The following is a 57,671-nucleotide window of genomic DNA, read 5'->3' as shown; positions in this document are numbered from 1 at the left end:
GATATTTTACCGTTGTCAATTTCTGTGATTCCGTGGGCAATTTTAGCAGGCTCTATGGCAATTCAGGCAGGTTTATCTTTTTATAAGGCGCTTGCAATGTCAGGAATTGTTTTTGCAGGAGCAGCTCAATTAGTTAGTTTGAGTATGGTGATGGAAGGTGCATCCACTTTTACAATTTATGTGACGATTTTCTTTTTAACGGCTCAGCATTTTATTTATGCATTAACTTTAAGAAATGATATTTCTATTTTGCCTCTTTCAAAGCGCTTAAGTTTGGGTTTTTTATTAACAGATGAATTATTTGCAGTGTGTGCATCTGGTGAAAAAAGGCAGCCAGAATATTTGTTAGGTGCAGGTCTGTCTTTTTATTTATTCTGGGTGGCTTTTAGCTTGGTCGGAATACTTTTGGCAACAGTGATTCCCGATTTACTAAATTATCATTTGGATTTTTCAATTGTGGCTATTTTTATTGCCATGATAGTGCCGCTATGTAAGGGGTTTCCCGTAGTCGCGGGTGTGCTAATGACTTGTTTCAGCGGGTTTTTATTTAAATTCTATCAAGTTGAAGGAGCAATTTTACTTTCAGGATTAATAGGGATGTTGGTTGCTGTGTTAACTGAAAAAATAGCTAAGGAGTAATAAAATGCCTTGGTTCATGATTTTAGGTTTGGCAGCAATCGTCTTTTTTAATCGTTATTATTTTTTAGAACCCAATGTTAAAATTAAAATACCTCTTATTATAAATAAGATGCTTAATTACTCTGCGCCTTGTTTATTAACGGCAATTTGTATTCCAATAGTTTTTTTTGATGGCGATAATTTAAAGGGAATTTTAAATAATCCTTATATTTATGCAGCAATCTTTTGTATTGTAATTTCCATTTATCTAAAAAGAGTACTTTTAAGTGTTATCGCTAGTTTAGTTTTTTTCTATTTTATAAATTTTCTAATAAATCAGTAAAATGTAAAAAGCTGAATCGAGATGATCCAGCTTTAATTTAATCATTAGGAAAGAGCGTGTTTTTGTCTGCTTTTCCATTTAGGTAAGATTTTTCCTAGATAGGCATCCATGCACCAAACTGGTCCAATCAGTAGAAATTGTAAATCTTTAAAGAAAGATGGCTTTTTGCCCTCGATTTTATGGCCATAAAACTGTCCAACCCAAGCAACTACAAAAATAGCGATATAAAATCCGACTCCTACAGGTAGGGTGTAAATGAGCCACGCCATAACAACAAGTAAAGCAGCCATTGCAACAGCAAGTACAAGATCTAAGCGTGCATAAAATACTAAAGTGAGTACAAGTAATAGAGCAGTGAGCAAAGTGCTGAAATGAGCAATGATTCCAATTATGGAAAATAAAATGGCAGGAACGCATAGCCAGTGAATTTGTTTATTGGTTGGGTTCTGATGGCTCTCGCTATATTCATCGAACCATTCTGTAACGGATTTCATTAATGGCACACTCCTTGTTTTAACTTTGATTTATTTTTTCTGAGTGTATTTTAGCCTGTTTTGGAGGAATTCGACAAGAAACCGATAATATTCAACCATAGAAACCTCGCAATAGGTGTTTAAAAAAAGCATGAGAAAAACCTAATGTTTTGGTTATTGAAAAAGTACTCAATGTAGACTTGAGAATGATGCAATTTTTCAGAATATTTTTTATAGGTTACTGGATGATGAAATCATCAAAAAAAGTGTAATTTTGAGATGGGTGGGAAAATTGTATGAAAAAGCTCTACTCATCTACTCTAAAAACGCCATAAATAGCCCTAATTTTATAAAAATGGTACTAGGGTAGCGTAAATTTATTAAAGTCGCTCTAAGCGCAATTTAGAGATGAAATAAGCTTGGAGAAAATAAACATATTTTTTTGTATGAAAAATATGCAAATTTGATGTTGGAGAAGGGGTAAAAAAGAGGATTTTTTTAAGCCTAAGCGAGAAATTATTTTTATAGATTAAAACATAAAAAAGCCGCATAAAGAAATGCGGCTTTTTACATGAACTCTAGAGGCTATAACTTATGAAGTTGGGCCGTCAACACGTTCAATATTTACTTTTGCAGTTCCAGCATTGGTAATACCAAGACGTTTAGCTGCACCGTATGATAGATCAAGTACACGATTACCATGGAAAGGACCACGGTCATTTACTTTTACAACCACACTTTTACCATTGTCTTTATTCGTTACTCGGATGTAACAGTTCAATGGTAGGCTACGGTGAGCAGCAGTGAGCGCATTCATGTCGAATGTTTCACCATTTGCTGTTTTACGACCATGGAATTGGCGGCCATACCATGAAGCCATACCAGTTTGGCTAAACTTACGAACAGTGTTTGAAGCTACTGTGTTAAGTTTTTCAATCACTGAAGGCTCATCTTCAGGGATTTCAATTTTTGCTGCGATAGCTTGACGACGAATTTGGTCGCCAGAACGTTCAGTGATTGAAAGACTGTTAATGTTAGAAAAACGAGAATTAAAATTTTGAGTATCTTTACTCAATACACGAGCTGCTAAATTAGAACCATCTAGATCATTATTCAATGATGAAGATTGCACCATTTCAGCGTGCAATGGGGCCATACCTAAACTAGCCGTCAGTGCAAGAACGTATTTCAGCGATAACTGCATTTGTATAAACTCCTGAGAACATGTACTTTTTTCTTTCAGCGATTGACTGAAATTTAAAGTGAACATGTCTTATTATTCACTTTTGCAATTGCTACATTGGGGTGGATAATATTCATCGCTTACGGAGAGTGTCTAGTCTTTAACGAGAAATCGTTACAAAAAGGGCAAAAACTTACAGTTCTGGGTTAAAAAATAATCAAAAGTGTAACAAAATATTAAATTTGTGTGTATTGTGATCTATTTAACAAAAATATTTATTGACTTTTACATAACTAATAAAAAAGCTAGCCTATCGGCTAGCCACTTCAGTGCCTAATAACCATACAGCAGTAGCATACATACGGCTCTTATTATATGTCGTAATCACTTGAAAATTCGGGTAAGTTAAATAGTAAATTGGGCCGTTATAGTCTTGTAATTGAATAACATTCACCATATCCAGATCATCAACTTTAACTAAAGGATTTAATGGTGAAACCCCTAATGTCTTTAATGCACCATATGGAAAAGGCTGAGTTAAATCTTTAGCAATAACACTTTCCGGATTTGACCCTGTGTAACGCGCCATAAACCCGATAGGTTGATCGCGTTGCCATCCTTGTTTTGCTAAGTAGTTTGCGATTGAACCGATTGCATCTTCTGCAGAGTTTCTTAAATCGATATGTCCATTACCATCGTAATCGACCCCATATTTACTAATATTACTTGGCATAAATTGTGGATAGCCAATTGCACCTGCGTAGGAACCTACAATACTACTTGTTGGGTAACCTTCTTTATAAGTCCATGCAATAAGAGCAGCGAGTTCGTCACCAAAATATTCAGCGCGGCGAGGGTAGCCAAAAGCAAGTGTGGCTAATGCGTCACGCGTAATAAAAGAACCTTTATTTGCGCCATAACCTGTCTCAACACCCAAGATTCCCAAAATGACAGCTTGAGATACACCATATTGTTGTTCAGCGCGGTTTAAAGCATCTGCATATTGGTTTTTAAAACGGACACCACGTTGAATTGTTCCTTCCACCAAAAACATAGAACGATAGTCATACCAAGGTTTGCTTTCACCTGGACGAGTCATAATATTTAGAATGTTTGGTAAATTTTTTGCACCATTCATGGCTGCATCAACTTGATCGCCACTTAACCCGTAAGCGCTCATTGTTTTTTGTTTAAAATTTACATAATCGGGATGTGTGGCAAAATCGTTGGCCTGAGCGAAGTGACTTGTACTGATTAAACCAGTACACAAAGCGAGCATTTTTAAAGTTTTATTTAAGTGTTGAGACAACATATCGTTTTAAAATTCCAGATTATCGATGTGTATGAATGGACATGACTAAACCAAAGGTGGCCATTAAAGTAATAATAGCTGTTCCGCCATAACTCATAAAAGGTAAAGGAACACCTACTACAGGTAAAATACCACTGACCATTCCCGCATTTACAAATACATAAACAAAAAAAGACAAACCAAAGGCGCCAGCAACTAAACGTCCATAGTTATGGAAGCTTTGTAAACCGATTTGGAATGTTCTAAAAATAATAGCAAAATAAAGAATAACTAAAATAAGTACACCGATGAGCCCAAATTCTTCGGAGTAGGCTGCAATAATAAAGTCGGTATGACCTTCGGGTAAAAAATGTAAATGTGATTGGGTACCTTCAAGAAATCCTTTACCTGAAAAACCACCAGAACCAATCGCAGTTTTAGACTGAATAATATTCCAACCTGTACCGAGTGCATCTGCCTCTGGGTCAAGCAATGTTAAAACCCGTTGACGTTGATAGTCGTGTAAAAGAAATTCCCAAGCAATTGGAATAATGACTGCAGCGCACGCTCCTGCGGCACTGATCATACGCCATGATAGTCCGCTTAGAAATAAAACAAATATGCCACTTGCTAGCACTAACACTGATGTCCCTAAATCGGGTTGTTCTGCAATTAGTAAAAAAGGAATACCAATTAACATTAAGGATAAAACAACTTGTGAAAAGCTAGGGGGAAGGGGTTTACGTGCTAAAAACCATGCAACCATCATGGGCATACCGATTTTCATGAACTCACTGGGTTGGACACTTCCGAAACCGGGGATATCAATCCAGCGTTGAGCACCCATTCGGACTTCGCCAAACACCATGACTGCTAAAAGTGAAAATAAGCCAAACAAATAAAAATAGGGTGAAAAAGCTTGATAGACCTTGGGCGGAATTTGGGCTAGACCAAACATCACTAAAAAGCCAATACCAAAACTCATGGCTTGTTTGCTCACTAACCCCACATCCTGTGCAGAAGCACTATATAGTACGGTTAAACCTAATAGCGCATTTAAGAGCAAAAATAGGCATAACCAAGGATCAACATGGAGTTGTTGCCACTTTGATGGTTGCATAGCGGTGCTAAGACCATCTCGAGGAGCTTGGCGTAAAAATTTATATTGTGGGCTAGGGGACATGCGGCGTTAACTAAGGTCAATCAGTGCTTGGCGCATGCTAACATAAACGTGGTTAATGGCAATGTATATCAATATTTTGCAATAAAAAAACCTAGCTTGCGCTAGGTTTCCGATAGTCTATTTTCTATTAGTTAAAGAATAAACCATCATGATATTCAGCCATCGCTTTTAGTTCAGTGCGATTTAAGCTTGGAATCAGTTTATCAATTGCAATGTGAACAGCTTTTGTTACGGCTGCTGCACCAATATCGGCTGCTTTACGCTTAATCATGCCAAGATCTAATGTTTTATTAAAATCAGACATGAAGTGTTTAATCATGGCATCGCCGAATTGTTTGTATAATTCAGCTAAAGCAGCTTTATTAATGTCATTGCCTGCTTCAAGCTCAGTAAAGTTATGCTTAAGGTTAGTCACTAAACCTGCATCTAAATTTACGCCTACTTTATATTGACCTTGTGGGTCTTTAAATAAGCTTTTTTCAGAAAACTCTATTGACTGTTTAACCACATCATTTGGTGCTTTGCTTAACAATTGCTTTAAAAGAACAGCGACAGTTGATTTGACATAACCTGCTAGTTTTTCGGCAGTATCGCGCTTTTCACTTGCAGGAAAATGCTGAACTAACTGAATTAAGACATTATCAATAATCTCTACATTGAGTTGTAAAGCAACCTTATCGCGAAGTGGATATAAAGGTTCGCTAGAATTTTTATTCGCAATTCCAGTTTGTATATCGTTCAACAAGCCTTCAGAAGGGGTAAAACCAAAAAACGGCATGGTGTATCCTCAAATTATTCGTTTTATTGTCGTGCCAATCGAATCGGTTTTGGCATCCATGAAAGATCCGATACTCGGCAAGGGTTAATATCAAGTCCGCCGCGACGAGTATAAGTTGCATAAACCATCAGCTTTTCAGGCTCTAGATTTTGCCAAATATCGGCAAATATCTGCTCGACACACTGTTCGTGAAAGCCGTTATGCTGACGGTACGAGATAATATAAGCTAATACCCTACGATAACAAGGTTTTTTGCCTTTAAAACGGATAAAAACTGTACCCCAATCAGGCTGTCCAGTGACTGGGCAGTTACTTCTCAAAAGATGAGAATACAGCTCAATTTCAACTTCTTCACCAGACTCATCTGCTTTTAAAAGAGTCGCATCTGGATGTTGCTCTAAACGTTCTGGTGTAAGGTCATCAATACAAATGCCTTGAGGTTTAGAAATATCTAAATCATCAACCTGAAATAAGGCTAATTCAACTTTTGCACCAGCTGCTGTCGAGAGGTCTTTTTCAACAGTTTCAATGAAAAACTCTTTCGAATCAAATTGAGTGAAATTAAGACTATTGAAGTAAAGTTTTAATGACTTTGACTCAATTAAATTCGGTGAAGAAGCGGGCAGTGTAATTCTGCCAATTGCAACTTGTGGAATACCATGAGCGTTTAACCATGAGATTTCAAAAACATGCCACCAATCTTTACCTTGAGTAATGCCTTCAATATGTGAATAGCTTTCACGAGACTGAGCACGGGCAATTGGAAATAACACATCAGGTTGATAATTAGTTGGATATTGGGTTTCTTTACCCAATAAAGACTGTTCGACACTCATTCACGCATTCCTGAACCACGAGCAAGTAAATAGTAAGCAATTCCGTAAAGTACAACACAGCATGATGTCACAATGATTAAAGAGAATGAAACATTCACATCGCTATGACCTAAAATGCCGTAACGGAAAGCATTAACCATATAAACAATAGGGTTAATTAAAGAAAGTTTTTGCCAAAAAGGACCAAGGGAACTAATGGCATAAAACACACCACCTAAATAAGTTAAAGGTGTAAGAACAAAGGTTGGAATAATAGAAATATCATCAAATGATTTTGCATAGACTGCATTAATAAAACCACCTAATGAGAAAAGAACCGAAGTAATTAAGACTGTATATATAGTTACGAACCAGTTGTGTATGAAAAGGTCAGTAAAGAACATGCTCATTGCAGTTACAATTGTGCCAACTAATACACCACGGCAAATACCACCAATCACATAGCCCCACAAAATAATATGTAACGGCACAGGACTCATAATAAGTTCTTCAATACTTTTTTGGAATTTTACGCTAAAGAAACTGGAAGACACGTTGGCATAACTATTAGTAATGACCGCCATCATAATTAGGCCTGGCACAATAAATTGCATATAGCTCACGCCACCCATTTGTCCAATGCGTGAACCTACCAAATTACCAAAAATGACAAAATATAAACTCATCGTAATTGCTGGTGGTAATAAGGTTTGTGGCCAAATGCGTAGAAAACGGCGTACTTCTTTACGAACGATGGTCCAGAGAGCAATTTGCAGTTGGCTAAAATTCATTTTGCCTCTCCTTCAAGATTTTTCTCGACCATTTTGACAAATAACTCTTCTAAACGGTTCGATTTATTACGCATGCTGTGAACACGAATACCTTGCGATTCTAATAACTGGAATAGGTCATTCAATGTATGCGCTCTATCCATCGTTACTTCTAATGTATTGCTATCAATTAAGTTGAACTTAACACCAATAATGTTTAACTGGAGCGGCCCAATCGGCTCAGCTAAATCGAAGATAAATGATTCTTCATTGAGCTGATTAAGGAAGCTCTTCATGCTGGTATCTTCTTTAATTACACCGCGGTCAATAATCGCAATGCGACGACACAACATTTCTGCTTCTTCTAAATAGTGGGTCGTTAAAATAATAGAAGTACCGCTTTCGTTCATTTCAGTCAGAAAGTCCCACATAGAACGGCGTAATTCAATATCTACACCGGCAGTAGGTTCATCTAGAATGAGAAGTTTAGGTTCATGCATCATGGCACGGGCAATCATTAGGCGACGCTTCATACCGCCAGACAGCATACGCGCTTGTATATTGCGTTTTTCCCACAGACCGAGCTTTTCTAAATAATGTTCAGCACGTTTTTCTGCAATCTTTTTATGGATACCATAATAGCCAGCTTGAGTGACTAAAATATCGAATGTTTTTTCAAACTGTCCAAAGTTAAATTCTTGAGGAACGACGCCAAGCTGCTGTTTTGCCAGAGATGGATGAGTGTCGAGATTGTGCCCAAAAATCTCAACTGTTCCTGAGGTTTTTTTCGTGAGGGAGCTGATAATACCAATGGTTGTTGATTTGCCGGCACCATTTGGGCCTAACAACGCATAAAATTCACCTTCAGGCACAGTGAGGTTAATACCTTTTAACGCCTGAAAACCATTACGATATGTTTTGGACAAATCTCTTAAAACCAAAGCATCAGTCATGAAATTCTCACATTATGAAAGAGGGGTATATTTTGAGCGATAATGATTAATAAACCAAGTAAAATAGTCGGAATTTTATAAAATTGAGATAAATTTATGAAGTTATTATATAAAAGCTGGTGCGCCCGGCGGGGATCGAACCCACGACCCCAGGTTTCGGAAACCTGTACTCTATCCAACTGAGCTACGAGCGCATGCGTGGGGCACATCATAGGAAAAAAACACTGGCAGGTAAAGCACGAAATACATGCCAAGTGAATTTAATGCTTAATTAAACAGCAAGTTGTTTAATATTTATATACTTTCTTGAAGAAGCTGAATTGAATAGTTAATTGTATGTAAAGCACTTGCAATTTCCTGAGGAGGAATTCGTGATTCTTGCAAATTGGTAATCCATTGCATTTGACATAATTTAAGCTCTTGTATTGTGGTCGTTTTCTCTATTTTTTGAACAAGTGGTTTAGTCATTAGTCCGCAATAGCTGCTAAGAGTTTTCATCATTAATAGTTGTATTTCTTCGAAAGAAAGAGCCTCAGAAGATATTACTGGTTGAGAATATGTAGCATAGGCCTGATCTAAATTTTTTTGCTCGGAAAGCTGGATTTCTCCAACAAGATTCGGGGAGTGTGTTATGGAGTTACTAATAGACTCTTTTTGATTTTCTTCTGCTTTATTATTTATAGGTGATGTTTTTAAAATAATTTCTTCATCGGTTGACGTTTCTGTAGAGGCAATTGGGGCAATAAGTTCTAAGTCGATAAGCTGTTGAATCAGCTCTGGAGAAGCAATACGTTTTTTAAATTCACCATTTAAGTTCTGAAAATCTTCATGGTCTATTAAGAGTAATAAACGTCTTTGTTTTGCATTTAAAACAATATTGCGTTGTTGAAGCGCAACTCTTCCTAAATTGGTTCTATAAAAACCAGCCATTATGTTTCCCCAATATAAAAAGTAAATCAGACTGTTCAATCTTCTGAGTTGAACAGTGCTGTTTTTAATAAAATATAAATGGGATTAACCATAAAACTCAAAAATGACAATATGATGAAGAATTGATGAATATCATCTATTTAAGTCGTTAAAGTACACTTTCTAATGCTTTGCGAAGGTAAATATCAAGCTCATCTTGGCGTAATAACCATTGAATATAGTCTTTAGGAAGTTCAGCAATTGCTGTGCCTTTATGCTTACCAAAGTTAACCGTCGTGGGGATACGTGCTTCTTCAGAAACTCGGTATAGCTCTTCAATATCTTGAATATTTAAATGATAGACAATATGCATCAAAATATTAGCAGTCAAAATAATATCTGCATCGGCACGGTGTGCACCTTTAAGCAATTCACGAGCTTTACTGCTGCCTTGAGAAATCATATAGATCAGCGCTGAAATATTATGCGCTTCTGCTTCAGGCCAAGTTTTACGCGATAAAGCTAAAGTACAAATTGGTTTAATATTTGATACATCTACACCGCAACGAGCAATCGCGGCTATATCGTAATCAATGTTGTGACCAATAATATAAGTCGTGCTCTCTGGTAATTTAAAGGTTTTATAGTGAGGCTGGTTTTCTAAATCTGACTCTAATATATGGTGAACTGCCATAGCCGCGTAAGAAATAGGGGCACCGACTTGATAGAGCTGATCAAACAATTTACTTTTATCTAAGGTGAGCTTGCCTTCATTAATTTCAATCGGAGCATACGCAATTTCAATAGGCAAACCATTTAGTGTATGTGTTTCTGTATCTAAAATAATGGTTTGCATAACTGGCCCTTTAAACAATCACGAGTAGCTATGAATGTTAACAGTTGGCTATTCACTTTAAAACATGAAGAGAGGGTTAGATGCCAATAAGAAATTCAATTTATGTTGAAACGTAGAAGATTTCGGTGCTAATTTTGATCAAATATGACTTGCCAAAAATTAAGTTTAGGCGTAATTGTTTGTAAGACATTTAAAATGTTACTAAAAACTAAAGCACAACAAAAAATGGAATTTAAGGGATATAGCAATGAAAATGAAACTGTTCATGACCAGTGTTTTTAGCACAAGTTTATTGTTGACGGCCTGTGGTGGTGGAAGTAGCGATGACAGCCCAGTAAGTACTAATCCATCTGGTACTCCTGCTAATAATATTCAAAACCCAGTGGTTAAAGTAGATGCTTACACAAGTACTAACTTAGGATCAGTTGCTGCAGAAAGTAGTATTCTGACCTATAAAATGTTAGGCCAAAGTGGCCAAGAAGTGCAGGCAACCAGTTTAGTATTCACACCAAATACTCCACCACCAACAGGCGGTTGGCCAATTGTAGTCTGGGCACATGGCACTACAGGTGTTGCAGATGCCTGTGCACCAAGTAAAGTAGCTTTAACAGATAGTACAAAAGATTTAATTAGTAAGTTACTTACAGCTGGTTATGTTGTTGTTGCACCAGACTATGAAGGTTTAGGTTCTTCAGGCATACATCCATTTTTAAATGTTAAAAGTGAGGCTTTCTCAATTACAGATGCTGTGGTTGCAACGCGTAACTATTTATCACAGCGTAACTTATTAACTTCAAAAAAATGGCTTACAGTCGGACATTCCCAAGGGGGACATGCTGCGTTGAGTGCTGCACAATATGCGAGTCGTGCACAACTAGACTATAAAGGTACAGTAGCCGTAGCACCAGCTTCTAATTTAGGTTTTATTCTAGTTGCAGGTGAACAAGCTGTTGCTAATGCAACTATAGATAAAAAGATTCCGATGTATGCACAGCTTGATACATATACAGCTTTAGTTACAGCGGGTATTCGAAATACACAGCCAAGCTTTAATTATTCGCAGGTATTTACTTCACAAACAGAAAGTACAGCACAACAGGCAGAAGCGATTTGTGCGGGACCATTAGCCCAAGCTTTGGTAGTTAATATGCAAACCTACGCAGCAACACATGGCGGCACACTGGATGATTTTAAGCGTACACAACCTAACTTTATGGCAGTACCCTTGGTTAAAACATTCTTAGATAAAGATTCTCAACCTTTACAGGCAAAAGTATCTACACCAATCATCATTTATCAGGGGCTAGCAGATACAACAGTTCCTAAAGTAGCTACAGATATTTTGATATCTAATGCCACTGTCGTAGGTACTAAAATTAATAGTTATGTGACTGGTAACTGGGACCATAATACGGCGATGAGTAGTAATGTAGACAACATCGTTGGAAATGTTCAGACTTTGCTAACAGCACAATAGAGTTATTGATATTTAAAGTATTTTTAACCTTATTGTAAGCTAAAGTTAACGATGGGAAAATTCAAAATATAAGCTTTAAACTAGCTTTTTAATTGATTTATAAACAATGGCTCATTTTTTATAAAACTTGAGCCATTTTTATTTAAAACTGAGCTAACTTCATTCTGTTTAATTATAAAGTTCATGCTACAATATGTCGCAATCTTAGCACGGCTTAAAAGCCCTAATTTTATAGGACCCCCGCTAATGTTTGCCAATATTTCCATTTCTGAATTTGATCCAGAATTAGCTCAAGCAATTGCTTCTGAAGGTGAGCGTCAAGAAGCACATATCGAGTTAATTGCTTCTGAAAACTATTGCTCTCCTGCTGTGATGGAAGCGCAAGGATCAAAACTTACGAATAAATATGCAGAAGGTTATCCAGGTAAACGCTATTATGGCGGTTGCGAATATGTGGATATCATTGAGCAAATGGCGATTGATCGTGCTAAAGAACTTTTTGGTGCAGATTACGCAAACGTTCAACCACACGCTGGCTCACAAGCTAACTCTGCTGTTTATCTAGCTCTTCTTAACCCAGGCGATACTGTTTTAGGTATGAGTTTGGCTCACGGTGGTCACTTGACTCACGGTGCTAAAGTAAGCTTCTCTGGTAAAACTTATAATGCAGTTCAATACGGTCTAAATGCTGAAACTGGCGAGATCGATTATGAAGAAGTTGAACGTTTAGCATTAGAGCACAAGCCACGTATGATCGTTGCTGGTTTCTCTGCTTACAGCCGTGTTGTAGATTGGCAGCGTTTCCGTGACATCGCGGACAAAGTTGGCGCTTACCTTTTTGTTGATATGGCTCACGTTGCAGGTCTTGTTGCTGCTGGCGTATATCCAAACCCAGTTCAAATTGCTGACGTAACTACAACTACGACTCACAAAACACTTCGTGGTCCACGTTCTGGTTTAATCCTTGCGAAAGCGAATGAAGAAATCGAGAAGAAACTTCAATCAGCTGTATTCCCTGGTAACCAAGGTGGTCCATTGATGCATGCGATTGCTGCTAAAGCAATCTGCTTCAAAGAAGCAATGTCTGATGACTTCAAAGTTTACCAACAACAAGTTGTGAAAAATGCTCAAGCTATGGCTGAAGTATTAATCGCTCGTGGTTATGACGTTGTTTCTGGCGGTACTGACAACCACTTGTTCTTGTTATCTTTAATCAAGCAAGACGTAACTGGTAAAGAAGCAGATGCTTGGTTAGGCGCTGCTCACATTACTGTTAACAAAAACTCAGTTCCAAATGATCCACGCTCTCCATTTGTTACTTCTGGTATCCGTATCGGTACTCCAGCAGTAACAACTCGTGGTTTCGGTGAAGCTGAAGTTCGTGAACTTGCTGGTTGGATCGCTGACGTGATTGACAGCAAAGGTGACGAAAAAGTTATTGCTGACGTAAAAGCGAAAGTTGAAACTGTTTGTGCAAAATTCCCTGTATACGCACAATAAGTTGTAGATATAAAAAAAGCGCCGTATGGCGCTTTTTTTATATCTAGTTAATTACGTAAGAATTAACTTTTAGTTTTTACCGATGCATCAGTTTCATGCCATCCACCACCTAATGCTCGAATTAAATCTACACTAGCCATTATTCTGCTGCCATTAAGCTGTGCAGAAAGTTGCTCTTGTTGCAAAATAGTACGGTCAGAATCAATTACATCAAGATAGCTAATAGCACCTTCTCGATAACGTAGATGAGAAAGCTGATTTGCATGACGAGAAGACGAAAGTGCTTGATTTTGAGCCTGAATTTGCTGATCGAGAATACGTTGATCGGACAAACCATTTTCAACTTCACGAAATGCATTTAGTACGGTTTGGCGATAATTCGCAACGCTTTCTTCATAGGCGGCTCGTGCTTGAGCAACTCCAGCTTTACGTTGCCCACCATCAAACAAGGGTAAAGATAAAATAGTGCCTGCGACTGGACCAAGTAAAAATGTACGGCTCGACCATTTACCCAAATCACCTAAAGTTGATGATTCATAACCGAGTGCACCTGTCAGGTCTAGTTTCGGGAAGAAAGCAGCGCGTGCAATTCCAATACGCGCATTATCTGCTGCCATAGCACGTTCAGCAGCAGCAATGTCAGGTCGTCTTTCAAGTAAAGCTGAAGGTAAACCTGCTGGGAGACGAAGACTGTTTTCAGTTAAGGGTTGAATTGCCAAGCTAAAGTCAGCTGGGGTTTTACCTAATAATACTGCAAGCGCATGTTCTGCATTGGCTCGATTACGGGTAATGTTGAGTGCATTGGTTTGGGCTGTAGCAAGTTCAGTCTGTGCACGGAAAACATCAAGCTCGCTGACTAAACCATTTCGAAAACGTGTTTGAGCTAAGTCTCGTGTCTCGCCAAGCAGTTTAATTGTGCGATTATAAATTGCTTGTTCAGCATCAAGCTGACGAATGAGAAAGTAGCCTTGAGCAACATCTGCTTGTAAGGCTAAAAGTGCCGACTGATATAAAGCTTCTTGTTGCTGTACATCAGCTGTTGCTGCATTGACACTACTGGCGATACGACCAAATAAATCGAGCTCATATGAAACATTTGCTTGAGCACGCCATAAGGTTTGTGCAGATGTATGGGCATTTTCATCTAAACCCAATGACGCGGGAGAGGGTTTTTGACGAGTTGGGCCAAAGCCAGCACTAATACTTGGTAAACGTTCAGCTTGTGCTGCGGAACGTAATGCACGTGAAGCCTGAATATTAGCCGCTGCCGCTTTAAGACTCTGGTTTCCAGAAATGGCTTGTTGTTCGAGCTCATTCAATTGAGCATCATTAAAAACAAGCCACCATTCACCTCGAACTTGCTGATCGGCAGGTTGGGCAATTTTCCAGTTATTATCCTCAAGTTTAGGGTCAGACTCTTTAAATTTAACTGGAACTATCACTTTTGCAGGTTGATATTCAGGAGCCAAAGAGCAGCCTGCAAGGAGCAGGCTTCCCATGAGTGAGGACAATAATAAGCTTTGTTTTGCTGTAGCCATCAAATATCCTCCTTAATGATCATGTGGGTTACATAAAGGCGCTTCATGAACTGCTGCCGAATGCAATTTATGTTTACTGTTTAGTGTACGAATCAGAACATAAAAGGCAGGGGTCAGGAACAAACCAAACAGCGTTACACCGATCATGCCGAAGAACACCGCAATACCCATGGCATGACGCATTTCAGAACCTGCACCTGTTGAGGTAACCAGTGGTACGACACCCATAATGAATGCAATAGAAGTCATTAAAATGGGACGTAAACGTAGACGACTTGCTTCAACGGCTGCATTAAATGCAGTTGCACCTTGCATTTCGAGTTCCCTTGCAAATTCGACAATTAAGATGGCATTTTTACAGGCCAGCCCGACCAGGACCATCAGACCAATTTGGGTAAAGATGTTGTTATCTCCACCTGTCAGCCAAACACCCGTCAGAGCTGCCAAGATACCCATCGGTACAATTAAAATTACAGCCAAAGGCAAAGTTAGACTTTCATATTGAGCGGCTAAAACTAAGAACACGAGTAATACACTAATTGGGAATACCCAGAGTCCTGCATTACCAGCCAAGATTTTTTGGTAAGTTAAATCTGTCCATTCAAACTTGATACCACGTGGTAGAGTTTGAGCAGCAATACGTTCAACCGCAGCTTCTGCTTGGCTAGATGAATAACCCGGTGCAGGCCCACCGTTAATATCGGCTGATGTGTAACCGTTATAACGAACTACCATTTCAGGACCATAAGTTTGAGTTACATTCACCAATGAAGATAACGGCACCATTTGTCCCGCACTGTTACGGGTTTTAAGCTGCAAAATATCTTCAGGGTTAGCACGGAAAGGGGCATCGGCCTGTGCTCGAACCTGATAAACACGTCCAAAGCGGTTAAAGTCGTTAACGTACTGAGAGCCTAAATAAATCTGCATGGTGTTGAAAACATCTGTCACAGCAACACCTTGCTGCTTGGCTTTTACACGGTCTAGATCTACGTTCAGTTGAGGTACGTTAATTTGATAACTTGAGAACATTGGGCCAAGTTCAGGCGCTGACTGAGCTGCTTTCATAAAGTTTTGTGCAGCATCGTTCAAGGCTGAATAGCCTAAGGCACCTCGGTCTTCGAGTTGGAGTTTAAAGCCGCCCATTGTCCCTAAGCCCATCACGGGTGGTGGTGGGAAAACTGCAATATAGGCATCTTGAATGGCTGAATATTTCTGGTTGAGAGCACCTGCAATTGCATTAGCAGATAAGTCTTTGGCCTTACGTTCATCGAATGGCTTTAACGTCACAAAGACAATACCGGCGCTTGAGCTGTTAGTGAAACCGTTAATTGAGAGGCCAGGGAAGGCAACTGCACTTTCTACACCAGGTTGCTTAAGTGCTGTATCGCTCATTTTACGAATGACTGCTTCGGTACGATCTAATGAAGCGCCATTTGGTAATTGAGCAAAGCTAATCAAGTATTGCTTGTCTTGGGCGGGAACAAAGCCACCCGGAACAATATAAGAAATACCAACGGTTAAGCCGAGAAGTGCTGCATAGACACCCATTGCCGATGCTTTATGAGATATGACACGACTTACGCCTTTACCATAGTTGTCTGACGCACGTGTAAATACGCGGTTAAACAGCGCAAAGAAACGTCCAAATATGCGGTTCATAATGCGTGTTAATGCATCAGGTTTAGCGTCATGTCCTTTCAGTAACATGGCTGCTAAAGCAGGAGAGAGCGTAAGGGAGTTAAATGCCGAAATGACAGTTGAAATTGCAATGGTCATGGCAAATTGTTTATAAAATTGCCCTGTTAAGCCCGTCATAAAGGCTAGCGGTACGAACACGGCAACGAGGGTTAAGGCAATCGCAATAATTGGACCACTCACTTCTCGCATGGCGCGATAAGTTGCGTCTCTTGGGCTTAAACCTGCTTCAATATTCCTCTCGACATTTTCGACGACGACAATCGCGTCATCGACCACAATCCCGATGGCAAGTACCATCCCGAACAGTGAAAGCGCATTGATCGAGTAACCAAAAGCAAGCATGAGCGCGAATGTACCAATAATTGAAACTGGTACAGCAAGCAATGGAATAATCGAAGCACGCCATGTTTGTAAGAATAAAATAACAACCACAACAACCAGTGCAATTGCTTCAAGTAAGGTATGAACGACTGCTTTAATACTAGAACGTACGAATTGAGTTGGGTCGTAAACAATGTCGTATTTAATTGAAGATGGGAAATCTTTTGAAAGCTCCTTCATCGTGCTACGCACTTGATCGGATACTTGCAAAGCATTGGCACCCGGTGCTTGGAAAATTGGAATGGCAACTGCTTGTTTATTATCAAGCAATGAACGCAAGCCATATTGTGAGGCTGCAAGTTCAACACGAGCAACATCACCCAATCGGGTGACCGCGCCATCGGGTGCAGTTTTTAAAATAATGTCTGCAAATTCTTGCTCAGTGGTTAAACGACCTTGAGCATTCACTGAAAGTTGTACAGGTGAATTGGTTGGTGACGCACCAATTGTACCTGCCGCAACCTGAATATTTTGTTCACGGATTGCATTCACAATTTCAGTGGCTGTGAGATTACGTTGCGCTACTTTTTGTGGGTCTAACCACACCCGCATAGCGTAGTCACCAGAACCGAATAAACCAACTTCACCTACACCTTGTAAACGTGCCAAACGATCTTTTACGTTCAGTACCGCGTAGTTACGTAAGTAAGTCATGTCGTAGCGATTATCTGGTGAGGTCAGATGCACAACCATAGTTAAAGTAGGTGAACTTTTTAAGGTGGTGACACCCAAGCGCTGTACATCTTCAGGTAAACGAGGCATTGCCTGAGACACGCGGTTTTGAACCAATTGTTGAGCTTTGTCTGGGTCAATACCGAGCTTAAAGTTCACTGTAATGGTTAAGTTACCGTCACTGTTTGCCTGAGACTGCATATACAGCATGTCTTCAACGCCGTTGATCGATTCTTCAAGCGGAGAGGCGACAGTTTCAGCAATTACTTTCGGGTTTGCACCTGGATATTGAGCACGTACCACCACAGATGGTGGAACAACTTCTGGGTATTCTGAAATCGGTAATTTAAATACCGAAAGTAAACCGGCAAGCAAAATTAATACTGATAACACACCAGCAAAGATCGGCCGATCAATAAAGAATTTAGAAATATTCATATGTGATTAACCTTTTGCCGGAGTTGATGTTTTTTCTGTTGGCTGAGGTTGAGGAGTAGTGCTGCTTGCAGTGATTTGCGCATTTGGCATCGGAACAAGATGCGGGGTAACAGGGTCACCCGGACGAATTCGCTGTAAACCATTCACCACAATACGGTCACCCGCTTGTAATCCGCTATTTACGATTTGCAAGCCATCTTGTTGTGTGCCAAGTTTTACTTCACGGTAAGCGGTCTGATTTTTAGCATCGACTACAACAACAAAGCGTTTATCTTGGTCGACGCCGACCGCTGTTGGACTAATCAGAATTGCTGAACGAGGTTGACCACCACCCAGACGGATTCGAGCATATAAACCCGGTAATAAAACTCCGTTTGGATTGTCGAAAGTCGCTCGAACACGAATCGTACCTGAGGTTGTATCTAGGTTATTGTCGATTGAGTTGATGGTTCCCTCACGAGAAAAACCAGTTTCATTGGCAAGTCCCATATAGACAGGAACCTGTGCTGAATTGCGCTGATTACTGATGTATTTGAGATAAGTTTGTTCATCAACATCAAAAGATGCATAGAGACGCGATACAGACACTAAACTTGTTAAAACTTGTGCTCCGCTGCCAGCAGAAACCACATTACCCACGGTTACTTCGGCACGTGAAATTCGACCGCTAACCGGTGCAGTAATACGGGTATATTCCAGATTTAAGCGTGCAGATTGAACGGCTGCTCTAGCGGCTTGCAGATTGGCACTGGCTGAGCGCGCATCATTTTCTGCCAGATCCAACTCTTGACGAGATACAGCATTACTTTGAATTAAGCGTTGAATACGGGAAAGATTCGATGCCGTATAAGTCACTTGTGCTTCAGCCGAAGCAAGTTGAGCTTGGGCACGATTCAGTTCTGCTTCGAAAGGACGTGGATCAATAGTAAAAAGTAACTCGCCTTTTCTAACCAGACTGCCATCTTTGAAGTGTACTGAAATGAGTTTACCTGAAACCTGTGGCCGAATATCGACTTGATCAATGGCTTCTAAGCGACCGGAATATTCTTGCCAATCGGTAATGGTTTTGCTGATGACATTGGAAATATCAACAGTAGCAGCTTGTTGGGCTGTTGTCGGTGCAGCTTTTGCATCGGCATTTTCATGTAAAAACATAAAACTGCCACCCGTTGCCAAAATGGCGACAAAGATGGCAGACAGCGCGAACTGTTTGCGTGAAAATGACATGAGGTGCTCCTAATCATCTGGATACCTGTTTTCAGACTTTTAATTATGGTCCGTATGGGAGAAACAGGGTTTATGGGATGAACGGAGCATAAAAGTTTGTCAATTACGAATAAATATATTAAATTCGATAACACTATTCGTATTTTTATAACAATTGATGTGTTTGAATGAAAAAATGCATTAATTGATAGGAGTGTGCGTGTGGATCTATTTCATGCGATGAAAGTATTTAACAAAGTTGTTGAAACAAATAGTTTCAGTTTAGCGGCTGACAGTTTAGGCCTACCGCGCGCTTCAGTGACTACAACCATTCAGGGTTTAGAGAAACATTTACAGGTTCGTTTATTGAATCGGACCACTCGGAAACTCAGTTTGACACCAGATGGTGCGGTTTATTATGAACGTACTGCACGAATTTTAGCCGATGTCGAAGATGTTGAATCAAATTTTCATGACTCGGAACGTGGACCACGAGGTCGACTACGCATTGATGTTAAAGCTTCAATTGGACGACTCATTCTGATTCCAATGCTTTGTGATTTTCATGCCAAGTATCCCGATATTGATTTGGTGATTGGAATGAGTGATCGTCCGGTCGATTTAGTTCAAGATGCGGTGGATTGTGTCATTCGTATTGGTCAGTTAAAAGATTCAAGTTTAGTGGCACGTCGTATCGGCACAATTCAATGTGTGACGGTTGCTGCACCGCGTTACTTGGCGGAACATGGCGAACCGGAAACTATTGATGACTTAAAAGAACATCAAGTCGTGCATTATTTTAATAGTCGTACCGGACGCAATATTGACTGGGATTTTATGGTTGATGGTGAGATTCATAGCGTTGGTGTGAAAGGGCGTGTTTCTGTCAACGATGGTGATTCATATGTTGATTTGGCTGTACAGGGTTTTGGCTTAATTCAATGCCCATATTACATGGTGGGGAAACATCTAGAAGATGGCACACTTAAGGAAGTGCTGACTGAATGGTTACCTGCACCTATGCCTATATCAGTCGTATATCTACAAAACCGTCATTTATCGCCTAAAGTTCGTGTGTTTGTTGATTGGGTGGCTGAATTATTTGCAGGGTGTCCATTGTTGAGTGGTTGCTCAATGCTCTGGGATCAGAAATGTGAATTTGCTAGTGCCAAAGAACATAATCATGAATATACCATTCGAACATTGGTCGAAAATGAAAATATGGCAGAAGCCTATACACTCAAAAATTAGCTTTACAGTTTGAGTGATTTCTCAACATTTAATCAGGTAATACAATCTGCTGTTTTGACATCTTCATAAATCCTTAATTTATGGTATAGAAATTGCAATTATTTCGACAGAAGAGTAATTTAGAAATACTCAAATTTTTATCACCTTATTTGGATTTTAAGGAGAAGCTTCAAGATGGCAAGCTTTATGAAAAAAATGTTCGTTTCAACAACTTTAGTTTTGGCTGCTGTTGCGACGAATGTACAAGCAAAGGATTGGAAGGTGATTCGTTTTGGTACTGAATCTTCTTATGCGCCGTTTGAATATAAAACACCAGATGGCAAGTTAACTGGTTTTGATGTTGATTTGGGTAATGCCGTTTGTGCAAAACTCAAAGCCAAATGTGTTTGGGTTGAAAACTCTTTTGACGGGATGATTCCAGCACTTAAAGCGAAAAAGTTTGATGGCATTCTTTCATCAATGACGGTCACTGATGAACGTGCGAAACAAATTTTGTTTACTAGTAAAATCTATAATACGCCAACGCGTATGGTTGCAAAAAAAGGCTCACCGTTATTACCAACAGCTGCATCATTGAAAGGTAAGCGTGTAGGGGTACAACAGGGCACAATTCAAGAAACTTATGCTAAAACCTATTGGGCAACAAAAGGTGTAACCGTTGTACCTTATCCAGTCCAAGATTTGATTTATCAAGACATGATGTCAGGTCGTTTAGATGCAACTTTACAAGATGCAATCATGGTTGATGGTGCTTTCTTAAAACAACCAAAAGGCAAAAACTTCGGTTTTGTCGGTGGCAATGTGGTTGATGCAAAAACACTGGGTGTAGGCGCAGCGATTGGTTTACGCAAAGAAGATACAGATTTGAAAGCGAATATTGATAAAGCTCTCGCAGCAATCATTGCGGATGGAACATACAAGAAACTCGAGAAAAAATATTTCTCCTTTAACATTTACTAATGATGTGAAAAATGTCGGCTTAGTGCCGACATTTTAAAATCTATTCTCATCTCATCAATATTAGATATTGTTTTAAGGAGAAGATGAGTCATGTTTTTATCTGGCTACGGGCCACTCCTTCTCAGCGGAACATGGATGACCATACAGCTTGCGCTGTTGTCACTTTTGCTTTCTGTCATTATTGGCTTAATTGGTGCGAGTTCAAAACTCTCTAATATTAAAGCTTTACGTTATATTGCGACCGCCTATACCACGCTCATTCGTAGTGTGCCTGACTTGGTAATTATGCTGCTGTTATTTTATAGCTTGCAGTTAGGGTTGAACCAAATTACTGAAGCACTGCAAATGGACCAGATTGATATCAACCCATTCGTGGCTGGTGTGATTACTTTAGCGTTCATTTATGGTGCATATTTTACCGAGACCTTTCGTGGTGCATTTCAATCGGTTCCAACGGGTCAAATTGAAGCAGCAATGGCCTATGGGATGACTCCTTGGCAGGTTTTTCGACGTGTATTATTCCCTCAAATGATGCGTTTTGCATTGCCGGGTATTGGTAATAATTGGCAGGTTTTGATTAAGGCAACCGCACTGGTTTCAATTATTGGCCTGACTGATATTGTAAAAATTACGCAAGATGCGGGTAGAAGTACCATGCAACTGTTCTTTTTCAGCATCGTGGCTGCCGCGATTTATTTAGCAATTACCACCGTGTCGAACCTCATTTTAATGTGGCTTGAACGTCGTTATTCTGCTGGTGTAAGGAAGGGACAATTATGATTGAAATCCTTCAACAATATTGGCAGGCATACCTTTGGACTGATGGCTTACAAATGACCGGTGTCGCGATGACTGCTTGGTTATTGGTGCTTTCTATTGGTATTGGGTTTGTGCTTGCTGTGCCTTTATCACTTGCACGTGTATCAGAAAATCTTTGGTTGCGTGGTCCAGTTTGGTTGTTTACCTACGTTTTTCGTGGCACACCACTGTATATCCAATTGCTGATTATTTATTCAGGCATTTATAGCTTTGATTACATCCATGAACATCAGACGCTCGATGCATTTTTTCGAGAGGGCATAAATTGCACCATTTTGGCATTCGCGCTCAATACTGGTGCATATACGACTGAAATCTTCGCTGGAGCGATTCGTTCTATTCCACATGGTGAGATTGAAGCCGCCCAAGCTTTCGGTATGTCCAAATGGAAACTCTACACACGTATTATCATTCCTTCGATGTTACGCCGTGCTTTGCCATTTTACGGTAACGAAGTCATTTTGATGTTGCACGCGACAACCATTGCATTTACAGCAACTGTTCCAGATATTTTGAAAATTGCGCGTGATGTAAATGCGGCAACTTATGACACCTTCAATGCTTTTGGAATTGCCGCGGTGTTGTATGCAGTGTTGGCATTTATTTTGATTTGGATATTTCGTAAGTTGGAAAAACGTTGGTTGGCATTTTTAAAGCCATCGAATCATTAGGAGACATAAATGGAACACGTTGCAAAACTAGTGATTCGTGATTTACACAAAACATTTGGTGATCATGAAGTACTGAAAGGGATATCACTTGATGCAAATGCTGGCGATGTAATTAGTATTATTGGTTCATCCGGTTCAGGTAAAAGCACCTTGCTGCGTTGTATCAATTTTTTAGAACAACCGAGCAATGGCACCATTAAGCTCAATGGCGAAAAACTACGCACAGTCTTTGATAAAAAAGGCAATTTAAAAGTGGTTGACCCAAAGCAACTACAAAAAATGCGTACCCAACTTATGATGGTGTTTCAGCACTTTAATTTATGGTCTCACATGACAGTACTGGAAAATGTCATTGAAGGGCCAATTCATGTGCTTGGAGTGAAACGTGCTGAAGCAGAAGAGTGTGCACGCAAATATCTACGTAAAGTTGGATTGCCTGAAAGTGTTGAGAATAAATATCCAGCTTTTTTATCTGGTGGTCAGCAGCAACGTGTAGCGATTGCTCGTGCTTTGGCGATGGAACCTGAAGTCATGTTGTTTGATGAACCAACTAGTGCGCTTGATCCGGAGTTGGTAGGTGAAGTACTAAAGGTCATGCAGAGTTTGGCTGAAGAAGGCCGTACCATGATTGTGGTGACCCATGAAATGGGCTTTGCACGTCATGTATCTAATCAAGTAATTTTCTTGCATCAAGGGAAAATTGAGGAACAGGGCCATCCCGATGAAGTACTCAATAATCCGAAAAGTGAACGTTTAAAGCAATTTTTGACGGGCAGTTTGAAATAAGCTGTTCATACCGAGTAAGGTGAAATTTTTTAAAAAAAAGATTCGCATCTTACTCGGTTGCTTTTTTAATTATATTTTATAGATGGGTGTTTTTAGAAAACACATTAATAATGATAATGCCTGCAATCATCAAAGTAAGACCAATACAGGCCGCCAAGTCTAAATGCTGTTTGTAAAATATCCAGCCAATTGCCGAAATCAAAATAATACCTGCACCCGACCAAATGGCGTATGCAATTCCGATCGGAATCGTTTTTAATGTCAGGGACAATAAATAAAAAGCAATTGCATAGCCCACAACAGTAATGATGGATGGAATGGGAACAGTAAAACCTTGAGATGCTTTTAAAGCTGAAGTTGCAATGACTTCACAAACAATGGCAATTGCTAAATAAAGATAAGACATGGGAAGCTGCGCCAGAGAGAGTTTTAATCAATCTATATGAAATGTTGAAATGGTTTGACCAGTTTTAACGATTGTTTAATTTTTTTGGTACAAAATGACCAGTAAATCAAACTGAACTGATCATTTGATTTTATCACTAGCAAAGCAATCTCAGCTATTTATTCATTTATTTAATATTGGGTTTGCATGGTTATTTAAGAGGACCAGCGACTTTAGCTTGATCCTCGATAGACTTTTTTAAAGATAGATTAGCCGAGTAAATTTAACCCCTTAAATTTCTCTAGCAGTTGCTCTTTATTTTCAATATGTGCAGGGTCTTGTTTAATACAATCGATAGGGCAAACAGCCTTACATGTTGGCGCATCGTAAAAACCTACACACTCGGTACAACGAAGTGGATCAATTTCATAAACTTTGCTCCCTTCAAAAATAGCGATGTTCGGGCATTCAGCTAAGCACATATCACAATTGATACACTCATTTGTAATCAATAGTGCCATTTTCAACTCGCTGAATAAGCCAATGTAGAGGCAGTAATATTTTCTTTCGTATGCGGTAAGTTACGTATGAGTAGAGCATAACTAACATCAATATTTGGTGAGAGTGGAATTTCAACGAAATGCCCTGAACCTTTAGCATCCATAATTGAATTACCTTTTAAATCGCGCATTTCGGTTAAGGTAAACGTGATATTGCCTTGAGGTGTCATGAGTTCAAGTGAGTCGCCCACTACAAAACGGTTTTTAACCTCAATGCGAATATAATCGCTGTGGCGTTCTAATACTTCGCCGCAAAATTGTTGATAGTCAAAATGTGATGAACCATCGGCATAGTTTTGATATTCGCTATGCACATGACGTCTTAAAAAACCTTCGGTGTAACCACGGTTCGCCAACCCTTCGAGCTGAGCCATTAAGCTTGAGTCAAAGGGTTTACCTGCTAACGCATCATCAATGGCTTTTCGATAAATTTGGGCAGTACGGGCGCAATAAAAATAGGATTTAGTTCGACCTTCAATTTTTAATGAGGCGATTCCCATTTTTGTTAAACGATCTACATGTTGTACAGCACGTAAATCTTTCGAGTTCATAAAATAGGTACCGTGCTCATCTTCTTCGGCAGCAAACATTTCTTCATCATTACGTTGTACAAGCAAAGTTTGAGCTGAAGTTTTTTCTGATTGTGCTGATGAGCAGCAAGACTTTTCTGAGGTGTTGAGCTGAGTGACGGGAATTACATCTCCGCTTGCATCTTCTTGAGTTTCATGAAGTTTATAATCCCAACGGCAAGCATTAGTACAAGCACCTTGGTTGGCATCACGTTTGTTCATATAACCAGAAAGTAGGCAACGGCCTGAGTAGGCCATGCATAGTGCGCCATGTACAAAAACTTCGAGTTCAATATCTGGCACATGTTGCTGGATTTCTTCTATTTCTTCTAAAGATAACTCACGCGATAAAATCACACGGCTTAAACCGTAATCTTTCCAAAATTTAACAGTGGCCCAGTTAATGGCGTTGGCTTGAACAGATAAATGAATTTGTACTTCTGGGAAATGCTCACGCACCATCATGATTAAGCCCGGGTCAGACATAATAAGAGCATCTGGTTGCATCGCTACAATAGGTTCAAGATCACGAATAAAGTTTTTTAATTTGCTGTTATGTGGCTGGATATTCACCACAACATAAAACTTTTTACCCAAAGCATGCGCTTCATCAATCCCAATTTTTAAATTGTCATGATCAAAAGCATTATTGCGCACACGTAAACTGTAACGTGGTTGGCCTGCATATACCGCATCTGCACCATAGGCAAATGCATAGCGCATGTTTTTAAGTGAACCTGCGGGAGAGAGGAGTTCAGTTTTCATAAAATAAAAGGCATAAAAAATATATGGTTTTATTTTATTAACTCTGTATTTTTGATTCAACCTACTGAATTAGTAGGGATTTGGCCTATATCTTTTTGCGCAGGTAGTATATTTCTTGCTAGTTCTCCTAAATGCATCAAAGCATTTAACATTTTAGGATTTAATTCGAAACACGCTGCTATACGTAAACAGTGACTAAAACGTTTATCAGCCGAACACAAAATTCCCGGCATGCATAAGATTTTTTCGTCCATTGCTTGGTGAAAAAGTTCTAAGGTATTTATCGATTCGGGTAGCTCTAACCATAAAATAAATCCTGCTTGCGGACGACTGACTCGAGTACCGAGTGGAAAATAACGACAAATATAAGATTTGATGGTATCAATTTGTTGTTGATAGCGTTTTTTGAGCTGACGTAAATGCAGGTCATACCCACCATTTTCTAAGAAAAGCCCTAATGTTTCGGTGAGCAAAGCAGGCTCGGCCACCGTTGTCGTAAATTTAAGCTGCTGCACAATGTTACGAAAGCGCCCAGCTTCTAACCAACCGATTCGATAGTCCGGTGCTACAGTCTTAGTGTAGCTACTACATACGAGAACCCATCCATTTTGATCAAATGCCTTAATGTTGGGTAAGAGAGGTTCGGCCAGTTGCAATTCGGCATATATCGCATCTTCAATGACAGGAACTTGAAATTGATTGGCTAGCTCTGCTAAACAACGGCGGTTGCTTTCGGGCATGCTGAAACCGAGGGGATTGTGTCCTGTTGGAATGGTTAATATGGCTTGTACACTTTGTGATTTTAAGAGTCTTTCAAGTGTATCTAGACACATGCCTGTATGTGGCGAAGTTGGAACTTCTATAATTTTTCGGCCTAAATTATGAAGAAGAGGATACAAGTTATGAAAAGTAGGGATCTCAAGGGCTATGCTGTCACCCGCTTGAGTTGTTGCCATAATCGCGAGACTTAAAGCCTCCATTGTGCCATGAGTGAGTACAATATCATCTGCTGAAAGAAACATGCCAAGTTGTAAGCCTCGCCTAGCAATTTGTGTACGTAAACGTGTAGATCCGGGCGGTAAAGTATAGCTTTTAAAAATATCTGATTGTGTCCGTAAAACCTGAGCAGTTAAGCGTTTTAGTCGCTCAATCGGATAGAAGGTTTCACCTGAAGGGCAAGCAAGAGCCAAATTGACATAGGCTGGATCCATCTGCTTTTTAACGATTTGAGCGAGGAAGCAACTAATGCCTGAAAGAGGCACTTTTTCTTCACTCACATAACGCTCTTGGGGTTCTAGCAGGTTTGAAGGTGCATGACAAACATAGTAGCCAGACTGAGGGCGAACAGAAATTAAACCTTGGTCTTCAAGCTGACGATAAGCTTCTTTGACAGTATTAATGCTGACTTGATAATGATTTGCGCAGTCTCGGATTGATGGTAAGCGTGAACCAATAGCCTGTCTGCCATTCTGAATTTGAAGGGTTAGGTCATCACTCACTTTTTTATATTTGTACATGTCAATTCATTAAAAAGCCAAAGTAATGGATACACTTTATCGTGATCTTTTATTTAACTCAAATATTGTGATGGCTTTTGATTTATTCATTTAACACAAATCTAAACTTAAAAACTGTGTCTATTATTTTTAATAAAAACTGATACTGTGACCATTAAAAATAAATCAGTAATATCAGACCTATGGTAAGGATTTAAAACCATAATTTTTAATTACAAAATCAGTAGGAGTGGTCTATGTCCGTTGTTGCATTTAAACAAGTTGATGTTTTTACTTCACAAGCATTTAAAGGTAATCCTGTTGCAGTCATTATGGATGCCAGTACCTTAACATCTGAACAGATGCAGGAAATTGCCAATTGGACTAATCTTTCTGAAACGACATTTGTGCTCCCTGCGACCGATTCACAAGCTGACTATCAGGTTCGAATTTTTACTCCGCAAAGTGAATTGCCATTTGCAGGACACCCTACAATTGGTACAGCCTATGCTTTGCTTGAAGCGGGCCTCGTGACAGCCAAAGAAGGTAAGCTGGTACAGCAATGTGCTGCGGGTTTAGTTGCTCTTACTGTGAGTAGCTCAGGGCATATATCATTTGAACTACCTAAGCCTAAAATTACTCCACTTGACGCAATGCACACTGAGAAGTTGGCAAAGATTTTAAAATGTCAGATTGATACTCAATGGAATGCCACATTGGTTGATGTAGGGGCGCGTTGGGTTGTCTTGCAAGCTGTAAACGCGCAAGCTGTTTTAGATAGCCAACCAGACTTTGCTGCTCTAAAAGAGCATGATTTAGAAATGAAAGTTGGTGGAGCGACGGTTTATGGTTTTTATGAAAATAATGATGAGCAAAAACATATAGAAGTCCGCTCATTTGCTCCTTCAATTGGAATAAATGAAGATCCAGTTTGTGGCAGTGGTAATGGTAGTGTGGCGTCTTTCATTCGTTACCATGGTATTTTGCCAGCACAAAATGACGTCGTTCTTTCTTCACAGGGACAGGCTTTAGGTCGTGACGGACAGCTTCAACTTGAATTGCATCAGGATAAAATTTTAGTGGGTGGAACTGCTGTTACCTGTATCGATGGCAAAATTAACTTATAAAACAGATATAAAAAAACCGAGGACTGTGCCTCGGTTTTTTAATTAGAAAAATCTTATTTTTCTACGAAAGCACGCTCAATCACGTAGTCGCCCATTACACCCATACGAGGTGATTCAACTAAACCATGTTGGTCAAGTAATGCAGCAACATCTTTCAAGAAAGCAGGGCTACCGCAAAGCATTGCGCGGTCAGTTTCACGGTTAAAGCGTGGTAAACCAACTTTTTCGAATAAAGCGCCAGTTTCAATTGCAGTTGTTACACGGCCTTGAGTGTGGAAAGGTTCACGAGTTACAGTAGGGTAGTAAACAAGTTTGTCTTTAATACCTAACTCTTCAAAGAATTCATGGTTTGGAAGTTCATTCAAGATAAGGTCTTGATAAGCTAATTCAGAAATATAGCGTGTACCATGAACAACAATTACTTTTTCAAAACGTTCGTAAGTTTCTGGGTCACGAATAATTGATAAGAATGGTGCAAGGCCAGTACCAGAAGATAAAAGGTACAAGTTTTTACCCGGTAAAAGGTCATCATGAACCAATGTACCTGTCGGTTTTTTAGAAATTAAAATTTCATCGCCAACTTGTACTTTTTGCAAAATCGAAGTTAAAGGACCTTCTTGTACTTTAATTGAGAAGAATTCTAACTCTTCTTCGTAATTTGCACTTGCAATCGAATACGCACGCATTAACGGTTTGCCATTCACTTCAAGTCCGATCATTACGAACTGACCATTTTTAAAACGTAAGCTAGTGTCGCGTGTAGTTTTAAAACTGAAAAGGGTGTCATTCCAGTGATGAACATGAGTAATGCGTTCGACGTTAAAAGCAGCCATTAAAGGTCTCGATCACGATTAAAAGAAAACAGATAGCTATTCTAATCTAATTTCATTCCCGATAAACTGAATATATTTAATTGTGTTTATAAGAAAAAGTGATGAACAACTCTGTCACCTTCCCCATAATCGGCCACATGTGTTCGCCTTATCGTGAAAAATTTGGTATTCCACGGCAGCCTAATTTGGTAAATATTGAGTCTTATATCGATATGATAGAACCGTATAACGACTTGTTGGCATTTGAGGGCATTGAGCAGTTTAGTCATCTCTGGCTAGTCTGGCAGTTTCATGAAAATAAAAATCAGGGTAGTGCCGATAAATTCCGTCCACAGGTTCGTCCGCCACGTTTAGGTGGTAATGAAAAAATTGGCGTATTTGCTACACGTAGCATGTATCGACCATCTCCAATCGGGCTGTCAGTTGTAAAGCTGAATAAAGTGGAAAAAGCCGGTAAGTCTGTTCGCATTTATGTCACAGGAAGTGATTTATTGGATGGCACCCCAATTTTAGATATCAAACCCTACATTCAATATTCTGATGCAATTGTTGATGCACAAAGTGGTTATGCACATGCAGAACCCGAACGGAAGTCAGTCATTTGGAGCGAAGCTGCATTAACAGCACAAAAATATTTTCTGCAAAATAATGAAATGAATTCACAGTACATTGATGAGCTTGAGCAAGTCTTAGCTTTAGACCCTCGGCCTGCCTATCAAGAAGACGCCGAACGAATCTATAAAATGAAATTTTCAAACTTTGATATTCATTTTAAAGTCGATCAATTTGTAGTTACTGTCATTGATGTGATGAAGACTTCTTCGGTTGTATAGATATTTTTAGAACCAGTGAATATTGAGCCAAAGTAAACTAATAAATATAGCCATATGAATGAGCTGGGCGGGCACGAAAGCAAGGGCATAGCGTCGCCCGCCCGAAATTGCAGAGTTCACACTTTTGGCAAGCGCATGAACGGCAAAGCCTCCCATAAAAGCAATTAATAGGGGAGACATATGAGCACTATCAGGTTCGCCTTGTACAATTACCGCAATAATAGCTGCATGTATTTCAAATAAAGATGCGAGTAGGGTACCAGCAATTAAGCCGGCATCCCCTAAATATACATTCAAGCCATAAACCCCCGACTGAATGATAGCGAGTGTTGAAGCAATAATAATGGCTTCTTTAAGACTAAACATTCTTGAATCTAATTCTGGAGTCGAAGTGCTAGGTTCTGCTTTTCGTAATAAAATGAAGGCCCAGACAGCTAAAACAACTAATGCAATAAGTGTAGGAAATATAATGAGCTTAAACCAAGCAAAGCTAATACCGATTACAATAATTAAAGTTTGAATAAGCGTTGAAACGCAAGACATCAGGGCTGCCCCCGCGTTTGTTGTTGCATTTGCTCGACCAGAGCGTACTTCTAAACCTAAAGTGGCAATTGCCACTGTACTGGAAACAAAACCTGAAGCCAAAGACGAAAGTAATAGCGCATTTTTAGATGAGAGTAACCGTTTCGCAATATGGGCGAGTGCTTGTACAAATAAGATCAAAGTGAGTAATTTTAAAATCACATGCGGATTTAAAACTGGACCCCAAAAGGGTTTATTGGGTACTAAAGGCAGCGCTATTAACAGTAAGGCAAGTAGAAAAATACCATCACGCAATTCCGATTCAGTAATCCACTGACTGGCAATGCCATGCATAGATTGTTTAGCCAATAAAATAATCGTCATGATCACGGCGAGTCCAGCAGCCAATGAGATATTCCAAATGCAAAGTGCCCCAATAAAGTAAGTCATAATAAAAGCAAGTTCGGTGGTCACACCGGGGTCATTGGGCTGATTTTTGAGAGATACAATACTAATTGCCCCAATGAGAAGAGCACCTACAATTCCAATTTCAGTGCCGAATAAAAAGCAGATTGCACCGAGTTGGGAACTAATTGCAAAAGAACGAAATCCCGCAAAAGTTTTGTATTCATGTTTAAGCTTACTTCGTTCACGCTCTAGACCAATCAATAAGCCACAACCGAGCGCCGCAGCAATGACGGTAATGAATTGTTCAAATGAAGTTGTTTGTAATGACATTGTCATTGGAAGCTCCATATTACTTCCTCTTTGGTTTATTGTTATAAGTAGATTTGAATCATTTTAAAAATCATATATTCACGTTCAGTTTATGCTTTTTATTATAGTGAGCATAGTATCTTTTTTAGACAAAACCATATACAGAGTATTTTTATAAATATGAACTATGACGCAAAAAAATATTAAGTTGAGAATTGGTTTAATTATTTGAAGTTAAAGAATATTTAAAAGTTGGGTTTACTAATTTTGTGGTGAGCTAAATCAAAAATATCTCTGCTATATTATAAAAATATATTGGGGATAACGCATGAATGCACATGTACAAATAGATACGTATTGGTGTCTAGAACAACTATTACAAGAAGGCCGTATTACAGAACGAGATAAATTACTTGTACAGTCAAGCCACCGCCAAAAAGACCAATTAAAGTGGCATCCATTACAGTGGATTGCACATTTTAATTTAAAGGATCAACAGCACACACACGCTCATTTAAGTTTAAACCGCTTGTGTTTGTGGTTTGCAGATCGGGTTCAACTTCCTTTATTTGTGATTGATCCTTTAAAGGCAGATGTGAGTGCTTTAACGCAGGTAATGTCACAAGAGTTTGCCATTCGCAATCATATTTTAGCTGTTGAAATTCATGCCGACCGAATCGTGATTGGAACAGATCAGCCATTTCAAACAGATTGGCTAAACAATCTAGAGCGAAGTCTAGCACCTAAAAAAATTGAGCGGGTACTGCTTAATCCTGAACAGTTGCAACGCTATTTGAGAGAGTATTATCAGGTCAGTCGGGCGGTAAACTCAGCTCAAAAAGATGCAGCTCATGACCGTGACACTAAAAACGTTGAAGCTCTTTTGCAGCTTGGCGATAGTCAAAACCCAGATGCGAATGATCAGCATATTGTGAAATTAGTCGACTGGATTTTACAGTTTGCGTTTGAACAAAGTGCCAGTGACATTCATATGGAACCGCGTAAAGATAACGGTAAAGTCAGGTTCCGTATAGATGGTGTTTTGCACACCATTTATAACATGCCTTCAAATACACTGACCGCCGTGATTGCACGTATTAAGATTTTAGGACGTTTAAATGTCGCCGAAAAGCGCAAACCACAAGATGGTCGATTAAAAACTCGGACGCCAAAGGGGCAAGAAACAGAGCTACGTTTATCAACCTTGCCAACAGCCTTTGGTGAAAAACTGGTCATGCGGATTTTTGATCCAGATGTGTTGGTACGTTCTTTTCATCAACTGGGTTTTGAAGAGAGTTTATTACAACAGTGGCAACAGTTAACAAAAAATAGCCATGGTATTATTTTAGTCACTGGTCCTACAGGTTCAGGTAAAACGACAACGCTATATTCTTCGTTAAAGCAGCTCGCAACAGATCAGGTCAATGTCTGTACCATTGAAGATCCAATTGAAATGTTAGAGCCTAGTTTTAACCAGATGCAAGTCAACAATGCAATTGAATTAGGCTTTGCAGATGGTGTTCGTGCGCTCATGCGTCAAGACCCCGATATTATTATGATTGGGGAAATTCGTGATCAAGATACAGCGAATATGGCAATTCAGGCTGCATTAACAGGTCATTTGGTATTATCAACTTTACATACCAATGATGCGCCGTCTAGTTTGACTCGCTTGCATGATTTAGGCGTGCAACCATTCTTGACAGCAGCCACAATTTTGGGTGTTCTCGCACAGCGTTTAGTACGACAGCTTTGTCCGCACTGCAAACAGCAAACTCATATTAATGAGGATGAATGGCAACACCTCACATTCGATTATATTATGGACATGCCAGAAAAAGTTTATCAGGCAGTAGGGTGTGAACAATGTCGTCATACAGGTTATAAAGGGCGAGTGGGTATTTATGAATTTATGCCGGTCAGTCTTGAGCTTAAGCATCTTATTAGTAGCCATATGACTTTAAATGATTTGAGAACACAAACTAAAAAAGAAGGTATAGAACCCTTAAGAATTGCGGGTGCTCGTAAAGTCATTGATGGTCTTACGACATTAGAAGAGGTATTACGGGTTGTGCCATTAAATTAACTTTTTCTTAAGATTCACCTCATTTATGCATGATGTACTTATGTTATTCCAAGATGTGATTAAAAAGGTAATCTTATGAAAATGCTTAAAGCAATGATAATGACTACAGGTCTAACAGCTGCTAGTGTCGCTATGGCGAATACACCTGTGAATCAGGCAGCAATTGCTCCAGTAACTGTAACAACTGTTAAGCATGCATTAACGGCTAAAGATAATACACCGGTCAAAGTACATGGTCAGGTTGTAAAGTCTTTAGGCGATGAAAAATACCAATTTCGTGACAAGACAGGTAGCATTACGGTTGATGTAGATGATGAACTTTGGCAAGGTCGTCCTATTTCACCAAATACAAATGTGACTTTAATTGGTGAAGTAGACATCGACTATAAGCCTTTAAAACGTGTAGAAATTGAGGTGGATCAAGTTCAGTTCTAATGAATTGATCTCTGGATCTACTGCTTTCAGCCGCATTTAAATGATGCGGCTTTGCTTTTTTTATAAAGGCTTGGCAAGATCAACTCAGGATAGAACAGGAAAAAATAGATGAGAATTTTGCTTGCAGAAGATGATCGCTCTCAAGCGGAAAGTATTCAATCTTGGTTAGAGTTAGACGGTTATCAGGTCGATTGGGTGGAAAGGGGGGATTATGCGCTTACGGCAATCGAGCAGCATGACTATGACTGTATTTTACTTGATCGGGGACTGCCGCAATTAGCGGGTGAAAAAGTTCTAACAACGATCCGTTATAAACAAAAAAATGTTCCTGTTATTTTTATTACAGCCCGTGACAGCATTCATGATCGAGTAGAAGGACTAGATTTAGGCGCAAATGATTATTTGATTAAGCCTTTTAGTTTAGAAGAGTTATCTGCCCGCATTCGTGCTCAATTACGTAAACAAACTTTGAGTCAGCAATCGATTTTAACGTGGGGTGATTTGAAACTCGACACACAAGCTAAAGTTGTATTAAACGCTGGCAAGTCTATTGATTTAACGGCAAAAGAATTTCAAATATTGCGTAAGCTGATGGTTCATCCTGAACATATTATTACTCGTGATCAATTAGAAGAAGCACTCTATGCATGGGGTGAGGAAATTGAAAGTAATGCAATTGAGGTATTTATTTATCAGCTTCGAAAAAAAATCGGGAGTAGCTGCATTAAAACCATACGGGGGCTAGGCTACCGTATGGGGGATTTAAAATGAAATCAAATCGCTCATCTTTGCAGTCGCAACTGGTTAAAACCACCATGTGGAGTAGTGTGGTGGTGGGCTTACTGGCTTTAAGCTTACTCACCATATTTTCTGTTTATCACAACATGTCAGTGCAAGACGAAATCATGGATGAAATTTCAGATACTTTGCTGGTTTCTGATCTTTCTAAACATTCTATGAAACAGTTTGATCAGCTCAGTGATGAATTTGATATTCAATATGAATTATTAAGCTCAGGCCAATTACTTACTCATTCTCATAGTTATCAACATGAACTTTTTGAACAAGGAAAGTTATCTGAAGGTTTTTCATATTTTTGGTTTGATGGTCAATTATGGCGGAGTCTGGCTGCACAACAAGAAGACTCTCAACTAGAAGTTGAAGTCTTCCAGCCTATGAGTACACGTATTGAAGAAGTACTCAAAGCACTTGCAGGCTATAGTGGTCTTATGGTGTTATTCTGGTTGCTGCAATGGGTCATTGTAAGTTGGCGAACAGAGCATCAATTGGCTGCGCTAAATTTACTCTCTAGACGTATTGCCCAAAAAACAGCTTCAAATTTAGAACCAATTCAAGATCCAGATGTCATTACCGAAATTCAACCTGTGATTGATGCTCTAAACCAATTACTTTCAAGATTGCAAAGGGCATTAGTCGCTGAGCAGCGTTTTACCGCAGATGCTTCCCATGAGCTACGTTCGCCATTATCTGCCATACAAATGCGCCTTCAGGTTTTACAGCGTAAATATCAACATGTTCCAGAACTTCATCAGGACTTTGAGCGCACACAAGAAGACGTTTCAAGGAGTACAAAAGTACTTGAAAACTTGCTGCTTCTGGCTCGCCTAGAACCCAATGAAGCAGAGCAGCCACAACTTCCTAAAACAGTTATCGATTTAAATTACTTATTGGCTAGAGTCATTGAAACTGTAACTTTAGATGCGCAAGCTAAACAAATGTTGATAGAGACAAATACCTTATCGACAGAAACTAAAACCTTTGCGAATGAAGAATTACTGTTTATTGCTTTTAGAAATTTATTTGATAATGCCATTCGTTATAGCCCGAATTTAGGTTCTATTCATGTCGAGATGAGTCAGGATGAACAGCAAATTAAGGTCGCTATAGAAGATACAGGAAATGGTGTAGATGATGAGGTATTGCAACGTTTAGGGCAGCGTTTTTTTCGAGTATTAGGCACTCAGCAGCAAGGTTCTGGGTTGGGAATTTCAATTACTCGAAAAGTTATTGAATTGCATAATGGTGAATTGCGTTTTATGCATGCTGAACAGGGCGGTTTGAGGGTAGAGGTTAATCTTCCATTATAAAAAATAGCATGGTTACCCATGCTATCCATTTTTTGTTTTCCCACGAATATTATTGAAACGCGAGTGTATTTTTTATTTAGTTAAAATTAGACGATTATTGCGAGTGAGGCGTAAACGATATTCCTCGCCAGCATGCATAATGCGGATTTCACGGCCTAATGCAAAGAGGTTGTTAGAATGTAACATTGGTAAGGCATGAGCTGTTTCATTGTTACGAGTAAATAAGCTAAAAGGTGCGTTCATTTGTTGTGCTCCGTGGTATGTTCTTGAACGATTTAAATGATAATCATTATCGAATAGATCTGTCAATGAGATTTTAAAAAATTTATAAAATGATAAAATTTGCTTACACTTGAGAAAAGTTTTAGAGAGTATAAAAATGCCCAAACCAATCGTCGATGTCGCTATAGCAATCTTGATCCATCGCGGAAAAATATTAGTTGGATGGCGCGAAGAGCAGCAACATCAAGGTGGAAAGCATGAGTTTCCTGGAGGAAAGGTTGAGCAGGGTGAAACACCTGAAGAAGCCTGTCGCCGTGAAATCTATGAAGAAGTGGGTATTGGTTTAAAAGATTGGCACCAATTTGATTATATTCATCATGAGTACGATGACATTATTGTCAATTTACATTTATTCCATAGTTATGTGCCTGATGAACTATTAAATCTTATTCATCAACCATGGGCATGGTACACACGTGAACAGTTACTTCACTTAAACTTTCCAAAAGCGAATAAAGACATCATAAAAAGATTGTATTGGCCTCATCTCATCAAAATTAGTCCTATGCTGACACCAGTCGAAAATGATGACACTTTAGTGTATTGGCGTAGTGAAAAAGATAGTTTTGATCAGGCAGATCTAGAAAAATTAGCTTTTTTAGATACCAATCAGCTTTCAAAATTAATCGTGAATGTCGATGTTTGGCACAAGCTAAAACCTGAGTTAAAAAGTCATATAAAAACAGTACATCTTAAGCAATCCCAATTAATGAGTTTGCATAAAGGCGACTTGGAAGTGGGAGTGCGTTTTATTGCTGCTTGCCACGATGCAGTTTCTTTACAGCATGCTCAGCAAATTGGCTGTGATGCTGTTTTTTTAAGTCCTATCAAAGTAACAGAGACCCATCCAGATGCTAGCGCATTAGAGTGGGATCGTTTAACTGACTTGATTGAGAAATGCCAGATTCCCGTATTCGCTTTGGGAGGCATGAGTCCTGATGATTTAGCCACAGCACAGCAACATGGTGCGTATGGCGTAGCGGGTATTCGTAATTTCTAATAAAAAATAAACAAGCATTAAAAGCTAGAGAGCTTTTAATGCTTGTTGCGCTTCTTGAACAGTTTTTTGATTATTACGTTGTTGTCCAGCTTTTAAAATGGTCAACCAAAGTTGCTTTTTCATGGCCTGACTTTGGGCAAAACTCAAACCACGTCGTGCTAAAGACTCAGCATTAGAATATTGCTGTTTATGATTTGCAGTAAGAGCAAGAAATAAATAAGTCTCAGCCGCTTGGGGCGCTAAGCGCTGTGCTTGAAGCGCATAGCTTTCAGCTTCTGACCATTGCTGGTTTTTGTAAGCCTGTTGTGTTTTTTGCATTAAGACTCTAAATGCAGGTAATTGGCTCCCATCATCATTAAAGCGTTGGGGTTTCTTTTGCTGCGGAACAATCACCTGTAAATTTTTGCGTTGAATTTCCGGATGCTCATAAGGTGTAACTTTTACACCCGATGGAGTTTCCGTATTTTTCTTCACTGGCGGAGTAGGTGTTTTCCCTTTGGAGTCAGAATGATCAGGCAAAGTTGTACAGCCGACCATAAGCACAGCACCAATATAAAAAACACCTTTCTTCAACATATCCTACTTTCCTGTTAACGCTTAGTTGTTATAACTACCAGTTGAAATCACACGTGAGTTATTTGACAGATCTTGCTGCATCTGACTTTCACTATCACGAATATAGCTATCGGTATTATCCGGTTGAGAAGCTGGCGTTGTGTTATCACTTTGTGGCGTATATGTTGGGTCAACTTGATAATAAGGAGCTCCACATGGCGTAGCACGATGCGGAATCGTGTGCGTTAGCATTGGAATATACATAGCACCATCACAAGCCTGTGCCGATAAATCACCTGATGCACGATCAATCCATTGCCACTGTACAGTGTCTGGCTGACGTATATTCACAGGAGTTTGGCGTAATTGTTTCATCACATTAGTCCATACCGGCAATGCGCCAGATGAACCTGTTAAACCAGTTACTTTATTGTCATCTAAACCTAACCATACTACAGCTACATGATTACCCGAATAACCAGCAAACCATGAGTCACGTGTATCGTTAGTGGTACCTGATTTACCCGCCAATTTTAAAGCTGGAGATAAGCTGCTATAGGCTGAACGACCAGTACCCGAAGACATGACCTGTTGTAAACCATAATTCATGATATAGCCAACAGCTGGATCAATCGTTTGTTGAACATTAAGGCCATAGCGGTCAAGCAGACGACCATTGGCATCTACGACAGATCGAATTGCACGAGTTGGATATTTAAAACCGCCTGTAGCGAAGTTCTCATAGATTCCGAGCACTTCCATTGGCGACATATTGACTGCACCAAGGAAAATAGAAGGGTAAGCAGGAATCGTTGATTCAACACCAAACTTTCTTAAATTATTGGTAAATGTGGATAGACCAAACTCTTGACCCAAACGTACAGCAGAAAGGTTGTATGAGTTTGCTAATGCTTCACTCAGACTTACTACGCCATGTCCACCACCACTATAGTTTTTAGGTGTCCAACTTTTACCGCCGTCTACAGGAACACTGATTGGAGCATCTTCAATTTGGCTTGCCCAGTTATAACGTCCAGATTCAATAGCACTTAAATAAATTACAGGTTTCAATAAAGAACCGACTTGACGTTTCGCATCTAAAGCACGGTTAAAACCAGTAAAGTCTTGTGTAGAACCAACCGCTGCAACGAGCTCGCCATTTTCAGGGTGTGCAATCAGCACAGCGCCTTGTAAGTTTTTCAAACGTGCTGGATTACTGTTAGCCAAACGGTCTACTGAAGCTTTAAAAGCATTTTGAACTTGAGTTTGAGTAATTGGGTCTAAGGTCGTAAAAATACGTAATCCCTGATTGGTTAAATCACTTTCTTGATACTCTGTACGTAATTGACGACGTACAATATCTAAAAAGTCTGGGAATTTTGCAGGGCCTAAACTTGGTTTACTTAACACATTTAAAGGACGTGCAATTTCATCTTCATATTCGGCTTGAGTTAAATAACCCATCACGCGCATGTTATTTAACACAGTGTCGCGGCGTTTTTTGGCACCTTCAGGGTTTTTCCAAGGATTATATAAAGAAGGGCCTTGAACCAAACCTACTAAATAAGCTTGTTGTGCAACGCTAAGCTCACGTAATGGTAAACCAAAATAAAATTGTGAAGCCAAACCATAGCCATTAATTGAATAGCTACCATTTTGGCCCAGATTTACTTCATTTAAATAGGCTTCTAAAATTTCATCTTTGCTGTAATGCAGCTCGATGAGTAAAGCCATTAATGCTTCATTAACTTTACGTTTTAATGTGCGTTCAGGAGTGAGGTAGAAGTTTTTAACTAATTGTTGAGTCAGGGTTGAGCCACCTTGACGCTTCCCACCTGTAACATTACTAACTAATGCACGAGCTGTACCACGAATTGAAATACCATGATGATGATAAAAATTGCGGTCTTCTGTAGAAATTAAAGCTTCAATAAGTGGTTTAGGGACATTATTCAGTTTAATCAGTACACGGTCTTCATTGTGTTGAGGATAAATTCCTCCAATGAGTAACGGTTCTAAGCGAGCAACGCCAGTTGAAGAAGGTTTGGTACTTCGAACTTCAACAACTTGATCATTTGCAAAACTTAACTCTAATACTTGTTCAGGTTCAACACTGTCGCCGTAGTCAAAACCACGTGTGTGGATATACATGTTGCTGCCTTGAGCAACATAACTTCCAGACTTGTCATAATTACTTGAAGTTTTGTAACCCAATAGCTTTAATTCTTGAGTGAAATTTGCTTGAGAAATAGGCGCGTTGTTATAAATTTCCAAAGGGCGTGCAAACACTTTGGCAGGAATATCCCACCGCTGACCTTCAAATTTTTCACGAATAATATTATCTAAACGAATCAGATAGATACTAAGAGCAATAAAAGCACCAATGATCAAAATGGAAAAGATTAGTGCAAAGAAACCGATACCACGTTCAAACTTCATAAAAATGAGATAAAACCCTAACAATGCCTGTAATGATGCGATAGCTTGTCATCAATTTGCAATGATAAAACTGTGAATAATTGGAAAAGTTAGATTGAATTTTACAGCATCTTGTAGTTATGTTTTTTTAAATTAATCGGGTTAATGTTATTATAGGCGAGTATCGCAGCGGAGCTTACTCATTCGTGCAAATTTCACATAAGTCCTTCAGAAACGTCGGGTTAATCGGTCGACCAGATAAATCATCAGTTGTAGAAACACTCTGTTTAATTCATGATCATTTATTGAACTTAGGTTTGAACCCCATTTTTGATCAGGAAACAGCCGAATTAGTGCCTTATGATCATGCACAGATAGTAAGCCGTCATTTATTAGGTGAAGTTGCTGATTTAGTTATTGTGGTTGGAGGCGATGGTTCTTTACTCCATGCTGCAAGGGCTTTGGTTCGTTATAATACCCCTGTAATCGGTATCAACCGTGGGCGATTAGGTTTTCTAACTGATATCAAACCGTCAGAAGCGATTTTTAAACTTGACCAAGTGCTTCAAGGGCATTTTCAACTTGATCGTCGTTTCTTACTTGAAATGGAAGTAAGAACAAATGGCGAAGTCATTTATGATGCAATTGCTTTAAATGATGTCGTTTTGCATTCGGGTAAGTCGGTTCACATGATTGACTTTGAACTTAACATTGATGGTCAATACGTTTATCGCCAACATAGTGATGGTTTAATTGTTTCGACTCCCACTGGATCAACTGCCTATGCTTTGTCAGGCGGTGGCCCAATTTTACATCCAAGCATGGATGCGATTGCATTAGTTCCAATGCACCCTCATACCTTATCATCACGTCCTATCGTCGTCGGTGGACAAAGCGAAATTAAAATTGTTATTCGCGAAAATCGGGTGTTACCAATGGTGAGTGCAGATGGGCAACATAGCATATCGCTCAATGTTGGAGATAGTTTACACATCCGCAAACATCCATTTAAACTAAGTTTATTGCATCCACCAGGTTATGATTTTTATATGGCCTGCCGTACCAAACTTGGTTGGAACCAAGATTTTGAATCTTTCCAAAGAGATGAATCATGAATATTGAACAAATGCTATCTATTTTAAACCCTGAGATTGTAGAGCGTTTAAAAACAGCAGTAGAAATTGGTAAATGGCCAAATGGCGTTGTTTTAACAAAAGAGCAGCGTGAAACTTGTATGCAAGCTGTAATTGCTTGGGAGTTAAAGAACTTACCAGAAGAGCAGCGTAGTGGTTATATTGACCGCGGTACGAAAGAAGAGGGTGAGGTATGTGAAGATGATCACCACAAACATGAGCCAGAATTTAAACCAATTCGTTTTGTTTAATTTAAGAAGCTCAGTGATTACTGGGCTTTTTTTATGTTTATCAAAATATAATAAAGACTCCTATGAAACGTTTAAAACCTGTTTACGTACTATTATTTCTCATATTGTTTAGTGGTGCTGCATTAGCCAAACAGCCGATTGAATGTTTACTCAACGTGAAGGTTGTTGCGAGTCGGAAATACACTTCACCTCAAGCTAAATATACAAGTATAAAAAACGACGGTTATCCCATGTTATTGATTGGGATTCAGGTGCTGGAGTCGCAAACAATACGAAGCTCCCAAAAGATCAAAGAGCATCAATTATATTGTAAGACACTGATTGGCCAACAACGAGATGCTTATCTTTCGGGTTCCTACGATTCTAATAAGATTACAATTAAAATAGGTGATCACTTGAAACTAAGAAATATTCATTCTTCAGGTCAGGAATATCCATTTTGGCCAGATTTTTATTATATTGAACCTTAAAACCAAGGCTATCCGATATAACCTTGGTCATTCATATATTAGAAACGACTATTCCATAACACTTTTGCTTTCAGCATTGCCTCTTCAAAACTAGTAACAACTCCCATGGTATATAAAGCGATTCCGATGGTTTCTGTTACTGCCATTTCACCGTATTCATGGTGCTGCTGACCTAACCATACTGCTTTAAAAGTTGCTAAATCTAATTCTTCTTCAGTTGGACTACGTTCAGGTGTGAGCTTTGGTAACTCATGTTCATAGAGTTCACCATTTTTGATACCGCAAATGAGTGTTTTTGCATCTGGATTTCGCTCAAATTCACCGCCTTCACCTTTAATGACTGCACTATTTTGATAGCCTAAGCGCAGTGCACTATGTTGATGGGAAGTTCTATAAGCTGGATGGAATATGGCTTGTAAGGTGGCTTTTGCATTAAAAGGATTGATTAAGCGGGCTAAAGTATGAATAGGCGAGCGTAATCCCATCACATTTCTTAAAGAAATCAGTTCACTTAAAATAGGTGAAATCACGTCTAAAGGTAAATAAGCGAAATTTTGCTCTGCTAACTGAGTACGCACTTCTTGTTCAGAATGGCAAATTTTATAATCTAAATATTCTAAAACTTGCTCAGTATAGACGCGATTAAGCGTGTGACCTGATGCACCATGCATAACAATCTTATAGCCATGATGAGCAAGCGTAAGGGCAGCTAACAAAAACCATGGGTAATGTTTACGTTTACCCGCATAAGATGACCAGTCTAAATCAACTTCTAAGGGCTGAAAATTGAGTTGATCTCTAGTGGCTTGAACAAATCCCGCGAGTTCATCAATAGATTCTTCTTTAACACGAAGTAGCATTAAAAAAGCGCCTAACTGCACATCAAGCACTTCACCTTTTAAAATCATGCTAAATGCTTGATAAGCTTCTTCATAGCTTAAAGAGCGTGAACCACTTTTTCCCTTACCTAAAATACGGACATATTGAGCGAATGGGTGTTCAGCATCTTTATAGATATTACGTTTAGTATTCATCGTAGTTCAAAAACAATAAAAATGATGGGATGCAGGCAGCTCAAAATGAAATGTCCACAAGTGTTTAATCAATATGACATAAAAAAGTGTCGAAAAAATATCAAAAGTGTTTCTTATACTAAAGTCTTAGGGCTGCATGAGTGTTTTTTGCGCGTATTAGCTAAAAATTTAACCGAATCATTATTTAATTCGAGTACACTTTCTCGTGCTTTTTTGAGCACTCATATCATAATTTTCTGTGATTCTCCTATATCTTCAGCTTTTTATTGAAAAAGTAAGAGGTTATTTCTAACTACTCAAAGTGGTTAGAAACTTCAGGTATTCTCCTGTTTTAGAAAACAGCTTTTTTTGTTTTCATTGAGGTAGTAGGAAGGTTTTTTGTTTACAAAGAACCGTTTCCCTTTTGCGGTGTTCATGTGAAAGGTTAGGGCTGTGTATTCGTAAAGAATAGACGTTTCATTTTGGTATTTCCAACGGACTTGGAAATATAGATTGAAGTAAAGTTATGGCTAAAAAACCGATTTATAAATCACTTTATTTTCAAGTGATTATTGCGATTATTGCGGGTGTTTTGGTAGGACATTTTTCCCCAAGCACAACGCAAATTGTCAATGGTGTTGAACAGCATATCCCAGGTTTAGGTGAGAAACTCAAGCCATTAGGTGATGCCTTTATTCGTTTGATCAAGATGATCATCGCACCCGTTATTTTCTGTACAGTGGTGAGCGGTATCGCTGGCATGGAAAGCATGAAGTCAGTCGGAAAAACTGGCGGCGTCGCGTTGTTATATTTTGAAGTTGTTTCAACAATTGCACTTCTGATTGGCCTTGTTGTAATTAACATTGCTAAACCGGGTGTAGGGATGAATATTGACCCTACAACTCTAGACACCTCGGGCATTCAAAAATACGTCAGTTCTGGTGAGTCACAATCTACCATTGATTTCTTAATGCACATCATCCCAGATACGGTTGTTGGCGCATTTGCAAATGGTGAAATCTTACAAGTCCTTCTTTTTGCAATTCTCTTTGGTTTTGCTTTACATAAGTTAGGTGATGCAGGACGTCCAGTTTTAAAATTTATTGACCAAGTTGCACATGTGTTCTTTAACATTGTGAATATGGTTATGAAACTGGCTCCGATTGGTGCATTTGGTGCAATGGCATTCACCATCGGTAAATATGGCGTTGGTTCACTCGTACAATTAGGGCAATTAATTCTCTGCTTCTATATTACGTGTCTACTCTTTATCTTCTTGATCTTGGGTACAATCAGCCGTGTTAGTGGATTCAGTATCCTCAAAATGATCCGCCTGATTCGTGAAGAGTTATTAATTGTACTTGGTACATCTTCTTCTGAATCTGTTTTGCCTCGTATGTTACGTAAACTCGAAATTGCAGGTTGTGAAAAGTCTGTAGTTGGTTTGGTTATTCCAACAGGTTATTCATTTAACCTAGATGGAACGTCAATTTATTTGACTATGGCAGCAATCTTTATTGCTCAGGCAACGAATACTCAGCTTGATATTCAACATCAAATCACTTTGTTATTAGTACTCTTAATCTCATCTAAGGGTGCGGCGGGTGTAACTGGCTCTGGCTTTATTGTGATGGCAGCGACTTTATCTGCTGTAGGACATATTCCAGTTGCAGGTTTGGCATTGATTTTAGGTATTGACCGTTTCATGTCAGAAGCACGCGCTTTAACTAACCTTGTTGGTAACTCTCTAGCAACGATTGTTGTTGCTAAGTGGGTCGGGGCTTTGGATAAAGATAAATTAAATGAAGCCTTAAATAATCCAGAAGAAGTGGATAGAAAAATGCTTGAGCAGAAAAGTATAACTGCTGAAGCATCTCACTAAAAATAAATATTCATAAAAAGGAAGCTCAGGCTTCCTTTTTATTGGCTGACTGAAAAGTACAGTATTAATGAGCAGCTAAGCCATGACAGTTGTGAAAAAAATGATTAGCATGCACAGCATGAGATTAGATAAAACAATAAGCTGAAGGAAAATATTATGTTGGCATACGATGCAGATTTAGAATTATTCCGTGATAATTTTAAACGTTTTATGGGTGAGCATATTGCGCCACACTACGACCAATGGGAACGCGAAGGAATCATGCCTCGTTCAGTTTGGAATCAACTGGGTGAAAATGGCTATTTATGCGTGGATATTCCAGAAGAATATGGTGGTTATGGGGTTCCAACTTACTATTCATTAATGCTGGTTGAAGAATCTGCACGTGCTGGTTTTTGTGCATTATCGACAGCTATTTCTTGTCACTCTGAAATTGCTGCACCGTATATTTTACATATCGGGACAGAAGAGCAAAAACAATACTGGTTACCGAAAATGGTAACAGGTGAAGTTGTTGGTGCAATTGGTATGACTGAACCTGGGGCAGGCTCAGATTTACAATCAATGCGTACCAGTGCCATTTTGCAAGACGATCACTATTTATTAAATGGTTCAAAAACATTTATTTCAAATGGACAACATGCTGATCTTGTTGTGCTTGCAGTAAAAACTGATCCTCAAGCACGTGCAAAAGGTGTGTCATTATTATTAGCAGATACACATCTGGAAGGCTTTAAAAAAGGCACAAATTTAGACAAAATCGGCCTGCATTCTCAAGACACATCTGAGCTGTTTTTTGACAATGTGAAAGTACCTAAAAACCAGTTACTTGGTCAAGCTGGGCAAGGTTTTGCTTATTTAATGCAAGAGTTACCTCGTGAACGTACCGCAATTGCATCTACTGCAATTGGTGCAATTCGTGGTGCAATTGATTTGGCAACCGCTTATGTAAAAGAGCGCCAAGCATTTGGTCAACCCATTTCACAGTTCCAAAATACTCGTTTTGTTTTAGCACAAGCAAAAATTGATGAGCTTGCTACAGCGGCTTTTTATGAAAGAAATGTTGCCTTATATCAAGAAGGCAAACTAGATGTAGAAACGGCTGCGGCATTGAAAAGTTTCAGTAGCGATATGCAAATGAAGGTCGCAGACAACTTGCTCCAACTTTTTGGTGGTTATGGCTATATGACTGAATATCCAATTTCACGTTTCTTTGTAGATGCCCGTATCCAACGTATTTACGGTGGTACAAATGAAATTATGAAAGAAATCGTAGCGCGTGGATTAATTGGCAAAGCCTAATTAAGCAGAGAAAAAAACAGCCTGTCTTAGAACAGGCTGTTTTGTTTTTAACTATTTAGTCTTCTGTTGAATGACAGGATAGTTTTGTTGTTTCGGTAATTGCTGTAATGCATGATTCATCTTTCTTAAAAACTCATCGGCTTCATCTTGATGAAATGAATCTTCGGTGTATGCACTACGTTCTTGGATATTGATACTACAACCTCTTATTTTCATATTTTTAGGATTAAATGACCAGTCATTTGGATCCTTTAAAGTAATGTCTAAATCACTTTCACAGCTTTTCCATAGACGTAAAAAATCATTTGATAACTCTGTTTTAAATCCTTGTGCAGGATAGACTGAAAATCCTTTCATTTCGGGATTAGAAAACTGTATAAACATGTTTACTGGCATTCCACCCCAAATGATTGCTGTATCTTCTGGTAAAGCAATGCCTGATAAATTTTTCTCTTTTAAAGCATGTGATTGCTCAAATTTCTGCCTGAAATGTTGCGACTGATAGGTCAGCTTGGTTTGGGCTGGGATTGGAATGCCACGAACTTGATTGTTGGCAGTCATCATATAGTACGGAGAATTATCAGTACCATTGCATCCTGCGATTAAGGGGCAACCGCCACAAGCCGTTAAACTAAAACTTGTAAGACCCAGTAAGCCTAAAACAATAATTTTATTCATTCTATTTTACTGTTGTTATGACATATTTAGTCAGTATAACCAATCTATGCATTAAGAGGTCTATCTTTAAGAACAACGAAATAATCAGCTTTAAATGTAATTATGTTTTTACTTGGCTGGCTGCTGTAATGGCCAATCAAATAAAGATTTACAGCTTTCTAGGTCTTTGCACGAAGCAAACATAAGGGCTTTAGGTAGACTCGCATACAAATTTGTAATGTGTTGTTCAGCAGGATTATAAAAATGCCAATAAGTAAATTGATCTGAACGTTTACTTTCAAAAGCTTTAAAGAAATCTGTTTCGTTAAATTTATTATCAAGTTGAGTGCGAGGGCCGCCTTGCTCATGTGTACCGACTGTGGTCAAAAGCATCAGAGAGTTGCTTTGTTTTTGACTTTGCCAATGATTTAACTGTTGAAATAACATGCCTTGGTCAAACCAAAGAGAAGGGCTTGCAGCAAAGTAACGTTGGAATGCATTTGGCTTTTGAAAAAAATGATAAAGAACCAATAAGCCTCCAAAAGAATGCCCATATAGGCTCTGTTGTTGACTATTAACTGGAAACTGTTTTGCAATTTCTGGTTTGAGTTCATCATTTAAGAAATTGATGAACTTGTCAGCACCACCATATTTATATTTACTTTGTGCCTGAAATTCAGCAGAAGGTTTTGGTGTGTAATCATAAGCACGTTTTTGTACATCAAAAGTTTTTTGCTGAGGGTAACCAACCGCGACGATCATGAGCGGGTCTAGACCTAATTTTGTAGAACCTGCCCCAATAGATTGAGCGATATTGACTGCACTTGGAAAGGTTGCATTGCCATCTAATATATAAAGTACTGGATAACCATGTTGGGGTGGGGCAACGGGTGGTTTATAGACTTGAATCAAATAATCATGGCCGGTGTTTTTAGATTTGAGTTGAAATTGGGCTTGGTCATTATGTAAGACTATTTTTGATGGATTTTGTATAGGAGTTTGAGCCAAAGCAGAACAAGTTATTAAAGAGCTCAGAAGAAAACTGCAAGATAAAAAGAAAAATGAGTTATGCATAATAAACAAGAATAAAATTTATTATGCAAATGATAAATGAAAATCATTATCAAATAAAGCGATCTGAGGAATCCGACCAAGATGGTTTAATGAAAAAAGCCAATACAGCCATATTGCCTAACAAATCAAAGCAGACTATTGTTATACTCTCGTTTAAAAGATGATTTTGCTGAGGCTGCATTCTAATGATCAACGATGATCAAAACAAAACGACTTCTCTTAGTTTAGAACAAATTCGCGAAGATATTGATAGCGTGGATCAACAGATTCAAGAATTATTAAATCGACGCGCAAGCCTTGCTGAAGCAGTTGCGAAAGCTAAATTTGCTTCCGAAGAGAATCCTTTGTTTTATCGTCCTGAACGTGAAGCGCAGGTCTTGCGTAAAGTTATGGAGCGTAACCAAGGTCCTTTGTCTGATGTAACCATGGCGCGTTTGTTCCGTGAAATTATGTCGGCTTGCCTTGCTTTAGAAGCACCGCAAAGTATTGCATTTTTAGGGCCAGAAGGTACTTTTACTCAATCTGCTGTGCTTAAGCATTTTGGTAAAGATGCGGTTGTACGCCCACTTCCAACAATTGATGAAGTCTTCCGTGAAGTGGAAGCGGGTAGTGCACATTACGGTGTAGTTCCAGTTGAGAACTCATCTGAAGGTGTTGTAAACCATACCTTAGATTGCTTTAAAACATCGAATTTAAACGTGATTGGTGAAGTTGAATTACGTATTCATCATCAATTCCTTGTATCTGAAAATACACGTAAAGACAGTATTAAGCAGATTTATGCGCATCAACAAACTTTGGCTCAATGTCGCCAATGGTTAGATGCACATTATCCGGGTGTTGAGCGTGTTGCTTTAAACTCAAATGCAGAAGCTGCGCGCCGTATTCGCAACGAATGGCATTCGGCAGCGATTGCATCTGATATTGCAGCAGGCATGTATAACCTTGAAATCTTACATAGCAATATTGAAGATAATCCGGAAAATACAACACGTTTCTTAGTGATTGGTCGTGAAAAAATTCCACAAAGTGGCAATGATAAAACATCATTATTGATTTCAGCGCATGACCGTGCGGGTGCTTTATTAGAAATTTTAGCGCCATTTGCAAAACATAATATTAGCTTAACAAGTATTGAGACTCGTCCAGCATTACCTGAAAAGTGGGCATATGTATTCTTTATCGATTTAGAAGGTCATATCGAACAAGAGAATGTTGCTGCTGCGATTAATGATATTCGCCCAATGGTGAAAGAGATTCGTATTTTAGGTTCTTATCCTGCCGCTGTTCTGTAATCACTTATGTTGGAATAATGACATGCATTAAGATAAGCATGTCATTATGCTTAAAAATAAATTGCTCAATGGTTTAAATATCTTTGAGCAAAAGCAAAGTTGAAGTTATGTCACAACCCCTATTTAAAAAAGTTGCATTTATTGGTTTAGGACTCATCGGGTCGAGTTTAGCTCGTGTTATTGTTGCAGAAAAGTTGGCGACAACTATTGTGGCATCTACACGCTCACATAAAACTTTAGAAGATGCAAAATCACTTGGCTTAATACACGAAGGATTTTCTGATCCTGTTGAAGCCGTGAAAGGGGCAGATTTAGTCGTTTTAGCCTTGCCAGTGCGTGCTACGCAAAAAGTGCTTGAGCAAATTAAACCTTATTTGTCAGCAACCACAATTTTAACCGATGTGGGAAGTACAAAAGGTAATGTCGTTGATGCAGCAAAAGCTGTATTTGGTGAAGATTTACCAGAAGGTTTTGTGCCAGGGCATCCTATTGCGGGTAGTGAACATACAGGCGTTCACGCGGGTAAAGTTGACTTATTTGCAAATCATAAAGTGATTTTAACGCCGTTACCAACAAGTGCAGAATGGGCGGTTGATAAACTAATTCAACTGTGGTCGGCAGCAAAAGCTGAAGTCATATGTATGGATGTTGCCAAGCATGATGAAGTGTTGGCCCATACGAGTCATCTACCACATTTGATGGCATTTAATCTGGTCGAGCAACTTGCAAATCGTGAAGATAATCTTGATATTTTCCGTTATGCAGCAGGTGGTTTCCGTGACTTTTCAAGGATTGCGGCCAGTGATCCTCAAATGTGGCATGACATTTTCTTTGCCAATAAAACAGCGATATTAAATGCTGTAGATGGCTTCGAAAAGCAACTTACCGTACTTAGAAAATTGATTGAAAACGAAGATTCTCATGCATTAATGGGATTGCTCGGTCATGCTCAAGCAGCACGTCAGCATTTCAATCATATGTTAGCCAAAAAACCTTTAATGGAGAAAAATAAGGTGACACAGCAATTCAGTATCTTACCGGGAAATAAAACTTTTAAAGGTAAATTTACCGTACCGGGTGACAAATCTGTGTCACATCGCTCCATTATGTTTGGTGCTATTGCCGAAGGCACTACCCATGTCACTGGCTTCCTTGAAGGTGAAGATGCTTTAGCAACCTTGCAAGCTTTCCGTGATATGGGTGTAAGCATTGAAGGCCCTAAAAATGGTGAAGTGACCATTCATGGTGTAGGCATGCATGGTTTAAAAGCACCAGCAAGTGCCTTGTATATGGGTAACTCTGGTACAAGCATGCGTTTACTTTCAGGCATGTTATCAGCGCAAAAGTTTGATTCTGTCATGACAGGTGATGCATCACTTTCTAAACGTCCAATGGAGCGTATTGCTAAACCATTACGTTTAATGGGTGCGCAAATTCAGACCACAGGTGAGAAAGGTACACCACCTGTAAGCATTACTGGTGCTCAGCAATTAAAAGGCATTCAATACGATTTACCTATGGCATCTGCTCAAGTGAAGTCTGGTATTTTACTTGCAGGCTTATGGGCTGAAGGTGAAATCTCTGTTACAGAACCAGAGCCAACACGTGACCATACAGAGCGCATGCTTCGTGCATTTGGTTATGATGTTAAAACCGAAGGCAACAAGATTTCACTCGTTGGTGGTGGAAAATTAGTGGGGACTGACATTCAGGTTCCATCAGATATTTCATCAGCTGCTTTCTTTATGGTGGGTGCTGCAATTACTGAGGGTTCCGATGTTGTTCTGGAAGCTGTAGGTATTAATCCAACACGTACTGGCGTAATTGAAATTTTAAAACAGATGGGTGCTGATCTGACTGTTGAAAATGAGCGTATTGCCGGTGGCGAACCTATTGCTGATATTCATATTAAAGGTTCGCGCACACTTAAAGGCATTCATATGCCAGAAGACCAAGTGCCTTTGGCAATTGATGAATTTCCAGCTTTATTTATTGCAGCAGCTTGTGCCGAAGGCCAAACAGTACTGACTGGTGCGGCAGAACTTCGTGTGAAAGAGTCTGATCGCATTCAGGTCATGGCAGATGGCTTAAAAATTATGGGCATTGACTGCACGCCAACTGATGATGGCATCATTATCGAAGGTAAGGGTAAGGCTGGTGACTGGTCGCCAATCTTTACAGGTGGTGAAGTTGAATCACACCATGACCACCGTATTGCTATGAGCTTTAGTATGGCAGGCCTTCGTAATTCTGGTCCGATTACGATTCAGGGTACTGAAACTGTGGCGACAAGCTTCCCAACTTTCACTGAGTTGGCGAATCGTGCAGGCTTAACGATCGAAGTTAGCCAATAACTTTTCACCTAACACATTTTATAATTGCTAACACAATAGCAACGGCAGCAGCGGGCTAAAGGCTTGGCTGCTGTTTGTTTATTGCTTATGCTAAGCGCAGATAATGATAAAAGTGTTAGGACAAAGGATGAAAAAATTACAATTTATTGCCAGTTGCCCAGAACATGGGGTGCTCGATCATCCGCCAAATGAATGCCATATCACTCAAGAATATGTAGCGGCTTTATTATTTAAACAATTGGGACATTATGGCTTTGATGCACAGCACATTGTGCATGAACATGAAAAAGTAGAAGTGAGTATTGATAATCATCTTTTACCCTTGTCGATTACTTGTCAGAAAACAGACCATGAAGGGCATTTGATGTGTGAAATCTCTGCCAATCCTGATGAAGAGCAAGATTGGTTTGAGAAAATTGAAACACAAAGCATTATTCGTCAGCTTGCACAGGCAGTTGAAAATAGTTTGAAAGCCGATCAAAGCTTTTCAGCATTTGAGTGGAAAAACTAAAAAATACGCCTGTTAAGACTTAGTTATGAAGTACGACTTTTTAGAAAAGTCGTACCATCTCTTTAGATTAAAGATAAAAATACAAAATCTTTCCTGAAATTTCTACCTATCTTTAACGCATTGTGTATATTGAAATTATTACGATATTTACATAATTAGAGTGTGGTTTTCATGACACAAGTTGATATTGCGGCGCTATCTCCTCAAGTGGTTTGGCAGCATTTTCAAACACTTTGTACTATTCCTCGTCCATCAAAGCATGAACAGCAGCTTCGTGAGTTTTTACAAAACTGGGCGCAAAGTCGAAATCTAGAAACTTACGTAGATGAAGTTGGGAATTTGATTATCCGTAAGAATGCGACTGCGGGTAAAAAACATGTATCTGGCGTTATTCTTCAAGGCCATTTAGATATGGTCACACAAGCCAACACTGGCACAGTACATGACTTCTTTAAAGACCCAATTTGTCCAATTCTTGAAGATGGTTGGTTGATTGCCAAAGATACCACTTTAGGCGCTGATAATGGCATTGGGGTAGCCTTAGCTTTGGCAGTATTAGATTCAAATGATATTGCTCATGGACCTATTGAAGTTCTTTTAACAGTTGATGAAGAAGCAGGGATGAGTGGTGCACGGCTTTTACAGGCAGGTGTACTAAAAGGGAAATGGTTATTTAATATTGATACAGAAGAGTGGGGTGAGCTATATCTCGGATGCGCGGGCAGTATTGATATTGAAGTCGAACAACCACTCACTTATGAACCAATTCCTGAAAATTTGACGGTTGTTAATATTCAGGTTGCTGGTCTTAAAGGCGGTCATTCTGGTGTAGATATTCATTTAGGACGTGGCAATGCCAATGTTATTTTAGCCCGCTTTTTAAATGAGTATTTAGCAAAGCTTGGTGGACACCTTGTTGAGTTTACAGGTGGTACAGCTCGTAATGCTTTACCTCGAGAAGCTGTCGCAACTATTGCAATTTCGCCTAACCAATTACCTGAACTAGAAAAATTACTCGCTGAATATCAAACAGCATGGAAAAAACAGCTACAGGGTATTGATGACAACCTGCAATTAACTATTCAACCTACTAGCGTTGAAACGAATCAAGTGATTACTCAGCAACAGCAAAACGAGTGGTTGCAAGCTTTGGCAACAAGCCCTTACGGTGTTGCAAGTATGAGTCAAGCTCTTCCAGATGTAGTTGAGACTTCAAATAATATTGGGGTTGTAAAACTAAATCGAGATGGTGGAAAAGCTGTTTTAATGGTTCGCTCAATGGTGAATCAAGAAGCAGAAGACTTTGCTAGGAAAATTCAGGCACATTTTAGCCAATTTAATATCGCTTCTGCACTCACACCGTTAGTTTCGGGTTGGACACCAAATCCTGACTCAGCTGCTCTAAAGTGCTTGCAACAAGCCTATCAAAAGGCGTTTAACATTGAACCAAATCTTAAAGTAATTCATGCAGGCTTGGAGTGCGGCATTATTGCTGAACACTATCCAGATTTACAGATGGTTTCATTTGGACCGGATATTCAAGGTGCTCATGCACCGGGTGAACGAGTTAAAGTGGATACTGTAGAGAAATGCTGGAAGTTGTTGGTGACAGCTTTGGCATCTGTGGAGTAGTTTTTTATAAATAAGAAGCTCTGTAAAGAGCTTCTTAAACTTTGACCTTTACATGAAAATGATCTGGACTTAACTCGACAAACTCGATTTCACAATCAATAAATTTTTCAATCATGGCTGCTTGAGTACGAGTGTGTTCGCTAATACATTGTGCGGTGAACTCACCACCTTGACCTAAAGCTAAAGGTAGAAGCAATTGATCTGCCAAATACTCATCTACAACAGCCTGCGAAGATAAATATAGATTTACATCTTTTGCTAAATGATCAGCTATTTGCTCTGCACTTTTGCGCATCTCACCTAAAGCTGTAAACAGTTGAATGTGATATTGATGGGTAACTTTCACATAGACTGTATTGCCTTGGCTAATTCCATTTAAATGAAATTGCTGCTGAGAGCTTAAGTTTAGCTTTTTACTTAATGTGGTTAATTCACGTTGAGCAATTTGTGCTTCCTCTGAAAGGTTTAGAGTGGCTGCAAAAGCCTCCGTGGATTGCAACGCGCCACAATCTAATAAAATTAAGCTGTTTCGATGTTGCCATGGCTGAATGGTAACTTGAATTTCACCTGCACCAATTGGAAAGAAGCCAGCTTTACTTAATTTAAAATCGACGTTAATTCCAATCTTCGCTAGAGCAGGTAAAAAGCAGTATTCAATAAAATCTGCTGTTGGTGCAAGTGAGTTGTGTGTACCTCCTGAAATGGTGAGTTCAGTGGCTTCATTTTGTAATAACAAAACAGGTAGAAGCGTTTGTAAAACTAGTGTTGTACTACCAGCAGAACCGATTTGAAATTGATATTTACCACTTTGAACATGTTGAGGTACGAAATACAACCGTTGGCTATGTAATTCAGCACCCTCTACATAAGCTTGGCTAATTTGTTGAGATGCTTGTACACAAACCAAATGTTGACGCATTAAACCTGGTTTTTTACGTCCTGCACGTATATTAATTAATTCAAAAGGTTGACCTGTAATCATTGAAAGGGCAAGGCCTGTTCTTAAAATCTGTCCACCACCTTCACCTTGTGAGCCATCAATTTGAATGGTTGTTGGCATCTTTGCCAAAGCTTTATTCACTTCTGTTTTCCTTATTTTCTAATTTAATGAACATACTGTCAGTACATGGTAATGCGAAGTAACGTGTGACTTTGCTTTTGACAAAGGTTTACTAGGTGCATAGTGCTGAGTCTGATAAGTGAATATCGATGCACGACTCACATGCTGCCATAGCCGCCTGAATTATTTTCAATCCCTCAGATCGGAGTAACGCAGGATCTTGTACTCGCCCAATATGTCCAAACTTTGATTGTGAAAATGATTTCACAAAATCTATTGTTTAATCGATTAGATCAATTTGCCAATTAGCAGCCTGAATTTTAACGTTTAAGTCACGGAGTTTCGCACTGATATCATCCGCCTGCTTTTGTAAGCTAGAAACAGGAATGACTTTCTTCCACTTAATTTCACGTGAGCTATAACGATCAGGTTCTCGATGTGTATTGGCAATCGCATCTATTAAAATCTTATGCTGTTCAGCATAACTATCGCGCAAGCTTAATAGGGACAATAATACTTTGCCATCTTCCAGTTTTGCTTGTGCATTGGTCAAATGAATACGACAAATCAATTGATTGCTTTCCTGAGTTAAAGCAAATACTTGTTTGATGAGTTCATTTGGCTCTTCACTAGGTTCATCACCCTCTTGTACCAATACATTGGCATTAATTCGTTGTTTTAACGAAGCAAGCTTTTTTTGTTGATCGCTTCGAAGTAAAAGTGCTTCTGCGAGTTTCATTTTTATTCCTTTAGTACCAGAAATACCCATGCATAATAGGTTTAAGCCAATCAAAGTAATCTGTATCTTTTATTGATTTAATTAAATGTTCATCTTGGCCGGGAAAACGCATATCCAAGTTCCCCTTTTCAAGTTCTACCTCTATAGAAATCCATCTTGGAAGAGTTTTATAAAGTTCAGTATTATCAACACTTTCACTTTCAACTATAAAAAACTCATAAATGGTCGGATAGTTTTTGATAAAAACACTAGTCGCAACTAGAAAAAGTTCAATTATATCTACATAATTTTCTGCTTCAGTATAGTTGGGTGCTTCATAATCATGTTCTAGTTTATTTCTGATGTAATTTAAACGCCTAATGATTTGAGGGGTGAAGAATCCACATTTCTCTAAGAAATCTAACTTACTAGGAAAATTATTTCTTTTAGCAATATAAGTTTCATATCCTGCTAATGAACATAAAATATCTACTCTTCTATGAAGGGCACGTTTAGCATTTGATACAGCATTATAAATAGCATGTAAGTTCTGTGAGGTGCTTAAGTCATTTCTTGCAAACTCTATAAAAGTTGCGCAATGCGGAGTATCTTCAAGTTTATGAGTCGTACAAGTAGTAACTCCTTCATAATATTTTAAATATTCAGGTTTAAGTATTTTGTGAAACATTTTTTTCTTACCCTTTAACACACACCACTTGTCTTAATGTATAAACCACTTCAACCAAATCACTTTGTGCTTTCATAACATCTTCAATCGGTTTATATGCCGATGGAATTTCATCAATAACAGCAGCATCTTTACGGCATTCTACACCTTCAGTTTGTGCAATCTGATCTTTCACGGTAAAACGTCGTTTTGCTTCAGTACGGCTCATAACACGGCCTGCACCATGCGAACATGAACAGAAAGATTCCTGATTTCCAAGCCCACGGACAATAAACGACTTTGCTCCCATTGAACCTGGAATAATTCCATATTCACCTAGACGCGCACGGACTGCACCTTTACGAGTGACCATTACTTCTTCACCGTAGTGTTCTTCCTTTTCCACATAGTTATGGTGACAGTTCACTGCTTCCAAACGTGCTTGAAAAGGCTTTGGTACAATCGTAGCCAAGGCTTTAATTGCAGATTGCATCATGATTTCTCGGTTCTTCATCGCAAATCGTTGAGCCCAACCTACGGCAAACCAGTAATCATCAAAATGTTCAGTGCCTTCGACTAAATATGCTAAATCTTTATTTGGCAAATTAATAAAATGCTTCTGCATGTCTTTACGGGCAAGTTCAATAAAATGATTACCGATAGCATTTCCTACACCACGAGAACCTGAGTGCAACATAATCCACACATGTTCATGCTCATCTAGACAGATTTCGACAAAGTGGTTTCCAGTACCTAAAGTTCCCAAATGCTTGCGGTTGTTGGTGTTTTTCAAACGTGGATGTTTTGCGCAAATGTATTCAAAATCTGCAACTAGATCAGCCCAAGCTTGATCTACCATTTCTGGTGGAGTTTCCCATGATCCGCGATCACGTCCGCGCTTAGTCATTCCATGTGGAATTAATCGTTCAAGTTCAGTACGTAGAGCATGTAAGTTATCTGGTAAATCTGAAGCAGTTAAGCTGGTACGGGTTGCCATCATTCCGCAACCAATATCTACACCCACAGCAGCAGGAATAATTGCCCCTTTGGTCGGAATCACACTACCAATAGTTGCTCCTAAACCGAAGTGTACATCTGGCATTACAGCCATCCATTTATAAATAAAAGGCATTTGAGCAGTTTGCAATAATTGTTGTTTTGAGTTGTCATCAACAAGCACGCCTTTAGTCCACATTTTGACTGGCATACTTTTTTCATTTTGCAGAACTTGATAAGAACGTTGTTGCTGCTTTTGTTCAAACTGAGCTTGTTGGTTAATTTCTTCAATGACAGACATTTTCTTTTCCTTTCAAAGCCTGCCTGCCAAGCGTTTGCAGGCAGGTGTTATTCATAACATCCCAATGATGTTGTGTGCTTTGTACTATTGCA

54 protein-coding genes, 1 tRNA gene and 1 pseudogene (1 of these 56 running past the window's edge) are annotated in these 57,671 nt (G+C 39.1%); 25 read left to right on the top strand and 31 right to left on the bottom strand.

The window, feature by feature from the left end; genetic code table 11:
* Together NL42_RS01735 and NL42_RS01730 are read left to right on the top strand one after the other, a co-directional pair.
* Positions 1-639, top strand: the 3' portion of a protein-coding gene (locus tag NL42_RS01735; protein ID WP_461311533.1) for an AzlC family ABC transporter permease. Its footprint begins 75 nt before the window's first position; only the last 639 of its 714 coding nucleotides appear in the window; its start codon lies off the left edge, out of view; it ends in the stop codon at positions 637-639.
* A 4-nt stretch (positions 640-643) separates the two neighbouring features.
* The gene (locus NL42_RS01730) at positions 644-961 is read left to right on the top strand and encodes an AzlD domain-containing protein (RefSeq protein ID WP_461311532.1); all 318 of its coding nucleotides are present in this window, start codon (positions 644-646) and stop codon (positions 959-961) included.
* Positions 962-1,005: 44 nt separating this feature from the next.
* Here NL42_RS01730 and NL42_RS01725 read toward each other — a convergent pair whose 3' ends face one another.
* The 11 genes from NL42_RS01725 to NL42_RS01675 form a co-directional block, all read right to left on the bottom strand.
* Entirely contained in the window at positions 1,006-1,455 is a 450-nt protein-coding gene (locus NL42_RS01725) for an Mpo1 family 2-hydroxy fatty acid dioxygenase (RefSeq protein ID WP_461311531.1), read from the bottom strand.
* A 571-nt stretch (positions 1,456-2,026) separates the two neighbouring features.
* Positions 2,027-2,638, bottom strand: a complete 612-nt coding sequence (locus NL42_RS01720) for a septal ring lytic transglycosylase RlpA family protein (protein WP_461311530.1) — start codon at positions 2,636-2,638, stop codon at positions 2,027-2,029.
* 289 nt (positions 2,639-2,927) lie between these two features.
* On the bottom strand, positions 2,928-3,929 hold the full coding sequence (mltB, locus tag NL42_RS01715) for a lytic murein transglycosylase B (protein ID WP_461311529.1): 1,002 nt from the start codon (positions 3,927-3,929) through the stop codon (positions 2,928-2,930).
* A gap of 19 nt (positions 3,930-3,948) precedes the next feature.
* Positions 3,949-5,091, bottom strand: coding sequence for a rod shape-determining protein RodA (gene rodA / locus NL42_RS01710; protein WP_461311528.1), 1,143 nt, complete (start codon positions 5,089-5,091; stop codon positions 3,949-3,951).
* Between the two features lie 127 nt (positions 5,092-5,218).
* Entirely contained in the window at positions 5,219-5,869 is a 651-nt protein-coding gene (locus NL42_RS01705; protein ID WP_016137526.1) for a hypothetical protein, read from the bottom strand.
* 23 nt (positions 5,870-5,892) lie between these two features.
* The gene (queF, locus tag NL42_RS01700) at positions 5,893-6,705 is read right to left on the bottom strand and encodes an NADPH-dependent 7-cyano-7-deazaguanine reductase QueF (protein ID WP_461311527.1); all 813 of its coding nucleotides are present in this window, start codon (positions 6,703-6,705) and stop codon (positions 5,893-5,895) included.
* On the bottom strand, positions 6,702-7,475 hold the full coding sequence (locus NL42_RS01695) for an ABC transporter permease (protein ID WP_461311526.1): 774 nt from the start codon (positions 7,473-7,475) through the stop codon (positions 6,702-6,704). The genes queF and NL42_RS01695 overlap by 4 nt, the downstream gene beginning before the upstream one ends.
* Complete coding sequence (locus NL42_RS01690) at positions 7,472-8,407, bottom strand: ABC transporter ATP-binding protein (protein WP_003650650.1); 936 nt, start codon at positions 8,405-8,407, stop codon at positions 7,472-7,474. Before NL42_RS01690 ends, NL42_RS01695 begins: the two co-directional genes overlap by 4 nt.
* Positions 8,408-8,524: 117 nt before the next feature.
* Positions 8,525-8,601 (bottom strand) — tRNA-Arg (locus NL42_RS01685).
* A 100-nt stretch (positions 8,602-8,701) separates the two neighbouring features.
* On the bottom strand, positions 8,702-9,337 hold the full coding sequence (locus NL42_RS01680; RefSeq protein ID WP_461311525.1) for a hypothetical protein: 636 nt from the start codon (positions 9,335-9,337) through the stop codon (positions 8,702-8,704).
* A gap of 148 nt (positions 9,338-9,485) precedes the next feature.
* The gene (locus NL42_RS01675) at positions 9,486-10,172 is read right to left on the bottom strand and encodes a 3'-5' exonuclease (RefSeq protein WP_461311524.1); all 687 of its coding nucleotides are present in this window, start codon (positions 10,170-10,172) and stop codon (positions 9,486-9,488) included.
* A 247-nt stretch (positions 10,173-10,419) separates the two neighbouring features.
* On the opposite strand from NL42_RS01675, the gene NL42_RS01670 reads away from it, so the two are divergent.
* Positions 10,420-11,649 (top strand): alpha/beta hydrolase, encoded by a 1,230-nt coding sequence (locus NL42_RS01670; RefSeq protein ID WP_461311523.1) that lies wholly within the window; start codon positions 10,420-10,422, stop codon positions 11,647-11,649.
* Positions 11,650-11,732: 83 nt separating this feature from the next.
* Here NL42_RS01670 and NL42_RS01665 read toward each other — a convergent pair.
* Positions 11,733-11,834: pseudogene (locus NL42_RS01665) on the bottom strand (hypothetical protein); the annotation flags it as partial.
* 61 nt (positions 11,835-11,895) lie between these two features.
* Between NL42_RS01665 and glyA the strand changes: the two are divergent.
* Positions 11,896-13,149 (top strand): serine hydroxymethyltransferase, encoded by a 1,254-nt coding sequence (gene glyA / locus NL42_RS01660; RefSeq protein ID WP_336169681.1) that lies wholly within the window; start codon positions 11,896-11,898, stop codon positions 13,147-13,149.
* A 62-nt stretch (positions 13,150-13,211) separates the two neighbouring features.
* Here glyA and NL42_RS01655 read toward each other — a convergent pair whose 3' ends face one another.
* Genes NL42_RS01655 through adeF form a run of 3 tightly spaced genes read right to left on the bottom strand, consistent with a single transcriptional unit; the run spans position 13,212 to position 19,106 of the window.
* Positions 13,212-14,687 (bottom strand): efflux transporter outer membrane subunit, encoded by a 1,476-nt coding sequence (locus NL42_RS01655; protein WP_461311522.1) that lies wholly within the window; start codon positions 14,685-14,687, stop codon positions 13,212-13,214.
* A gap of 12 nt (positions 14,688-14,699) precedes the next feature.
* The gene (gene adeG, locus NL42_RS01650; RefSeq protein WP_461311521.1) at positions 14,700-17,879 is read right to left on the bottom strand and encodes a multidrug efflux RND transporter permease subunit AdeG; all 3,180 of its coding nucleotides are present in this window, start codon (positions 17,877-17,879) and stop codon (positions 14,700-14,702) included.
* Between the two features lie 6 nt (positions 17,880-17,885).
* Complete coding sequence (gene adeF, locus NL42_RS01645) at positions 17,886-19,106, bottom strand: multidrug efflux RND transporter periplasmic adaptor subunit AdeF (RefSeq protein ID WP_461311520.1); 1,221 nt, start codon at positions 19,104-19,106, stop codon at positions 17,886-17,888.
* A 201-nt stretch (positions 19,107-19,307) separates the two neighbouring features.
* Between adeF and NL42_RS01640 the strand changes: the two genes are divergently transcribed.
* The 5 genes from NL42_RS01640 to NL42_RS01620 all read left to right on the top strand — a co-directional run bounded on the left by NL42_RS01640 (position 19,308) and on the right by NL42_RS01620 (position 23,572).
* Positions 19,308-20,336 (top strand): LysR family transcriptional regulator, encoded by a 1,029-nt coding sequence (locus NL42_RS01640; RefSeq protein ID WP_461311519.1) that lies wholly within the window; start codon positions 19,308-19,310, stop codon positions 20,334-20,336.
* A 174-nt stretch (positions 20,337-20,510) separates the two neighbouring features.
* The gene (locus NL42_RS01635; protein ID WP_461311518.1) at positions 20,511-21,296 is read left to right on the top strand and encodes an ABC transporter substrate-binding protein; all 786 of its coding nucleotides are present in this window, start codon (positions 20,511-20,513) and stop codon (positions 21,294-21,296) included.
* 90 nt (positions 21,297-21,386) lie between these two features.
* A complete protein-coding gene (locus tag NL42_RS01630; RefSeq protein WP_013197222.1) occupies positions 21,387-22,076 on the top strand; it encodes an ABC transporter permease in 690 nt (229 codons plus the stop codon).
* Positions 22,073-22,786, top strand: a complete 714-nt coding sequence (locus NL42_RS01625) for an ABC transporter permease (RefSeq protein ID WP_016137538.1) — start codon at positions 22,073-22,075, stop codon at positions 22,784-22,786. The genes NL42_RS01630 and NL42_RS01625 overlap by 4 nt, the downstream gene beginning before the upstream one ends.
* A gap of 9 nt (positions 22,787-22,795) precedes the next feature.
* Positions 22,796-23,572, top strand: coding sequence for an ABC transporter ATP-binding protein (locus NL42_RS01620; protein ID WP_013197223.1), 777 nt, complete (start codon positions 22,796-22,798; stop codon positions 23,570-23,572).
* A gap of 76 nt (positions 23,573-23,648) precedes the next feature.
* Here NL42_RS01620 and abeS read toward each other — a convergent pair whose 3' ends face one another.
* The 4 genes from abeS to NL42_RS01600 form a co-directional block, all read right to left on the bottom strand.
* Entirely contained in the window at positions 23,649-23,978 is a 330-nt protein-coding gene (abeS, locus tag NL42_RS01615) for a multidrug efflux SMR transporter AbeS (protein ID WP_252612492.1), read from the bottom strand.
* A gap of 248 nt (positions 23,979-24,226) precedes the next feature.
* Entirely contained in the window at positions 24,227-24,478 is a 252-nt protein-coding gene (locus NL42_RS01610) for a YfhL family 4Fe-4S dicluster ferredoxin (RefSeq protein ID WP_461311517.1), read from the bottom strand.
* Between the two features lie 2 nt (positions 24,479-24,480).
* On the bottom strand, positions 24,481-25,851 hold the full coding sequence (gene trhP, locus NL42_RS01605; RefSeq protein ID WP_461311516.1) for a prephenate-dependent tRNA uridine(34) hydroxylase TrhP: 1,371 nt from the start codon (positions 25,849-25,851) through the stop codon (positions 24,481-24,483).
* A gap of 56 nt (positions 25,852-25,907) precedes the next feature.
* On the bottom strand, positions 25,908-27,374 hold the full coding sequence (locus NL42_RS01600) for an aminotransferase-like domain-containing protein (RefSeq protein WP_461311535.1): 1,467 nt from the start codon (positions 27,372-27,374) through the stop codon (positions 25,908-25,910).
* Between the two features lie 230 nt (positions 27,375-27,604).
* Between NL42_RS01600 and NL42_RS01595 the strand changes: the two genes are divergently transcribed.
* The gene (locus tag NL42_RS01595) at positions 27,605-28,474 is read left to right on the top strand and encodes a PhzF family phenazine biosynthesis protein (RefSeq protein WP_461311515.1); all 870 of its coding nucleotides are present in this window, start codon (positions 27,605-27,607) and stop codon (positions 28,472-28,474) included.
* Between the two features lie 53 nt (positions 28,475-28,527).
* Here the strand turns inward: NL42_RS01595 and NL42_RS01590 are convergent, their stop codons facing one another.
* Positions 28,528-29,307, bottom strand: coding sequence for a ferredoxin--NADP reductase (locus NL42_RS01590; RefSeq protein ID WP_016137545.1), 780 nt, complete (start codon positions 29,305-29,307; stop codon positions 28,528-28,530).
* Between the two features lie 101 nt (positions 29,308-29,408).
* Between NL42_RS01590 and tsaA the strand changes: the two genes are divergently transcribed.
* Complete coding sequence (gene tsaA, locus NL42_RS01585) at positions 29,409-30,140, top strand: tRNA (N6-threonylcarbamoyladenosine(37)-N6)-methyltransferase TrmO (protein ID WP_461311514.1); 732 nt, start codon at positions 29,409-29,411, stop codon at positions 30,138-30,140.
* Positions 30,141-30,146: 6 nt separating this feature from the next.
* On the opposite strand, the gene NL42_RS01580 is transcribed toward tsaA, so the two are convergent.
* The gene (locus tag NL42_RS01580) at positions 30,147-31,418 is read right to left on the bottom strand and encodes an MgtC/SapB family protein (RefSeq protein WP_461311513.1); all 1,272 of its coding nucleotides are present in this window, start codon (positions 31,416-31,418) and stop codon (positions 30,147-30,149) included.
* A gap of 289 nt (positions 31,419-31,707) precedes the next feature.
* Here NL42_RS01580 and NL42_RS01575 point away from each other — a divergent pair, with 289 nt between their 5' ends.
* From NL42_RS01575 to NL42_RS01560, 4 genes are all read left to right on the top strand, one after another.
* On the top strand, positions 31,708-33,465 hold the full coding sequence (locus NL42_RS01575) for a GspE/PulE family protein (protein ID WP_461311512.1): 1,758 nt from the start codon (positions 31,708-31,710) through the stop codon (positions 33,463-33,465).
* 75 nt (positions 33,466-33,540) lie between these two features.
* The gene (locus NL42_RS01570) at positions 33,541-33,900 is read left to right on the top strand and encodes a NirD/YgiW/YdeI family stress tolerance protein (protein ID WP_336169710.1); all 360 of its coding nucleotides are present in this window, start codon (positions 33,541-33,543) and stop codon (positions 33,898-33,900) included.
* A gap of 108 nt (positions 33,901-34,008) precedes the next feature.
* Positions 34,009-34,671 carry a response regulator transcription factor gene (locus tag NL42_RS01565; RefSeq protein ID WP_461311511.1) on the top strand — a complete coding sequence of 221 codons (663 nt, stop codon included), beginning with the start codon at positions 34,009-34,011 and terminating at the stop codon, positions 34,669-34,671.
* On the top strand, positions 34,668-36,008 hold the full coding sequence (locus NL42_RS01560; protein WP_461311510.1) for an ATP-binding protein: 1,341 nt from the start codon (positions 34,668-34,670) through the stop codon (positions 36,006-36,008). The genes NL42_RS01565 and NL42_RS01560 overlap by 4 nt, the downstream gene beginning before the upstream one ends.
* Before the next feature lie 72 nt (positions 36,009-36,080).
* Here the strand turns inward: NL42_RS01560 and hemP are convergent, their stop codons facing one another.
* Complete coding sequence (hemP, locus tag NL42_RS01555; RefSeq protein WP_004643472.1) at positions 36,081-36,251, bottom strand: hemin uptake protein HemP; 171 nt, start codon at positions 36,249-36,251, stop codon at positions 36,081-36,083.
* A gap of 136 nt (positions 36,252-36,387) precedes the next feature.
* On the opposite strand from hemP, the gene NL42_RS01550 reads away from it, so the two are divergent.
* Positions 36,388-37,290, top strand: a complete 903-nt coding sequence (locus NL42_RS01550) for an NUDIX domain-containing protein (protein ID WP_461311509.1) — start codon at positions 36,388-36,390, stop codon at positions 37,288-37,290.
* A gap of 24 nt (positions 37,291-37,314) precedes the next feature.
* On the opposite strand, the gene NL42_RS01545 is transcribed toward NL42_RS01550, so the two are convergent.
* On the bottom strand, positions 37,315-37,866 hold the full coding sequence (locus NL42_RS01545; RefSeq protein WP_461311508.1) for a tetratricopeptide repeat protein: 552 nt from the start codon (positions 37,864-37,866) through the stop codon (positions 37,315-37,317).
* A 21-nt stretch (positions 37,867-37,887) separates the two neighbouring features.
* Positions 37,888-40,284 carry a penicillin-binding protein 1B gene (mrcB, locus tag NL42_RS01540; protein WP_016137554.1) on the bottom strand — a complete coding sequence of 799 codons (2,397 nt, stop codon included), beginning with the start codon at positions 40,282-40,284 and terminating at the stop codon, positions 37,888-37,890.
* A 185-nt stretch (positions 40,285-40,469) separates the two neighbouring features.
* Between mrcB and NL42_RS01535 the strand changes: the two genes are divergently transcribed.
* The 3 genes from NL42_RS01535 (at position 40,470) to NL42_RS01525 (ending at position 42,117) form a co-directional block, all read left to right on the top strand.
* A complete protein-coding gene (locus NL42_RS01535) occupies positions 40,470-41,378 on the top strand; it encodes an NAD(+) kinase (protein WP_003650688.1) in 909 nt (302 codons plus the stop codon).
* Positions 41,375-41,647, top strand: coding sequence for a YeaC family protein (locus tag NL42_RS01530; RefSeq protein ID WP_004791223.1), 273 nt, complete (start codon positions 41,375-41,377; stop codon positions 41,645-41,647). Before NL42_RS01535 ends, NL42_RS01530 begins: the two co-directional genes overlap by 4 nt.
* A 62-nt stretch (positions 41,648-41,709) precedes the next feature.
* Entirely contained in the window at positions 41,710-42,117 is a 408-nt protein-coding gene (locus tag NL42_RS01525) for a hypothetical protein (protein WP_461311507.1), read from the top strand.
* Between the two features lie 38 nt (positions 42,118-42,155).
* On the opposite strand, the gene NL42_RS01520 is transcribed toward NL42_RS01525, so the two are convergent.
* The gene (locus NL42_RS01520; protein WP_461311506.1) at positions 42,156-43,151 is read right to left on the bottom strand and encodes a glycosyl transferase family protein; all 996 of its coding nucleotides are present in this window, start codon (positions 43,149-43,151) and stop codon (positions 42,156-42,158) included.
* 505 nt (positions 43,152-43,656) lie between these two features.
* On the opposite strand from NL42_RS01520, the gene NL42_RS01515 reads away from it, so the two are divergent.
* The gene (locus NL42_RS01515) at positions 43,657-45,012 is read left to right on the top strand and encodes a dicarboxylate/amino acid:cation symporter (protein WP_461311505.1); all 1,356 of its coding nucleotides are present in this window, start codon (positions 43,657-43,659) and stop codon (positions 45,010-45,012) included.
* Between the two features lie 156 nt (positions 45,013-45,168).
* Positions 45,169-46,314, top strand: a complete 1,146-nt coding sequence (locus NL42_RS01510) for an acyl-CoA dehydrogenase family protein (RefSeq protein ID WP_461311504.1) — start codon at positions 45,169-45,171, stop codon at positions 46,312-46,314.
* Positions 46,315-46,365: 51 nt separating this feature from the next.
* Here NL42_RS01510 and NL42_RS01505 read toward each other — a convergent pair whose 3' ends face one another.
* Complete coding sequence (locus tag NL42_RS01505) at positions 46,366-46,992, bottom strand: hypothetical protein (protein WP_461311503.1); 627 nt, start codon at positions 46,990-46,992, stop codon at positions 46,366-46,368.
* A 108-nt stretch (positions 46,993-47,100) separates the two neighbouring features.
* Complete coding sequence (locus NL42_RS01500) at positions 47,101-48,045, bottom strand: alpha/beta hydrolase (RefSeq protein ID WP_461311502.1); 945 nt, start codon at positions 48,043-48,045, stop codon at positions 47,101-47,103.
* Positions 48,046-48,230: 185 nt separating this feature from the next.
* Between NL42_RS01500 and pheA the strand changes: the two genes are divergently transcribed.
* The 4 genes from pheA to NL42_RS01480 all read left to right on the top strand — a co-directional run bounded on the left by pheA (position 48,231) and on the right by NL42_RS01480 (position 53,837).
* Positions 48,231-49,340, top strand: coding sequence for a prephenate dehydratase (pheA, locus tag NL42_RS01495; protein ID WP_003650703.1), 1,110 nt, complete (start codon positions 48,231-48,233; stop codon positions 49,338-49,340).
* 107 nt (positions 49,341-49,447) lie between these two features.
* Positions 49,448-51,694 carry a bifunctional prephenate dehydrogenase/3-phosphoshikimate 1-carboxyvinyltransferase gene (locus NL42_RS01490; RefSeq protein ID WP_461311501.1) on the top strand — a complete coding sequence of 749 codons (2,247 nt, stop codon included), beginning with the start codon at positions 49,448-49,450 and terminating at the stop codon, positions 51,692-51,694.
* Between the two features lie 127 nt (positions 51,695-51,821).
* Positions 51,822-52,205 (top strand): hypothetical protein, encoded by a 384-nt coding sequence (locus tag NL42_RS01485; RefSeq protein WP_336169731.1) that lies wholly within the window; start codon positions 51,822-51,824, stop codon positions 52,203-52,205.
* Positions 52,206-52,376: 171 nt separating this feature from the next.
* A complete protein-coding gene (locus NL42_RS01480) occupies positions 52,377-53,837 on the top strand; it encodes an aminoacyl-histidine dipeptidase (RefSeq protein ID WP_461311500.1) in 1,461 nt (486 codons plus the stop codon).
* Between the two features lie 34 nt (positions 53,838-53,871).
* On the opposite strand, the gene rtcA is transcribed toward NL42_RS01480, so the two are convergent.
* From rtcA to NL42_RS01460, 4 genes are all read right to left on the bottom strand, one after another.
* Positions 53,872-54,918, bottom strand: a complete 1,047-nt coding sequence (gene rtcA, locus NL42_RS01475; RefSeq protein WP_461311499.1) for an RNA 3'-terminal phosphate cyclase — start codon at positions 54,916-54,918, stop codon at positions 53,872-53,874.
* Positions 54,919-55,177: 259 nt separating this feature from the next.
* The gene (locus NL42_RS01470; protein WP_461311498.1) at positions 55,178-55,636 is read right to left on the bottom strand and encodes a DIP1984 family protein; all 459 of its coding nucleotides are present in this window, start codon (positions 55,634-55,636) and stop codon (positions 55,178-55,180) included.
* A gap of 10 nt (positions 55,637-55,646) precedes the next feature.
* Positions 55,647-56,303 carry a metal-sensitive transcriptional regulator gene (locus NL42_RS01465; protein ID WP_032055478.1) on the bottom strand — a complete coding sequence of 219 codons (657 nt, stop codon included), beginning with the start codon at positions 56,301-56,303 and terminating at the stop codon, positions 55,647-55,649.
* A 7-nt stretch (positions 56,304-56,310) separates the two neighbouring features.
* Positions 56,311-57,579 carry an RtcB family protein gene (locus NL42_RS01460; RefSeq protein WP_461311497.1) on the bottom strand — a complete coding sequence of 423 codons (1,269 nt, stop codon included), beginning with the start codon at positions 57,577-57,579 and terminating at the stop codon, positions 56,311-56,313.
* Positions 57,580-57,671 lie beyond the last annotated feature (92 nt).

The organism is Acinetobacter sp. GN11 (genome assembly GCF_054823985.1).
The sequence above is the reverse complement of the archived record's forward strand: the minus strand, read 5'-3'. Positions and strand labels throughout refer to the sequence as shown.

Bases quoted from the DNA above. Each gene is read 5' to 3' on its own strand.
- NL42_RS01520 (WP_461311506.1), bottom strand. From the start codon at position 43,151: ATGAATACTAAACGTAATATCTATAAAGATGCTGAACACCCATTCGCT.
- abeS (WP_252612492.1), bottom strand. From the start codon at position 23,978: ATGTCTTATCTTTATTTAGCAATTGCCATTGTTTGTGAAGTCATTGCA.
- hemP (WP_004643472.1), bottom strand. From the start codon at position 36,251: ATGAACGCACCTTTTAGCTTATTTACTCGTAACAATGAAACAGCTCAT.
- NL42_RS01500 (WP_461311502.1), bottom strand. From the start codon at position 48,045: ATGCATAACTCATTTTTCTTTTTATCTTGCAGTTTTCTTCTGAGCTCT.
- NL42_RS01565 (WP_461311511.1), top strand. From the start codon at position 34,009: ATGAGAATTTTGCTTGCAGAAGATGATCGCTCTCAAGCGGAAAGTATT.
- NL42_RS01465 (WP_032055478.1), bottom strand. From the start codon at position 56,303: ATGTTTCACAAAATACTTAAACCTGAATATTTAAAATATTATGAAGGA.
- NL42_RS01530 (WP_004791223.1), top strand. From the start codon at position 41,375: ATGAATATTGAACAAATGCTATCTATTTTAAACCCTGAGATTGTAGAG.
- NL42_RS01480 (WP_461311500.1), top strand. From the start codon at position 52,377: ATGACACAAGTTGATATTGCGGCGCTATCTCCTCAAGTGGTTTGGCAG.
- mltB (WP_461311529.1), bottom strand. From the start codon at position 3,929: ATGTTGTCTCAACACTTAAATAAAACTTTAAAAATGCTCGCTTTGTGT.
- NL42_RS01550 (WP_461311509.1), top strand. From the start codon at position 36,388: ATGCCCAAACCAATCGTCGATGTCGCTATAGCAATCTTGATCCATCGC.
- NL42_RS01525 (WP_461311507.1), top strand. From the start codon at position 41,710: ATGAAACGTTTAAAACCTGTTTACGTACTATTATTTCTCATATTGTTT.
- NL42_RS01670 (WP_461311523.1), top strand. From the start codon at position 10,420: ATGAAAATGAAACTGTTCATGACCAGTGTTTTTAGCACAAGTTTATTG.
- NL42_RS01705 (WP_016137526.1), bottom strand. From the start codon at position 5,869: ATGCCGTTTTTTGGTTTTACCCCTTCTGAAGGCTTGTTGAACGATATA.
- NL42_RS01730 (WP_461311532.1), top strand. From the start codon at position 644: ATGCCTTGGTTCATGATTTTAGGTTTGGCAGCAATCGTCTTTTTTAAT.
- NL42_RS01690 (WP_003650650.1), bottom strand. From the start codon at position 8,407: ATGACTGATGCTTTGGTTTTAAGAGATTTGTCCAAAACATATCGTAAT.
- NL42_RS01490 (WP_461311501.1), top strand. From the start codon at position 49,448: ATGTCACAACCCCTATTTAAAAAAGTTGCATTTATTGGTTTAGGACTC.
- NL42_RS01725 (WP_461311531.1), bottom strand. From the start codon at position 1,455: ATGAAATCCGTTACAGAATGGTTCGATGAATATAGCGAGAGCCATCAG.
- NL42_RS01680 (WP_461311525.1), bottom strand. From the start codon at position 9,337: ATGGCTGGTTTTTATAGAACCAATTTAGGAAGAGTTGCGCTTCAACAA.
- NL42_RS01695 (WP_461311526.1), bottom strand. From the start codon at position 7,475: ATGAATTTTAGCCAACTGCAAATTGCTCTCTGGACCATCGTTCGTAAA.
- NL42_RS01720 (WP_461311530.1), bottom strand. From the start codon at position 2,638: ATGCAGTTATCGCTGAAATACGTTCTTGCACTGACGGCTAGTTTAGGT.
- pheA (WP_003650703.1), top strand. From the start codon at position 48,231: ATGATCAACGATGATCAAAACAAAACGACTTCTCTTAGTTTAGAACAA.
- NL42_RS01635 (WP_461311518.1), top strand. From the start codon at position 20,511: ATGGCAAGCTTTATGAAAAAAATGTTCGTTTCAACAACTTTAGTTTTG.
- adeF (WP_461311520.1), bottom strand. From the start codon at position 19,106: ATGTCATTTTCACGCAAACAGTTCGCGCTGTCTGCCATCTTTGTCGCC.
- rodA (WP_461311528.1), bottom strand. From the start codon at position 5,091: ATGTCCCCTAGCCCACAATATAAATTTTTACGCCAAGCTCCTCGAGAT.
- NL42_RS01625 (WP_016137538.1), top strand. From the start codon at position 22,073: ATGATTGAAATCCTTCAACAATATTGGCAGGCATACCTTTGGACTGAT.
- NL42_RS01620 (WP_013197223.1), top strand. From the start codon at position 22,796: ATGGAACACGTTGCAAAACTAGTGATTCGTGATTTACACAAAACATTT.
- glyA (WP_336169681.1), top strand. From the start codon at position 11,896: ATGTTTGCCAATATTTCCATTTCTGAATTTGATCCAGAATTAGCTCAA.
- NL42_RS01570 (WP_336169710.1), top strand. From the start codon at position 33,541: ATGAAAATGCTTAAAGCAATGATAATGACTACAGGTCTAACAGCTGCT.
- NL42_RS01630 (WP_013197222.1), top strand. From the start codon at position 21,387: ATGTTTTTATCTGGCTACGGGCCACTCCTTCTCAGCGGAACATGGATG.
- trhP (WP_461311516.1), bottom strand. From the start codon at position 25,851: ATGAAAACTGAACTCCTCTCTCCCGCAGGTTCACTTAAAAACATGCGC.
- adeG (WP_461311521.1), bottom strand. From the start codon at position 17,879: ATGAATATTTCTAAATTCTTTATTGATCGGCCGATCTTTGCTGGTGTG.
- NL42_RS01485 (WP_336169731.1), top strand. From the start codon at position 51,822: ATGAAAAAATTACAATTTATTGCCAGTTGCCCAGAACATGGGGTGCTC.
- NL42_RS01610 (WP_461311517.1), bottom strand. From the start codon at position 24,478: ATGGCACTATTGATTACAAATGAGTGTATCAATTGTGATATGTGCTTA.
- NL42_RS01575 (WP_461311512.1), top strand. From the start codon at position 31,708: ATGAATGCACATGTACAAATAGATACGTATTGGTGTCTAGAACAACTA.
- tsaA (WP_461311514.1), top strand. From the start codon at position 29,409: ATGAACAACTCTGTCACCTTCCCCATAATCGGCCACATGTGTTCGCCT.
- NL42_RS01470 (WP_461311498.1), bottom strand. From the start codon at position 55,636: ATGAAACTCGCAGAAGCACTTTTACTTCGAAGCGATCAACAAAAAAAG.
- NL42_RS01595 (WP_461311515.1), top strand. From the start codon at position 27,605: ATGTCCGTTGTTGCATTTAAACAAGTTGATGTTTTTACTTCACAAGCA.
- NL42_RS01675 (WP_461311524.1), bottom strand. From the start codon at position 10,172: ATGCAAACCATTATTTTAGATACAGAAACACATACACTAAATGGTTTG.
- queF (WP_461311527.1), bottom strand. From the start codon at position 6,705: ATGAGTGTCGAACAGTCTTTATTGGGTAAAGAAACCCAATATCCAACT.
- mrcB (WP_016137554.1), bottom strand. From the start codon at position 40,284: ATGAAGTTTGAACGTGGTATCGGTTTCTTTGCACTAATCTTTTCCATT.
- NL42_RS01505 (WP_461311503.1), bottom strand. From the start codon at position 46,992: ATGAATAAAATTATTGTTTTAGGCTTACTGGGTCTTACAAGTTTTAGT.
- NL42_RS01545 (WP_461311508.1), bottom strand. From the start codon at position 37,866: ATGTTGAAGAAAGGTGTTTTTTATATTGGTGCTGTGCTTATGGTCGGC.
- NL42_RS01580 (WP_461311513.1), bottom strand. From the start codon at position 31,418: ATGGAGCTTCCAATGACAATGTCATTACAAACAACTTCATTTGAACAA.
- NL42_RS01655 (WP_461311522.1), bottom strand. From the start codon at position 14,687: ATGGCTACAGCAAAACAAAGCTTATTATTGTCCTCACTCATGGGAAGC.
- NL42_RS01590 (WP_016137545.1), bottom strand. From the start codon at position 29,307: ATGGCTGCTTTTAACGTCGAACGCATTACTCATGTTCATCACTGGAAT.
- NL42_RS01510 (WP_461311504.1), top strand. From the start codon at position 45,169: ATGTTGGCATACGATGCAGATTTAGAATTATTCCGTGATAATTTTAAA.
- NL42_RS01515 (WP_461311505.1), top strand. From the start codon at position 43,657: ATGGCTAAAAAACCGATTTATAAATCACTTTATTTTCAAGTGATTATT.
- NL42_RS01560 (WP_461311510.1), top strand. From the start codon at position 34,668: ATGAAATCAAATCGCTCATCTTTGCAGTCGCAACTGGTTAAAACCACC.
- NL42_RS01460 (WP_461311497.1), bottom strand. From the start codon at position 57,579: ATGTCTGTCATTGAAGAAATTAACCAACAAGCTCAGTTTGAACAAAAG.